This window comes from Acinetobacter tianfuensis (genome assembly GCF_003611465.1).
In the GTDB taxonomy this organism is placed as follows: Bacteria; Pseudomonadota; Gammaproteobacteria; order Pseudomonadales; family Moraxellaceae; genus Acinetobacter; species Acinetobacter tianfuensis.
The window spans coordinates 1-53,984 of the sequence record NZ_RAXV01000028.1; the positions used below are offsets into that span (position 1 = coordinate 1).

Here is a 53,984-nt window from a genome sequence, read left to right on the forward strand (position 1 = left end):
TCATTATTCTTAAAACACCCTCTGTCAAAAGGCAGAGGGTGTTTTTTTTATGCAAAAAAATAGAAGCAGTATTGTGCACTTATATTTTATAAATTCATATTTTTAGACAAAAATTAAGCACAGAAGTGCTCAAAATACAGTTTATTTTGTAGAAAAACTGAACGCATAGGTGCAGTAATTTGCCTGTTTTTTAGACTTTTGTCGCGTGTCTGCTGTTTTTACCCTGTGCTGAAATAGCGTCCTTATATTGGGTCTTGGCTTTAAAACATTAAAAATAAAAATAAATTGCACGGCCAATCTGAGCAAAACAGCAAAGAAATTTAAACTCACAGGAGGTGAGCTGTGACAACAGGTACATTAAATGTCAATCAAGTAATTGATGAAGCTAAATTTACACCATTTCATTTTAAAGTTGTGTTCTGGTGTTTGCTGATTATTTTATTTGACGGCTATGATTTGGCAATCAATGGCGTAGCGCTGCCGCTGCTCATGCAAGAGTGGTCACTGACAGCTGTACAAGCCGGTATGCTGGCAAGTACAGCGCTGGCTGGGATGATGTTTGGCGCAATGATGTTTGGCACATTGGCTGACAAAATTGGCCGTAAAAAAGTGATATTAATTTGTGTAGTACTGTTCAGCGGTTTTACCTTTGCTGGAGGATTTGCATCGAACCCGACAGAATTCGGTTTGCTGCGCTTTTTGGCTGGTTTGGGCATAGGCGGTGTCATGCCAAATTTGGTTGCATTGACCTCTGAATATGCACCTCAGCGCCTGCGTGCTACTTTGGTAACTACAATGTTTAGCGGCTATGCGGTGGGCGGTGTCATGGCGGCGCTGTTTGGCGCATGGTTTACGCCAAGTTTTGGCTGGGAAATCATGTTTTTCATTGCCGGTGTTCCATTATTGCTTTTGCCGCTGCTTTGGAAATTTTTACCTGAGTCATTGACTTTTTTAGTGAAGGTGCAAAAAAATGAACAAGCTTGTGCTATTTTGCAGCGTTTAGAGCCTGAAGCGAATATTCAGCTGAATGCAAAACTGGAACTGACTGAAGTGAAAGTTGCAGAACCTGCATTTGTCAGCAGCTTATTTAAGCAAGGCCGTTCAGGCAGTACACTGTTGTTTTGGCTGGCTTTCTTTATGTGTTTACTGACACTGTATGCTTTGGGCAGCTGGCTGCCAAAATTGATGATGGCTGCAGGCTATTCAATGGGCAGCAGTTTGATGTTCTTGCTGGCAATGAACATTGGTGCCGTGATAGGCACTGTCGGCGGCGGTATTTTGGCTGATAAGTTTCACTTAAAGCCCGTGATTATTACGCTTTGTCTTTCGGGGGCTGTGGCGCTGTCGCTGCTGGGCTTCAAATCTCCGCAGCCGGTTATTTACCTGCTGGTTGCTGTTGCAGGCGCATCAGCGATTGGTTCTCAAATATTGCTCTATAGTTATGTTGCGCAATATTACCCGTTATCTGTGCGTTCTACAGGCATTGGCTGGGCTTCTGCGGTTGGCCGCAGCGGTGCAATTGTTGGCCCGATCTTGATTGGCATGCTCTTGGGAATGGAACTGCCGCATCAAATTAATTTTATGGCAGTCGGTTTTCCTGTAGTAATTGTAGCGATAGCTGTGGCGCTGATTGTACGCACAGAGCGTACAGCCGATGTTGACTCGGTAAAAGTTCCAAAGAAAGCTTATAAATCAATTAAGACTTAAATAGATTTTTAAGCTATTTTAAAAAATATGTAGAAAGACCTCCAATTTTGGAGGTTTTTTAATGCAAATTTTTACTATAAATTACGAATAATTAGACTAATGTTGAATTTTTATGACACCATAAATTATGTGAATATTGCTTAAAATTACTTTAGTAAATGGCTTCAGCTTTGTTCTAACACGCAAAATTTAAAACTGAAGGGCGCTAGTTAAAGTGCAACACAACACAGCTTCACAGGAGGTGAATAATGTCTAAAGCAGTAAATGTGAATGATATTATTGATCACGCAAAATTTTCAGGATTCCATTTTAAAGTTCTTGCTTGGTGCTTGCTCATTATTTTATTTGATGGCTATGACTTGGCAATTAACGGCGTAGTTTTACCCCTATTAATGGAAGAGTGGGGTTTAAGTGCCATGCAAGCGGGAATGCTTGCAAGTACGGCATTGGCAGGGATGATGTTTGGCGCCATGATTTTTGGCTCTTTAGCTGATAAAATTGGCCGTAAAAAAGTCATCATGATTTGTATCGTGTTGTTCAGCGGTTTAACTTTTGCTGGCGGTTTTGCTTCAAATCCAACTGAATTTGCTATTTTACGTTTTCTTGCGGGTCTAGGTATTGGCGGTGTAATGCCAAACCTCGTGGCATTAACTTCTGAATATGCACCGCAAAAAATGCGCAGTACTTTGGTGACAGGCATGTTCAGCGGTTATGCAGTAGGCGGTGTCATGGCTGCTTTATTAGGTGCATGGTTTACGCCAAGTTTTGGCTGGGAAATCATGTTCTTTATCGCAGGTATTCCATTATTGTTATTGCCGATTATTTGGAAATTTTTACCTGAATCTTTAACGTTCATTGTGCAGCAAAACCGTCAGGCGGAAGCGCGTGCAATTGTTCGTCAGCTAGATCCTAAAGTTACTGTACAAGAGACAACAACATTTGAATTAAATACGGTTGATGTGCCTGAATCTGCAAGTGTGATGAGCCTATTCCGCCGCGGCCGCGCCCTGAATACCATCTTGTTCTGGATTGCATTTTTTACTTGTTTGCTGACGATGTATGCGCTTAGCAGCTGGCTTCCTAAGCTGATGATGGCTGCAGGCTATTCTATGGATAACAGCTTAATGTTCATGATGGTGATGAATGTAGGCGCTGTTGTCGGTATTGTCGGCGGCGGTATTTTGGCTGACCGTTTCCACTTGAAGCCAGTATTGATGTTCTTGGGCATAATGGGCGCTATTGTAATGAGCTTAATGGGCTTCCAGTCTAACCAGTTCTTGCTCTACATTTTAGTGTTCTTGGCAGGTGCTGCATCTATTGGTTCGCAAATGCTGCTGTACAGCTATGTAGCGCAGTTCTATCCATTGGCTGTACGTTCAACAGGGATTGGCTGGTCATCTGCTATTGGCCGTATGGGTGCGATTATTGGCCCAATCTTAATTGGCGGCCTGCTAGGCATGAATTTGCCGGCGCACTTTAACTTTATTGCGGTTGGTTTACCTGTATTGATCACGGCAATTGCGGTTGCACTGATTATGCATGACACAGACTCTGACAAAGTTGAAGCGGCGCAGCCTGCTAAAGCTTAAGTTCTGATTCTTTAAAAAGAAAAGCCTCCGAAAGGGGGCTTTTTTATTATGTATTTATTTTGATTTGTAGTATTTTAAAGCATATTAAAAAAAATATGAGGGATAAATGGGAGGTTGGTTAGTTGTGCAAAGTATAGTTTCATTTATGGCTAACCTTTTTACTATTTTTGCATCTGGAATCGCTATATGGCTTTTCTTTTCAAAGGCGAGTGAAATTAAAATAGCTTTTAATTTATTACTAAATTGGTCATTTCAATTAACTTTAACTGATCTAAAAGCAAAAATAGAACGTCTTAATGAGTATTCTGCTAAAAAGCCTGAAGAACTAGAAGAAATTAGAAATATTTTGCATGAAATTGTAGGGCAGATGCGTGGGAATAGAAAAATTGTTCAGAGTTCTGATGAGTTAATTTCTAAGATAGAAAAATTGGCGCTTAGTAGAAATTTAGATGAACCACGAAAGCGCTCAATCATTAGTGAAATTCGTGAAGTGTTAAGAAACATGCAAGTAAATTCAGTTGCATCACCATTGGAGTAATAAATGTCAAAAATTATTCAAGCTGTAAATTCAATGATAAGTAATTCAAAATTAATTACAAATGTTTTAGCTAGTACAAGTAAAGAATATTTTTTTCTTTACAATCAAAAATATAAATGGTCGATGAGAAAAGTAAATCTAGATGAGTATTCATTATGGTTTTACCCAGGCACGCAATCTTTGGATGAGCTAGTAAATACTTTAGATCATGAGTGGGAGTATGTTCAAATGATTCATTATTCGTCTAAAGATTTAGCGACTAAAGAGTCTTTAGATAGTTTTAAAGAGTTATTCACTATTCTTGAAGAAAAGGTTTTTGGGATGGATTCAGTATTAGACGATATTATTAGTGATTTACCATTTTAAGTTGAATTGATATTTCTTTAGAACATAATCAAGTTATTAAAAAGTTAGTGAAAGTATTATGAAACTCAACTCCATCTCCCCAATCCCTGAAGACGATGACGAACTTCACCTGCCTGAACTGGTGTATTGGGCATCTCTAGGTGAAGCAGCCGAAGTCGAAAAAAGCCTAGCAAATGGTGTAGACGTCAACCAAACCGATGACGAAGGCTACAGCGCACTGCAAGCAGCCGCAGAAAACGGCTATTTGGACGTTGTTAAGCTGTTGGTGAACAAAGGTGCAGACCTGCAGCATAAAGCGCCTTATACGGCCTTAGAGCTTGCAGAAATGGCAGAACAGACAGAAGTCGTGAACTTTTTAAAGAGCTTATAAACCGCTTGAAATGAATAGCGCAGATACGAAAAAACCCCATCTTCCTGATAGGGCTTTTCGATATTTCGTAAGCTAGGTAAAACTCCTGTCGTACCTCACATCCTGGTGCATCAACTTATTATTCTTTTTTTCAAGTTTGGAAACGTCCTGTTTCCTGATAAACACAAATTAAGCTAAATTGAACCGCCTGCCTAGCTGCTGATTTCCCCATCTGCTGTAAGCAAATACGTACATAATAAAATTAGCTACTTAGCAAAAGTTAAGCTGCGTAATGGTCATCGGCATTAAACATATTAGCCTGAATTTGTATCAGCTTGCGGTTGCCTTGTTCACCATTCATACGCCAATGCGCAATTTTGACATTATCTACAATGGCAACATCACTCTTATGCCACTGCAGCAGCAAAGCATCTTTGTACAAGGCTTGGAAAAACTGCTGTTTTTCTTCATCCGTCCATTCAATGATTTGACCTTGCTGATCATAAATTTCCCAAGTCAGCTGCATGCCGTCAGCAGTAGAGTCAATGTCTAAGCTGCCGCGGTTTTCAAAACAGTTTTGCGCCGCTTGATGGGCAAAGGGGTTGGTATTATTGGCAAAAGCCCATGGCTGCACTGCCAGCTTTTTCGTATCTGGGTGATGAATGACAAAAGGGGAACGCTGCAGTGTCAGTTTGGCTTTTTTATCTTTACGCATTTCTAAACTGAAAGGGCTTTTTTTCAGCAATAGGCGGTCAATCGGATTAATTTTACGGGCAGAAATATAAGAAAAATGATTCCATGCGCCGAGATATTTTTTTTGTAAAGCAATGGGGAAATTTTGCCAGATACGTTCTAAGTTATTAAAACCTGTTTCTGCTAAATAGACAGACGGTTCTTGGCAAAACAGGGCAATGTAGCGGGAACGTTCAGAGCGGACACCGCCTTCTACATGCGGGCCTTGAACTGAATTTTCTGCTGGTCCCAGCTGGACCGTATGACGGCCTAAATAACGGCGGTAGTCACCTGCACCTAAGATGCCTTCGCTGTATTTACGCATCCAAGATGCGGCCCAGCCGGGCATATCGGGGTTAAATGAATTCCACGGTTCAAGCTGAAAATATTGTTCAATCAGTTTTTGGAACTGTTCAGGGCGCTCAATCTGATAACCGCGGAAAATTAAAATGCCGTATTCGTGCAGCTGCTGTAAAAGCTCTTGGCGGTGTGAGCCAATATATTGTGCAAGTGATGCTTCTGAATTGTGATTTTCATCTGCGGCAGAAAAAATTTTGGCATAGTCGTTTAAAAAATGCTGCTGAGGCTGCATGTATTCTTCTCTCTTTGTTTTTATTGTGGCTGCCGAATCCTTCGGCAGATGCGCTGCATTATGAGTCAGCATGCGCAAAACGTATGAAAATTATAAGTAGAGTTTTGCATAAACGCTGTTCATTTTATGCTGAAACTGTGACTTTACGACAAACTGCAGCTGTAAAGATAAAACTTAGACATTAAAAAGCCCCGACATCCTGTCGAGGCTTTTTAGATTCCTTTGTAGGTAAAACTCCTGTTGTACCTTGCAGCATCCAGCGGCTTATTTATTGTTATTCTTATTCAGACATCCTGTCTTGTATGGGTTAAATATAAGCTGGAAGACTTGCAGTGCCTAGCCTCAAATATCTGCATATGGTGTAAGCCAAAGCGTACATTGGCGGCTGTTTTTTAATTACAGTTTTTTTATGATTTTTAATACATTGAATTTTATAGTAATTACAAAATATTAGATTTATTCTGCTTATAAAAATTTCGGATATAACACCGATACTGAGACTGTTTCATATATTGAAATGAATTGATACTGCATAAAGCATTCAGGCGTCGGTAGATGATTGAAGCGGCGCTATAAAAAAAGCCCCGACATCCTGTCGGGGCTTTTTTGTGTACTTTTACTGATCTGGCTCCTGCCGTATCATTTTGCTGTAATTATCTTTTATTCTCTATTTTTAGTTTTTTCAGCTTCCTGCTGTTTTATTTTTCTTTCAAGACATCCTGTCTTGCTATGGATTAACTATAGCGGTTTGATGATCAGCTGGATAGCTGACAAACTGGACAAGCTATGTACGTTAAAGCTTACAGAATAGGCTGCTAACGCAGCAGAAATTTACAGAAAGACGGTATGACTCTGCAGATGAGTATGGCGAGAAAAATAAAGAAATTTGAGCTAAGCACATATAAGCATTAAACGAAAAAAGCCTCGACATCCTGTCGAGGCTTTTTCGGATTCATTCTAGCGGTATAACTCCTGTCGTACCGTATGCTTCCTGCGTCTATCCTGCTTATCATTATTGTTTTAGGCTTTGGAGACTTCCTGTCTCTCTATGAATCCTATATTAGCGATACAGTGAATAAGTGAAAAGTGGTCAATATCTGCAGCTGCTGTAAGCTATGGCTTACAGCATGGTTTATGCGCTGACGTATTTCACCAGTTTATCAAAAGCTGCTTTTAGGGCTTTGTTGTCAAATTCATTGCCTTCAAATGTTTCTGCACGGTTGCGGGAAAAAATATCACGGATTTCCACTACAGCATTGGTGTCAACCAAGCCTAACTGGGTTGCGACTTGACGGATTTGATCGATTGAACGTGAACCGTTGGTCGAACCATAACTTACATAGGCAGCCGGTTTTCCAGCCCATTCTTTGCCAATATAGTCGAGCGCATTTTTTAAAGCCGGGCTGTAGCCATGGTTATATTCAGGACTGATGAAAATGAAAGCATCGCCTTTGCTGATTTGTGCTGCCCATTCCACTTGTTTGGGCTGATCATAGATACCGGACATAGGTGCGTGAGCGCCTGCAAAAAAAGGCAGATTCCATTCTTTCAGATCGACTATTTCAAACTGAACTGTGCTGAATTCATAGCTTTTGATTTGAGACTGAATCCATTCTGCAACTTTTAATGCAGTGCGGCCTTCACGTACGCTGCCCACAATAATTTGGATATTCATAAGCTTCTCGATGATTTTTGAAAATTAAAATAATTTGTAAATTTTGTATGGTCTTGATCTGTAAATAATAAAAAAGCACCTTCAGGTGCTTTTTTAGCTGTGGCCTTACATGATTTTAATGCCTTGCTGGCCAGCTGGCGTGACTTTGAAGATTTCAACTTCAAAAGTAATATTTTTGCCTGCAAGCGGGTGGTTGAAATCCACTTCAGTGATGTCTTCACCGACGGTTTTTACCACGCCATATAAGCTTTGTTTGGCTTTGTCTTCAAACTCGATCATGTGGCCTTCAATTGGACGCTGTTCAAATTTTACAGTGTCAAACTTCTGTACATTTTCAGGGTTCCAAGGGCCAAAGGCATCTTCTGGCGGCAAGCTGACAGTACGGCGGTCACCTGCGCGTAAACCGAACAGGGCTTTTTCAAAACCAGGCAGTAAGCTGCCGTCGCCCATAACGAGACTGACAGGTTCTGCGCGGCTGCGGGTATTGTCAATTTCTACGCCATTTTCAATCGCAACTGAAAAGTGAAGCTCAACTTTAGAGCCGTCTTCAATGCGTGTTTCTTCGTTTGGATGAATAAAATCAGTCATTTTTTTGCGCTTCCGCACGCTGAATACGCTGCTTCTCAAGGAAGAAGGTATCAATCAACAATAAGATAGTGCCAAGTGTAATGGCGCTGTCTGCAATATTAAATGCAGGAAAGTGGCTGTTGCTGTAGTACACGTGAATAAAATCGACCACATAGCCTAATGCCACGCGGTCAATTAAGTTGCCGATTGCACCGCCTAAGATAAGGGCAATTGCCAGCGGCAAAACTTTCACGGTTTTTGGCATACGCATGAGCCAAAATACGAAAATAACAGACACTAAACCTGCAAGGGAGGTAAAGAAGTAACGCTGCCATCCGCCGGCATCGGACAAGAAACTAAAGGCTGCGCCATAGTTATGCAGTAATGTCCAATTTAAAAAGGGCAGTACAGGCACAGGATCTGCATAGTTCAGATGTGTGCTTGCAATCCATTTGGTCCATTGATCCAAAATAATCGCAGCAATGGATAAACCCACCCACACTAAATTGTGCGGGTAGAATTGAAAGAAGCCCTTTTTATCTTGCGGATTAGGCATATTTTCTCTCTTCGCCTTGGCCTGTAGGAAGGTTGATAATACAACGGCCGCATAAACCTGGATGTGATGAATGTGTATTCACATCTGGCAGTACATGCCAGCAGCGTACACATTTTTCACCGTCTGCGGCTGAAACGTGCACATTCAAGCCTTCAAGATCAGATGCTTCACCTTGCGCAGCATCGAATTCATTGACAATGACTTGAGATGTAATCAGAACGAAACGAAGTTCGTCGCTTAGCTTATCAAGCACTGCTTTTAATTCGCTAGATGCCCAAAGTTCAACTTTTGCAGATAAGTTCGAGCCAACGGTTTTTTCTGCACGCGCAGCTTCAATAAACTTGTTTACTGCAGATTTTACTGAGATAAGCGTTTGCCATTCAGTTTCTGTCAATACGTTTGCTGCAGATGCAGCAGGGATGTCATACCATTCAGCCGTAAATACGTATTTCTCAGTTTGACCTGGGATCAGAGGCCAAGCTTCTTGTGCAGTAAAGCTTAAGATTGGCGACATCCAGCGAACAAAAGCTTGAACCAAATGATACAGCGCAGTCTGTGCAGAACGGCGGGCTTGAGAGTCTGCTTTCGTTGTGTACTGGCGGTCTTTGATGATGTCTAAGTAGAAACCGCCCAAGTCGTTGATACAGAAGTTGGTTAAAGCATTGGTTACGATATGGAAGTTCATATCTTCGTATGCTTGCTGAATGGTTTTTTGAACTTCGTTTGCGCGCTGTAAGATGTATTGATCCAATGCGATCAAGTCATCTGCTGCTAAGCAATCTGTCGATGGCTCGAAACCATTGAGATTTGCTAATAAGAAACGCAGTGTGTTACGGATACGGCGGTAGCCGTCAGACGCGCGGCTAAAGATTTCTTTACCAGCGGTCATTTCATAGCGGTAATCCGCAGATGCGATCCAGAAGCGTAAACCGTCTGCACCCATATCTTTAATGATGTCTTGCGGCGTGATGATGTTGCCTAAAGACTTCGACATCTTACGGCCTTTCTCGTCGACCACGAAGCCGTGTGTGAGCAAGCCTTTGTATGGCGCACGTTCATTGATCGCAATAGAAGTTAAAAGCGAAGACTGGAACCAGCCGCGGTGCTGGTCTGAACCTTCAAGGTACAAATCAGCAGGATCAGTCAATTCTTCACGTTCACGAAGTACTGCATAATGCGTTGTACCTGAGTCGAACCATACGTCTAGCGTGTCACGGATTGCATTGTACTGTTCAGCGTCATCACCAATGAAGTCTTTGGCTTCACGGTTGAACCATGCATCAATACCTTCTTGTTCAATCAGTTTCGCAACGTCTTCGATCAACTCAGGTGTACGCGGGTGCAATTCATTGGTGTCTTTATGAACGAAGAATGGAATTGGCACGCCCCACGTCCGTTGACGTGAGATACACCAATCAGGACGGCCTTCGATCATCGCTTGAATACGGTTTTTACCCCAATCCGGTACAAAGCTGATGTCATTTTCAATGGCGTTTAATGCATTTTGACGTAAGCCTTGCGCATCCATGCTGATGAACCATTGCGGTGTCGCACGGAAAATGATTGGTGTTTTGTGGCGCCAGCAATGCGGGTAGCTATGCTTAATCACGACATGCGCCCAAAGCTTGGTTGCTTCAGTCAATGCTGCAATAATTTTGGGGTTGGCTTTATAAATGTGCTCGCCCGGGAAAATAGGTGAAGTTGGCAAATACACACCATTGCCGCCAACTGGGTTTTCAACTTTCAAGTTGTACTGTAAGCCGACTTTATAGTCGTCCACACCATGGCCCGGTGCGGTATGTACAGCGCCTGTACCGCTGCCGTCTGTGACGTGCTCACCCAAGATCACTGGCACTTGACGCTCAGCAATTAAAGGATGCTGCAGAACAAGATTTTCAAGTTTTGCACCTGTAAATTCAGCAAGGACTTCAAATGCAGTGAAGCCATAACGCGTCGTTGCAGACTCAACCAATGATTTTGCAAGGATGAAGTTTTGCGCCGCTTTGTCTTCGCCTGTTGCTTTAACCAATTGATATTCTAGGTCTGTATGCAGTGCCACAGCTTGGTTGGCAGGCATGGTCCAAGGTGTTGTTGTCCAAATCACGATGTCTGTACGATCCGCGATTTGTACACCTAAACGTGCCGATAAATCTGCTAAATCAACAACAGTGAAACCGACGTCAATTGCGTCAGATTTTTTATCTTCGTATTCAACTTCAGCTTCAGCCAATGATGAACCGCAGTCTAAACACCAGTTTACAGGCTTAAGACCCGGCTCGATGTGACCTGCTTTAGCAATTGCGCCAACTGAACGGACGATATCTGCTTCTTGCTTGAAGTTCATTGTTAGGTAAGGATTGTCCCAATCACCGAACACGCCCATGCGCACGAAGTCTTTCTTTTGCAGTTCAACTTGTGTGTATGCATATTCACGGCATGCTTTACGGAAAGTAGGGGCATCAACTTTAACGCCAACTTTACCGACTTTTTCTTCAACTTTAAGTTCGATTGGCAGACCGTGACAGTCCCAGCCTGGTACGTATGGCGCATCAAAGCCATCCATGACACGGCTTTTGATAATAATATCTTTTAAAACTTTGTTGACCGCATGACCCAAATGGATTTGACCGTTTGCGTATGGAGGGCCGTCATGAAGCACATATTTTTTCTTGCCAATACGCGACTCACGAATCTGCTGATAAATGTTGTCGGCATACCACTCTTCTAACCATTTCGCTTCACGTACTGCTAAGTTTGCTTTCATTGCAAAGTCAGTACCTGGGAGGTTTAGCGTGGCTTTGTAGTCCACTGCATTTTCAGGAGTTTGCTTATCGCTCATGCAAGTTGTCATCCAATTCAATCCGTCTGAGACGGACGCGTTTTACAATAAAAAATAGGGTTAATTAAACGGAAATGCTGGGGTATTTTGCCGAAACTCAAGAAGTTTTTCGACATCATCATCAATTCCCGCTTTTAAGGCTTCAAGCGACGGATAGTCCTTTTCACCATGTAAATAGTTGAGGAACGTCACCCGCATTAACAGGCCATACAGATTAGCAGAAACATTGGGAAAATGTACTTCTAAACGCCATTCTGGATGCACATGCTTAATCGCAGGGCGGGTGCCGACATGACCTGCGCCGAATAGGGCAGTCGGGTCATAGCCGTCAACACCAAGATAAGCAGGGTTGTCCTGCTGTACTTTGGCTTTTAAAGATGCTGTTTCACATATCACTTCCACGCCATAAATGCCATTCAGGCAGGGTTTATGGCGGTTTAAGCGCACATTAATGGTTGGGAAATCAATCGTGCGGCCAATTTGATCGCCATATTGCACACGTCCAGTAATGCTGTACGGACGGCCCAATAATTTCGCTGCATGGGCTAAATCGCCTGCCTGCAGCGTTTGCCGTACTAAGGTTGAACTGACACGTTCACCATCGACCTCAATATTTTGTAAATCAGTTACATGAAAGCCGTGCTGGCGTAGAAATTCGCTGTTGCCTTGACGGTTTTTACCAAAGTGATGGTCTTCGCCCAAAACTAAACTTTGCGTATTGAGTTTGTATTTTAAGATGTTGCAAAAGGCTTCAGCGCTAAGGTTGCGGAATTCATTATCAAACTTCGCGACAACAATATAATCCACGCCAAGCTGCGTTAAATATTCAACCTTTTCACGCAATGATGAAATACGCGGCGGCGCATCATACGCTTTAAAAAATTCCAGCGGCTGCGGCTCAAAAATCATTACTGCCGTTTTTAAGTTTTGCTGCTGGGCAATATCTTTGAGCTGGCTGACCATTGCTTGATGACCCACATGCACCCCATCAAAATTGCCAATAGTTAGGGCCGTTTTGGGGAATTCTAAGTTGGGCGCTAAAGCATTCAGACGGAGCAGCTTCATGGGCGAATTAAATCGTTGAAAATGTTTGAGGGCTATATATTGCCATATTCTTGAGCATTCGTCTTGTTGTTGTGTTTTTAGTCAAAAAAAATCTGAAGTTTAGTTTTAAATATAAGTAAAACTGATTCTAAAAATAAATATTAATCAATTTTTCTTATTTATGGGTTTGGCTATGATAAGCACAGCTTCTTTAAAGAGAATAAAGACATGCAAAAAGTCTGCATTTCACAGACCCCAATTCATACGATGATCCGTCAGTTTACGCCGAATTGGTTTACGGTCTGCATGGGTACTGGCGCGGCTGCGCTGATTATATCAGAATTTCCTGTATTGCTGGGGTTCACATGGTCAGCTGGCGCGGCGCTTTGGCATTTCAATATCCTGCTATTTATCTTATTCAGCGTGTTATATGCGCTGCGCTGGATCTATTATCCTGCGGAAGCGAAACAAATTTTTAAGCACCCGATGATGTGCTTGTTTCTTGGCGCTATTCCAATGGCGCTGGCGACCATTATCAATGGCTTTTTTAAATATGGTCAGTTCATTTACGGCAGCGGTGTGATGGTTTGGGCTGAGATGCTTTGGTATGCCGATGTCATTTTGGCTATTGCGACGGCATGGCTGGTACCCTTTATGATGTTTCAGCGTCAAGAACACCAATTGCAAAACATGACGGCAGTCTGGCTGCTGCCGATTGTCGCATGTGAAGTTGCTGCCAGCAGCGGAGGGATGTTGGTTGCGCATTTGCCTGCCAATGCGCATGCAGCCGGTATTTTACTGGGCAGTTATGTGCTGTGGGGTATTTCTGTTTTACCTGCTTTTGCCATATTGAGCATTTTGATGCTGCGTTTAGCGCTGCATAAGCTGCCTGCCAAAGAGCTGGCTGGCAATTGGCCCTATAGGCACAGGCGCTTTGGCATTATTGCTGCTGGGCGCTCAAGCGCCTGCAGTGCTGGCAAGTATTGGCTATGCGGAAATGGGCCATCTATTTCACTATGCAGGCATTTTCGGCAGTCTGATTTTGCTGGGTTTCGGCCTTTGGTGGTTAGGTATTGCAGTCATGACCACGCTGCATCATGCCAGAAAAGATTTGCCGTTTAATCTTGGCTGGTGGGGGCTGACATTTCCTCTTGGGGTGTTCACGCTCGCGGTTTTGAACTTGGCGCAGCAGCTGCATTTTGATTTTATCTATATGGCTGCTTATGTGCTTGCTGCGGTTTTAATGCTGCTTTGGACACTGGTGGCTGCCAAAACTGCTCAGGGGTTTTATCAGGGGCATTTATTCTTTTCACCCTGTCTTAAAAGCTATTTAGAGCAGCATTGAGATAAGGCCCTGTGCATTTGATGGTTTAACGCATGGGGCTGTTTATATATTGAACATGATGGAGCTGTGCGATTCAGCACGGCCTAAGGGCCGCGCCTTATGTTGAATCACCGGCATCAGCTTTGCTGTAAACTCTATTATGTCTGTTCAGATGAAGCGCAGCTTGCGTTTAACGGCGGAATTCACAAAGCAAATGCCGGATAATTATGGTATATGAGTGCAGGTTTGATCTGCAACATCTGTCAGGAGGGGCGAATGAGCCAGAAAATTGCATTAATTATGGCGCTGCCGAGTGAATCTAAGGGTTTATTTGAACAAGCGGGCATTGATGTGCATTACAGCGGTATTGGCAAAGTTAATGCTGCTTTTAAAGCCATTGAAGTTATTCAGAAAACTGGCTGCAGCGTATTGCTGAATTTAGGAACCGCAGGCAGTTCGCATTTTGACGCACATGCTTTGGTTGAAGTGATGCAGTTTGTGCAGCGGGATATGGATGTATCGCCGCTGGGCTTTGCTGTAGGTGTGACCCCTATGGACCATGACTATCCTGCTGAAATTGTATTAGAGTCCTATTTTCCGCATTTGCCGCAAGGGGTTTGCGGGACAGGAGACAGCTTTGAAACCGGCATGCCGAAAGTGCCATGCAATTTAGTTGATATGGAGGGCTACGCGCTGGCAAAAGTGTGCAAGAAGCTGGGAGTGCGTTTGGTGTCGGTTAAATATATTACGGATGGCGCGAACGATACGGCGCATTTGGACTGGGAAGAAAATTTACTGCTGGGTGCAAAAAAATTATTATCGTTATATCAGACAGTGGAATAAATACTATAAAAAAGGTCGGCGGCCATATGTGACTATGGCCGAATGCCAATCATTATCTACCTTTAGGCAAACCTTATGGATTGCGGGGGATTACGCCGTAAAGCATCATGTGTACAGTGTGCTGAATCACACGCTGGTGCATGCTGCGGTTGCGCAGGGTTTTACCCGTCACCATTTCTATTTGCGTTGAAAAGTCCGCATAGTTTTGCGTCACTGCCCAAATATTAAAAATCAGGATTTCAGGATCAATATCCTTTGAAATTTTACCCTGTTCTTGCCAGTTGCTGATGACCTTAGCCTTGCGTTTTACCAACTTTTTCAATGGGCCTTTTAAAATCTCAAGAATATGCGGCGCGCCTTGAATCACTTCTAATGCGAATAAGCGGGAAGCTTTAGGCTGAGTGCGAGAGACTTCAATTTTTTGAATCAAATAATTGGTAATTGCTTCTTCAGGTTCTAAATCAGCTTCAAGGGTTTGCAGCGGCGCGAGCCATTTTTGCAAAACAGTGGTTAAAACTTCGACATAAAGCGCCTCTTTATTTTCATAATAATAGAAAATATTCGATTTATGCATTTCTGCAATTTGCGCGATTTCATCCAGACTTGCACCGCTAAATCCATAGACGGAAAAAACATCTAGAGCAGCACTTAAGAGCTGGTTGCGTTTTTGGGTACTCTTTTTTTGTTCCATTAGCACTTTAAAACAATCAAAAGGGGGATCGGGAATTGTACGGCAAATCATCAGACTTGTGCACAATCAAACTTTGTAATTTTATGAATATTGACAATTTATTTTTTAGATAAGCTTGTAAATTACCTTGCATGGCTAGGAAAATGCAAATAAAAAAATTATTTATAATTTAAAGAATGATAGTTTTTATTCATAAGACTGTATAGATGCTGCAGACATAGAAGATAAGCCTGACATTTTTTGAGAATAAGTTTTAGGCTTTGCCGCGCCCATAATTGGGTGGTTCATTATGGGCGCTGACGGTTAAATCATGACTCAGGTTGCAAGCACCGCATTTAAAACTTGCTGCTCCAGCTGGCTGAACGCAATGCTTTTTTGACGCGGACGCGGTAAATCTGCAATGAATTGAGAGGTAATGCGGCCTTTGTCTAGCAGAATAATGCGGTCTGCTAGCGTTACAGCTTCACTGACATCATGTGTCACCAAAATGGCTGTAAAGCCCTGTTCGGTCCAAAGTTTTTCAATCAGGTTCTGCATGTCCAGACGAGTCAATGCATCTAAAGCGCCGAGCGGTTCGTCCAAGAGTAAAATACGCGGCTGATGTGAAAGGGCGCGGGCCAAGGCTGTACGCTGACGCTGGCCGCCAGAAAGCTGTGAAGGCCAAAGCGCTGCTTTTTCTTTTAAGCCGACTTTCTCCAGCATGCTGGAGGCATTGGCATGCTGTTCTTTAGCTAGGCCCAGCTGCACATTTTGTTCAATACTGCGCCATGGCAGCAGGCGCGGATCTTGGAACATGACAAGGATGTCGTCTGAAGTAATGCCTTCACGTAAATGGCGTGCAGATTTAAATTTGATTTCGCCGTAACTGGGCTGCTCCAAGTCTGCTATCAGGCGAAGCAGGGTGCTTTTACCGCAGCCGCTGCGTCCAACGATGGCAATAAATTCACCCTGCTGGATATGCAAGTCCAAATCTTCCAGCACTTTGACGCTGCCATAAAATTTGTGCAGCTGTTCGATATGAATCTCCGCCCCTATGACCGCATTGGGGTTAATGTCAGAGGAGGGGCTGCTTTGTGCAGGCGTTTCATCGGCATGACGGCCTATGCTTAAATCAGTCATCATTTGTTCCTTCATTATTTTTGATAGCCTGAGTGCCAGCGCAGCAGGTATTTTTCTAATGTGACGGCTAAAACGTCAGCCAGTTTTCCCAGCAGGGCGTACAGTAAAATGCCAACCAATACGATATCGGTTTGCAAAAATTCACGTGCATTCATCGTCATGTAGCCAATGCCTGCTTGTGCTGAAATGGTTTCTGCAACAATCAGCAATACCCAAACCAAACCCAATGAAAAACGCAGGCCAACTAAAATGGAAGGCATAGCGCCCGGCAGAATAATGTCTTTGTACAGCTGCCAGCGTGTCAGTCCATAGCTTTTTCCCATCTCAATGAGCTGCGGATCAACTGAGCGGATACCGTGATAGGTATTGATGTAAACAGGGAAAAACACACCGGCGGCAACTAAAAAAAGTTTGGCGCTTTCGTCAATGCCGAACCATAAAATGACCAGCGGAATTAAAGCCAGTGCTGGAATGTTCCGAATCATTTGAAGTGTGGTATCAAGCAGTGTCGATGCTGTTTTCGAAGAGCCGTTTAATAGGCCCAGCAATAGGCCTAGACCGCCGCCGACCAGCAAGCCCATCAAAGCGCGTCCAGCGCTGATTTGAACATGTTTCCAAAGTTCGCCGCTGATCAGCAGATTCCAAAAAGCGCTGACAACGGCACTTGGCGCGGGCAGCACGCGGCTTTGCAAAATGCCGCTGACAGAAGCGATTTGCCAGACTGAAATCAGGGCAATAGGAACCAGCCAAGGCAGCAAACGCTGTCCGATCTGTGTTCCACGTGAAACTTTCTTTTTAGGGAAAGTTGCAGCAGAAATTGTTTTGGACATGTTAAGCCGGCTCCTCAGCGTACTTTTTGCTTTCATCTGGCGTGTAGTGGTTTGCCACAATTTCACCGAATGGGCCTGTCAGGTTCGGCTGTACTAATTTTTGACGGGTTTCCAGCGGCAGCAGAGGGAACACCAGCTCTGCAAAACGGATAGATTCTTCAAGATGCGGGTAACCGGAGAAAATAAAGGTGCTGATGCCAAGGTCTGCATATTCTTGAATACGCGCTGCAACAGTTTTTGGATCGCCAACCAAAGCCGTGCCTGCACCGCCGCGGACAAGGCCGACACCTGCCCATAAGTTTGGAGACACTTCCAATTTTGTACGGTCACCGTTGTGCAGCTCAGCCATACGGCGCTGGCCTACAGAATCCATAGTTTTGAATTTTGCTTGCGCCGCTTGAATGGTTGCATCATCGACATATTGAATCAGCTCTTCAGCTGCTTTCCATGCGTCTTCATTGGTTTCACGCACGATTACATGAAGGCGGATCCCATAGTTCAGTTCACGGCCTTTGGCTTTCGCTTTTTCACGTACGGCAGCAATTTTTTCTTTTACTGCAGCGGGCGGTTCGCCCCAAGTTAAATAAGTATCGACCTGATCTGTGGCTAAATCGACTGCTGCATCTGATGAGCCGCCGAACCATAGTGGCGGATACGGTTTTTGCACAGGCGGATAAAGCAGTTTGGCATCATCTACACTTAGACGTTTGCCGTGAAAACTAAAGCTTTCGCCAGTGTGTGAGCGGGTTAAAATTTCACGCCAAATCGTGGTGTATTCGGCTGCTGTTTGATAGCGGGTTGCATGGTCTTCATATACACCGTCACCTTGCAGTTCCTGTTCATCACCGCCAGTGACCAGATTCAGCAAAATGCGGCCGCCAGACAAACGGTCAAATGTTGCCGCCATACGTGCTGTGAGTGCAGGTGTTGTTACACCAGGACGCAGCGCCACTAAAAATTTAAGGTTCTTGGTTGCATCAATCAGGCTGGCAGCGGTCAGCCAAGGGTCTTCGCATGAACGGCCTGTAGGAATCAGTACACCTTCATAGCCGAGGTTGTCTGCAGCGACTGCAATTTGTTTCATATAGGCATGGTCAACTTGGCGAGCGCCTTGAGTTGTACCTAGGTAACGGCTGTCGCCATGTGTTGGAATAAACCAGAAAATTTTCATCTCAGTTCCTTAATTTTGAATTAGCTCGGTCATCAAACAGGCTGATTTTTTGGCTCAAGGCCCAGTTATTCAGCACTGACAAATAAAAAATTAGTTAAAATTACTTAATAATTGCAGCGTCAATATTGAGTTTTTTCGGGATGAGTTTTTGCTCAAAAAAGGCATCTGCCACAGCCTGCTGCTCTTGGGCAACTTGAGCTGAAATTGGCGTGACACCAAAGCCCATGCGGGAAATGGATGACTTTAAAATGCTGAAATCAAGGCCCGTAGGCTTTTGCAATAATTTGGCTGCTTCATCTTGATTGGCATCTACCCACGATGTAGATGAATTCAGCTCATTTACTATGGCTTGAATCACTTTAGGATGCGCTTCTGCAAATTTGCGGTCTGCCAGATAGAACTGATGGTTGCTGACGAGGCTGTCGCCAGTTGCAATCACACGTGCGCCAATTTGCTGCTCTGCAGCTGCAAAGAAAGGGTCCCAAATGACCCATGCATCCACAGCGCCCTTTTCAAAGGCTGCACGGGCATCGGAAGGCGGCAAATACACAACCTTGATGTCATCTAAGGTCAGCTGGTTGGCTTCAAGCAGTTTCAGCAGCAAATAATGTACATTTGAACCTTTATTCAATGCGACACGTTTGCCTTTTAAATCCTGAATACGTTGAATTTTTGAATCTTTTTGCACGATCAGCGCTTCGGCTTTCGGTGCTGCAGGCTGGTTGGCCACATAAACTAAGTTTGAGTTGGCTGCCTGTGCAAAAATGGGAGGCGCTTCACCCGCCTCTCCAAAAGCTACACTCCCAACATTTAGACCTTCAAGCAGCTGCGGTCCTGCAGGAAACTCGACCCATTTTACATTTACACCCTGTTTCTGCAGCGCCTCGTCAAGTACGCCGCGTTCTTTTAAAATAGGCAAGAGGCCATATTTTTGAAAACCGATATTTAGTGTTACTTGTTCTTCTGTTTGCTGTTTTGAACAGCCTGTCAGCATCATAAGGGCGGCAGCGGCTGAAGACAGAAGCAGTGTTTTTGCCCAAAAATGTGTGCTGTGAATACTCATGAAAAAAGCTCCTGACCAAACTGCAATGCTGCAAGTAACTGTGATGGTCATAAGCTAAAGAAATTTATTTTTCGAAAAAAATAAGAAAACTTAAAGTTCTAATGAATAAAAAAGATAAATGAAAAACAGCATAACTAATGCATTTTTTTGCTGAGGCAGCGGCTATTCTTGTTTGGATTTTATTAAATAAACAATTGAAATTTAAAGTTAAATATTTTAAATCTGTATTTTGGGTAAGCTTATGCACATAGGTGGATAGGCATGCTGGAAACATGTGCTGAATTTAACAATAAGCTTATGCAAAATTCAGATAAATATGCATCGTAAAAAGCCGTTTTAAAGCGGCTTTTTACAGACTAAGGAGTTGCGCTGATAGTTATATAACGCTTGGCGCGCATTTGGCAGGTCATCTACACTGGCTTGTTCAAAGCCTTGTTCTAAAAACCAATGTGCCGTGCGGGTGGTCAAAATAAAGAGCTGCTGAATGTTCAGGCCTTTGGCGCGCTCTTCTAAAAAGTGCAGAATTTGGCTGCCGCGGTTCGATTTTCTATAGCTCGGATGTACTGCAACACAGGCAATTTCAGCGGAACGCAGTTCACCATCTGTAACTGGAATCGGATACAGCGCAGCGCAGGCTAAAATGGTGCCGTCACGCTCAATGACAGCAAAATGATCTATTTCATTTTCCAAACGCTCTCGTGAACGGTAGACCAAAATTCCTTCTTCCTCTAAGGGGCGCAGCAAGTTAATCAGACCGCCGACATCTTGAATATTCGCCATGCGCACTTCTTCATAGTGCGCATCGGTAATCATCGTGCCTGAACCGTCACGGGTGAACAGTTCTTCCAGCAAAGCGCCGTCTTCTTCATAGGAAATCAAGTGAACGCGGTTGACACCTTGCAGCGAAGCCGTTTTCGCGCCGCGTAAATGCAGCGCGATATCTGGATTTGCATCTTGATATTGCAAAATGTGTTCATCCAGCTGGTGCGGCGCGACTTCACGCTGCAGGCTGCCGTGTTCATTCATTAGGCCATGGCCTTTGCCTAAGAAAATCAGTTTATCGGCTTTCAGACTAATTGCGGTCTTTGTTGCAACTTCTTCTGACAGCAAATTAAAGACTTCGCCTGTGGTTGAATAGCCCGCTGGGCCGAGCAGTACAATATTTTGACTCTCCAGATGGCGCTGTATGGCATCTGTGTCGATACTGCGGACTTCACCTGAAAGCTGGAAATCCACGCCGTCACGGATACCATAAGGTTTAGCGGTGACGAGATTGCCTGAAATCACGTCTATGCGTGCGCCGTACATCGGTGAGTTTGCCAGCCCCATAGACAGCAGCGCCTCAATTTGCAGGCGGATTGATCCGGCAGCATTCATAATTGCACTGAGTGATTCGCGGGTAGTGACGCGGCGATGATTATGAAATGGTGTGACAATACCGCTGGTTTTTAAGTTCTGATCAATTTGCGGGCGTGCGCCATGGACTAAAATGAGGCGGATATCGAGAGAGTGCAGCAGCGCAATATCGTGAATAATATGCTGGAAATTAGCATGCTGAACGGCCTCACCATCAAACATAATGACGAAGGTTTTACCGCGGTGCGCATTAATATAGGGTGCAGAATGCCGAAACCAATGCACATACTGCAGGGTTGTGCTTTGATCGGTTTCGATAGAATTCATATGCATGCCTATACGGTTATTGTCTTGATTCTGATTCTAATGAAAAAATACTGCAGTGGAAAAAAAAATGCAGCGCTGCGCATAAAAAAACACCTGCTCAAGCATGCTTGAGCAGGTGTTTTTCTAGGGAAAGGGGGAGGCAGCAATCGCTGTTTAGCCAATAATGCGTACAATGCGGTCGTTACGTTTATTGATCAGTACGTAGTCGCCATTGATTTTGTACCATTGCTGATAGCGGCCTGTATCTGGCAAACGGCGCGCTTCGCGCTCGCTGACACGGTACTGTGATGAGTTGAAAGCGCGCGGCAAAGTTTGGCCTTTGCGCCATTCGCGGCTTGGATTAACACGGGACTGTTGCCAGTGATTGTGTTTACGCTCATCCCAGCGTGAGTCATGATGTTTTTGATGTGCATAGGACTGCTGGTGATCATAGCGGTGATCAGGGGCTGCCATAGCTGAAGCAGATATTAAACCAGTCAATGCAATGGCCGCTGCTGTTAGAATTTTTTTCATTTCTTTCACCTTCATTCTGTTGAAGCGTATATGTTTCGATAGCTTCAAATTAGCGGGAAAGTTTAGATAAAGCGTGAGGGGAATTTAGTTGAATTGTGAAATTTGTGAAGGGATTGCGGAGATTTTAAAATAAATCATTTATTTATAGATTTTCTTATTAAAAAATAAACCCCGAAAACAAAAAAAGCCCAAACATTGTTGGGCAGATAGCGCATAGGGGCTTAAAGACCCATGATGCGCATAATACTGTTGGTTTCTGAGTTGACTAAAATATAGTCATTATTGATTTTGTACCATTGCTGCCTACGGTCAGGCTTTGGCAGGTTTTGATCGCGGTAGTCCACTTTATAGCCATTGCCGCGGTAATGCTGCGGCAATACATAGCCGGGCTGCCATTTGTGCTGCTGCAAGCGTTTGACACCGCGTTCTTCACGCATGCGGCGCATATCTTTACGGTCATCGTCGTCATCTTCATCAAAATCACGGCTTTTTTTACCATAAGCATTGCCTTTGCCGCGGGGATGATCATAACCGTCTTGATCAAAGTGAGGGGCCGCAGCAGTCAGGCTGCTTGCCATCAAAGCACTGAAAGACATTGCAAACGCAATCAAAATCTTTTTCATGTTGAGTCCTCATAGAAGATGTTTAGTTATTCACTGCAGTTACTGTACGCAAAAAATGCAGAGAAACTGTGAAGAAAGATAGATTTTTCTTTAAAAAAAGCAGAGATAATAAGGACATTATGCGTCAAATCTGCTGACTTATAAATGCTTGCCAATTTGTTTTAATATTGGCTGCATTTATTTTGGCGGCCTGAAGCAGCTGTGTAAATTTTGCATATGCAGGCAGCCCGTCAGTATATTTATATAATATGCTTTAATTCCACTGATCTGACATCTCTGCCAAATATTGAATTGCATCGGCTATGTTTTGCGCTTCGGCGGCGTTGTCTAATGCGGCAATTAAGTTTTGCGGAAGCTGCATTTGCTCAATTGATCGAATGGTTTCAATTTTACGTTTTTGATCTGCCATGACTGTGCCTCATGCTGCATGTTGTTAACTGAACTCAGCATAGTGCAGAATATTAGATTTGAAAATCCGAATATATTTATTAAAATAATTTAAAAATACGATTATAGGTCAAATGCATAAAGATAAAAAATGGCTGAACAATGTCAGCCACTGGTGTGAAATTTGCTCAGTAAGCAAATTTCAAATCGGTATAGTCTGTTAATGATTTATTTAAATGTGCCTGAATAAACTCACGGACATCATTTTCATCCATTGGCTGGCCTTGCTTGGTGATGACGTGCTCAATGGGCGGCTGACCTGACGCGGTAATTTTATAGACAAAGTTTTTTGCGGCAGCATAATGATCTTCAGCTTTGACAATGCACAGCACGTAGCTATACGCATGTTCGAAATTTAAATCGGTATGGGAAAATACAAATTGATCAAACAGCTTCACGTTTTGACCATTTTCTAATGCTTTCAAGTCATCCAAAATACTTGGATCAAATTTCATGCCGTACTTTTCAGAAATAGGCTGACCGTCAATCAGCAGGCTAATCATGCCGTCTTCTGTTGGGGTAACGGTAATATTGCTTAAGTCAGACATGGTGTTCTCAGTACTTCTAAAGGTTTGCTGCATAAGTATCCGCATATTAGGCCGAATATCAAGCCGATTTTAGGCCTTAAGGATGCAGAATAAAAAAGGAAGCGCGAAGCTCCCTTTTTTTATCAAAATTTCAAGCAGGCGCGGGTTTTAGTCTTGCGCATCAATGCTGGCGCCATTCATATGCAGGCTGTCGTCCCCCATCAGATACAGGTATGCAGGCATAATCTGCTCAGGCGCGGGTAAGGTTTTTGGGTCTTCATCAGGATAGGCTTTAGCTCGCATAGCTGTACGCGTCGCGCCTGGATTTATACAGTTGAAACGGATGTTCGGATGCGCATTTTCTTTGGAAAATAATGTGCTGACCGCTTCAATGGCAATTTTTGAAACTGAATATGCGCCCCAGTTTTCACGCGCTTCACGGCCTACACCAGAACTGGCAAAGACCACAGAAGCATTGTCAGACTTTTGCAGCAGCGGCAGCAGTTCTTGGGTCAGTACAAAAGGCGCACGCAGATTCACCGCCATGACATCATCCCAAACATCGGCAGGGTAATGCGCCAAAGGCGTACGTTCACCAAGAATGCCTGCATTATGCAAGATGCCGTCTAAACGTCCGAACTGGCGCTCAAGCGTATCAAACAGCAGTTCATAGTCACGAGGAGAGGCGCTTGACAGCTGCAAGGGCAGAATTGCCGGCTGAGGTGCGCCTAAGCCTTCAATTTCATCGTAGATGACTTCCAGCTTATTCAGTGTCCGTCCATGCAATACAACCGTTGCGCCATGCAGCGCATAGCTGATTGCGGCCGCACGGCCAATCCCATCGCCCGCACCTGTGATCAGGATAATGCGATCTTTAAGCAGATCGGGGCGAGGTTGATATTCTGAATATTTCATCGTCTGCCTCCTCGTTTTCTTGTGTTTATGTGTATTTATAAAATGATCGGTTTGAGCTTTAAGCGCCCAGTGTAGTCTTTACCAGCTTACGCACAGCTTGGTGCAGTTCAGTGACATCCTCCACTATACAATCTGCCTGCCATGCTGTTAAGTCATCTTTGTACTGTAGCGGCAAATAACCATAGGCCGCTAAGACGGTGTACATGCCTGCGCTGCGTCCTGCATCAATATCACGCGGATGGTCACCGACATAGACACAGTCTTTGGCATCGATCTGAATCTGATTGGCTGCCAAATACATCGGCTCTGGATCTGGCTTGGTGTTACTGACATCTTCTGGGCAAACCAGTACCGCACAGCGCTCGCTTAGATTCAGCGCCTGCAGCAAAGATTCGCTGAGCCAGCGCGGCTTATTGGTCACAATGCCCCAGGGGATATTGTGCTGTTCAAGCTCTGCCAGTAAATCCTGCATGCCGTCAAATAAGTCAGTATCTACAGCAATATCTGCGCCATATAGGTCTAAAAAGCGCTGACGGTGGGCAAGGAAAACCGGATCCTCAACATTCAGCTCCGGGTAGACCAGTTTCACCATGGCGCGGGCGCCTTCAGACACTTGTGTGCGGATCAGATCTGCATCAACTATAGGGCAGCCTTTTTCGCGGCACATATCCTGCAAAATACGGATAAAGTCGGCGGCAGTGTCAATGAGTGTACCGTCTAAATCGAACAGAACTGCTTTCATTGCGCGCCTTCATTGATGGTATGAACCATATAGTTCACGTCGACATTCGGCGCCAGCCAGTAGCGTTTGGTCAGCGGGTTATAATGCAGCCCAGTCATATTTTTTAATTTTAAATTTGCGCTGCGGATGTCGTGCGCAAGTTCTGAAGGCTTAATGAATTTATGGTAATCATGTGTGCCTTTTGCCAGCATCCGCAGTACGTATTCTGCGCCAATAATCGCGAATAAATATGATTTTGGATTGCGGTTAATGGTTGAGAAGAACACATGGCCGCCCGGTTTTACCAATTTTTTGCAGGCTGCAATAATCGATGCAGGATCAGGCACATGCTCCAGCATTTCCATGCAGGTCACCACGTCATATTGGCCTGCTTGCTCTTCTGCCAGCTGTTCAACAGGTACTTGGCGATATTCGATGTTTTGCACATTTTCCTGTTCTGCATGCAGGCGGGCAACATTTAATGGCGCAAGCCCCATGTCGATGCCTAAAACATTTGCGCCGCGGCGCGCCATGCTCTCTGCTAAAATCCCGCCGCCGCAGCCGACATCCAGCACTTTTTTACCGGCAATGCCGCCAGAATGTTCATCAATCCAGTTCAGACGCAGGGGATTGATCATGTGCAATGGGCGGAACTCAGAATGCTGATCCCACCATATGGCAGCGAATGCTTCAAATTTGGCAATTTCTTGCGGATCAACATTCAATTGCGACATTGGATTACCTCGGGCTCGCGTTATATTTTAAAAAAGTCAGCAAGTTAGTAGTGTAGCGGTTATTCTGAAAAAAGCGATAAAAGCATCAAAAAAGTTCACAGAATGAAAACGAAAAATGAATAAATGATTTATAGTGATCGCATAAGCTCACCATAATGATTTAGAGGATTATAAGCTCAATGAAAAAATTCCTTTTCGGCAGCCTAAGCGCTGCTGTTTTTGCCATTTCAGGCAGTGCAATGGCTGCTGAATTTGTTGCAGGGAAAGACTATACCGTCGTGCCGAACCCTGTACAGGTTGAAGTTCCGGGGAAAATTGAGGTTCGCGAATTTTTTTGGTACGGCTGCCCGCATTGTTTTACGCTTGAACCGCATATGCAGGCTTGGCTGAAAAAAATGCCGAAAGATGTACGTTTTGTACGTACGCCAGCAGCAATGAATCCAGTGTGGGAACAAGGTGCGCGCGCTTACTTCGTCTCTGAAGCGCTAGGCGTGCGTCCAAAAACGCATTTGACCCTGTTCCATGCAATTCATCAAGGCGGTCAGCCTATTTTAGAAAAGGATGCATTTGCTAAATTCTTTACGCAATATGGCGTGCCTGCTGCGAAGTTTGACAGCGTCTACAAATCTTTCGCAATTACATCTAAAGTGACTCAAGCGCAAGATTTAGCGAAACGTTATCAGCTGAGCGGCGTGCCGGCTGTTGCTGTAAACGGCAAATACATTATTCAGGGTGAAGATGCCAAAGTCACTCAGGTGCTGGACTACCTGATTGCGAAAGAACGCGCTGCAAAGTAAGCCTATGTTTAAAAAAAACCGCCTGCAGGCGGTTTTTTTATGCATTTAATTTCGTATGCGCTGTATCAGGCTTCTTTAGGTAAAAGGCCGCGCAGCAGTAATTTGACTTGGCCAATGGCTTGCTGCACCAGCTGTTCCTGCATCTGCACCAGCTGCTCTGCAGGGACAGAGCGCTGCAGATTCAGCCATTGCATGACCCAGTTTAAGGCCATATTGATCAGCATTTGTGAGAGCACCAAGACATCTTGCGCATCTTTTAGTTGTGATAGCTTCTCGGTGCGGCCCAGATCTGCTGACAGATCATCGATCATGTATTCAATTTCACGCTGAATAGCGGTGCGCAGGGCAGATGAGCCTCCCCAGCGCTCAGCAATCAGAAATACCCATGGTTCAGGGTTGAGGCTGACTTTCTGAAACAGCAGCCTCAAACTGGTTTCGACCCGCATGTCAGGCTGGTGCTGAAAGATCTGTCCCATTTGATATTCAATCTGTTTAATATGCAGAGAAGCTTGATCGACCAGTTCCAGCCCCAGCTGTTCCATATCTTGAAAGTGCCGATAGAACGCAGTCGGTACTAGGCCCGCGGACTTGGTAATTTCACGCAGGCTGGTGCTGCTAAAGGCTTGTCCAGCCATGCTGAAACTTAAAGCAGCATCCAGCAGCGCTTGGCGGCTTTGCCGTTTGCGTTCCTCTCGTATAGACATGCAGCGTTCTCATTGAATTGATCCATTGCAGTCTAGCAAAAAATGAGTACGGTTTTCGATCTGCAGTTTGAGGTGATAGGCCGCAGTCTGTTTAGCCGTATTTATTTAAAAAAATAGCTGTTTTGTAACAGCTTAGACCGCGGCTTTCGAACTTGCGGACAGCATCTGCTATACTGATGCGCATTCAAATTTCGACAAATGAAGGATGCCGCATGCGTATCGACCAGCGTACATTAGATCAATTGCGTGACGTAAAAATTACCCGTAACTACACTCGTTATGCGGAAGGCTCTGTATTAATTGAATTCGGTCATACAAAAGTGCTGTGTACTGCAAGCATTGATAACTCAGTGCCGCGTTTCTTAAAAGGCAAAGGTCAAGGCTGGGTGACAGCTGAGTACGGCATGCTGCCGCGCTCTACACATACACGTTCTGACCGTGAAGCTGCCCGCGGTAAGCAAAGCGGCCGTACCCAAGAAATTCAGCGTTTAATCGGCCGCAGCTTACGCGCAATGGTTGATTTGAAAAAACTGGGCGAAAATACGATTACGATTGACTGCGATGTGATTCAGGCCGATGGCGGTACACGTACTGCATCGATTACTGGCGCAGCAGTTGCGCTGATTGATGCAATGAATGTATTGCTGGCGCAGAAGAAAATTAAGCAAGATCCGCTGAAAGGCTTAGTGGCTGCTATTTCTGTCGGTATTTATAAAGATGAAGTCTTACTTGATCTTTGCTATGAAGAAGATTCAAGCTGTCAGACAGACTTAAACGTTGTGATGACACAGGCAGGCGAGTTTATTGAAATTCAGGGCACAGCGGAAGATAAGCCGTTTACCCGCGCTCAGTCGAATGACATGTTAGAAATGGCAGAAAAAGGCATACAAGAACTCATCAAAAAACAGCAAGAAGCTTTAGGTTGGTAAATAGCTGTTTTTATTTGATAAAAAACGCATCTTCGGGTGCGTTTTTTGTTTTTCACCAGGCTGCAATAAAACCATCACCGCTTTGTCATTTTACTGCTTTATTTCTATCTGCGCATTCAACACAAAGGATATAGAAAAATGCGCATATTTTGGATGACGCTCATGCTGAGCGTTTCAGCCTTGTTAAGCGCCTGCAATGAGCCGGATGAGCAGGCGAATATTCAAGAACCGCCTCAGCCGAATTGCAGCATGCATTGCGCGCCATAAAAATAAAAACAGGATAACAAAATGAACCGCCGTGATTTTTTAATTAACTCTACCAAAACTTTATTTGGTTCAGCCGCTTTGGCTGGATTTCCTTTAAGCATTCAAAAAGCGCTGGCGATTGATGCAAAAGTGGAAACAGGCACATTGCAGGATGTGAAGCATGTGGTGATTTTGACGCAGGAAAACCGCTCTTTTGACAATTATTTTGGCATGCTGAAAGGTGTGCGCGGTTTCGGAGACCGCTTTCCTATTCCATTGACGGATGGACGAAAAGTCTGGCAGCAGTACGATCAGAAGAACAAAGTCTATTTTCCTTACCATTTGGATAGCCGTTTGGGCAATGCGCAGCGGGTCAGCGGCACACCGCATTCATGGAAAGATGGGCAGGCGGCATGGGACTGCGGCCGTATGGGAGATTGGGTCGCGCATAAAAAGCCGCAGTCGATGGGGTATTTTAAAAAGGCAGAAGTCGATTTTCAGTATGCTTTAGCCGATGCCTTTACCTTGTGTGATGCTTATCATTGCGCGATGCATGCGGGGACGAATCCCAACCGAAAGTTTATTTGGACCGGTACGAATGGCCCGACGGGTTCAGGCGCTGCCAGTGTGGTGAATGAATTTGACGGTATTGGCAGCTCAGCAGTGGGCTATGACTGGATGACTTATCCTGAGCGCTTGCAGCAGGCAGATGTCAGCTGGAAGGTCTATCAGAACATGCCAGACAATTTTACCGATAACCCGCTGGCAGGCTTTAAGCAGTACCGCGCAGCCAATGAACGTTCAGGCCAGCCCGTGAGCCATAGCCTTCCAGTTTGTCCTGCTTATGATGAAGCAGTTGATGCCAAAGAACCGCTCTATAAGGGTATTGCGAATACTATGCCGAATGACGGCGGTTTATTGGGACAATTCAAGCAAGATTTAAGTTCAGGCAAACTGCCTCAGGTCAGCTGGATTGTTGCGCCAGCTGCCTATAGTGAGCATCCCGGGCCATCCAGCCCTGTGCAAGGCGCTTGGTATATTCAGGAACTGCTGAATGCGCTGACGGATCAGCCTGAGATTTGGAGCCAAACAGCGCTGCTGGTGAATTTTGATGAAAATGACGGTTTCTTTGATCATGTGCCGTCACCTTCAGCGCCGTCACGGGAAATCAATGCCAGCGGTGAAGTACTGAAAGTGCATGGCAAAACCACGTTAACGGAACAGCAGCTGTCCTATGAATATTTTAACCATCCGCCAGTGGCCGGTTCGGCCTCGCAGCCGCGACGTGAGTTTGTCAACGGTGAAAATGTGAATTTCTGGCACGGGGTATATGGGCCAGGTGTAAGGGTGCCGATGTATGTAATTTCGCCATGGAGCCGCGGCGGCTGGGTCAATTCACAAGTCTTTGACCATACGTCAATTATCCAGTTTTTAGAGCAGCGTTTTGGAGTAGATGAGCCGAATATCAGTCCTTACCGCCGCGCAGTTTGCGGTAATTTATTATCGGCTTTTGATTTTAAAACGCCAAATACCAGCGCTTTGCCAAGTTTAGAGGGCAGTAAAAGTAAAGAGCAGGCCGATGCGGTCCGCAGCAATCAGGAAAAGCTCAGTCAGGTTCAGGTGCCAGCGCAGCAATTTAAGCCAATGCAGCAAACGGGGCTGCGTCCATCACGTGCGCTGCCGTATATGCTGCATGCCAGTGCAAAAGTGAATGCAGGTTCGGGTACGGTAAAACTGCTGTTTTCCAATACAGGTGAGCAGGCAGGTGTATTTCATGTTTATGATCAACTGGATTTGGCTGCTGTACCGCGCCGTTATATGGTGGAGGCAGGCAAACAGCTGGAAGATGACTGGGCGCTGAAAAATGGCCAATATGATTTGTGGGTTTTGGGTCCTAACGGTTTTCATCGCGCATTCAAGGGGGATTTGAATGAAAAGATGCAACAGGATGTGCTGCCTGAAATTCGAGTATGTATGGAAGAATGCGCTCCGCGTATCTTTTTGAAAATCTGCCATGATGGGCAGCAAAGTGCAGAATTGACTGTAAAAGCCAATGCTTATTTAGATGGAAAAACTTGGCAGCTCAAAAGCGCTGCGCAAGAAACAGATCTGGTTTTGGATATGCAAAGTGTGCACGGCTGGTATGATTTTAGCGTGACATTAAATAACAGCAGCCATTTTGAGCGCCGTTTTGCGGGACGTATCGAAACTGGCGAACATGGTTATTCAGATCCGTTTATGGGCGCTGAATAAGCCGTTTAGGGACCTGAAATAAAAAAGCGCCTGTTAGGGCGCTTTTTTATTTGCATACCGTGTTATGCATTAAAGCGCATAGATAAATCAACAGCGGTCACATCTTTGGTCAGAACACCCATGGAAATGTAATCTACACCTGTTGTTGCGACTTCACGTAAGTTTGCAATGGTAATATTGCCTGATGCCTCTAATTTGCAACGACCAGCCGCATGTTTGACTGCATCAATCATTTGCTGCTGACTGAAGTTGTCCAGCATGACAATATCCGCTTTAGCTTCTAGCGCTTGGTTGAGTTCATCCCAAGTTTCGACTTCCACTTCTACAGGTTTTCCAGGTGCAATACTGTGCGCTTTGGCAATGGCTTGGGTAATGCCGCCAGCTGCCATAATGTGGTTTTCTTTAATTAAGAATGCATCGAATAAGCCCAAACGGTGATTTTGACCGCCGCCGACAGCAACAGCATATTTTTGCGCAATACGCAGGCCTGGCAAGGTTTTACGGGTATCCAGCAATTTAGTATGCAGGCCTTCCAGCTGCTTTACATAGGCCGCGGTTTTGGTCGCAACTGCAGACAAAGTCTGTACAAAATTCAGTGCAGGACGTTCCACCGTCAGCAGGCTGCGTGCAGAGCCAGCCAGTTTTAAAAAGGTTTCATTGGCTGCCACGCGGTCACCGTCATTTTTCAGCCAAATCACTTCGACCGTTGGATCATAGGCGGTGATGAGCGCATTTACCCAAGGCTGACCTGCCAGTATCATATCTTCACGGCTGATGATCGCGGCAGTTGCCTGCTCATCCTCTGGAGTTAATAGCGCCGTAATATCGCCCTCGCCAATATCTTCCTGCAGCGCCTGCTGAATATTGATTTGGATAGACTGTTCCAGCAAGGTTTGAGAAATGCTCATAGAAGTTCCGTCTTATTAACCCGAAGAAAATGTGCGCGCTATCTTAACATTGTTCACGAAAAATGAGCGATTTTTACAGCAGCATGCGGGGCTGAATTGAGATTTTGGGATGAAAGTTTTAGCATGGAGCGTCAGTGCATTTGCTCTGCAGCCGTATTTTTTATAAAAATCAGGATGGATTTATGCCGCAAGCCCCCCGTTTTCAGGTGCGTGATGGACAATTGATTGGCGCGAGTCAATTGCCGTCTCCAAATTTTAACCAGCGCCCTGAGGGGACGGACATCCAGCTGGCGGTGATTCATAACATCAGCTTGCCGCCATCTCAATTTGGCGGCGGATATATTGAGCAATTTTTCCAAAACCGGCTGGACTGGTCGCTGCATCCTTATTTTCAAAGTATTGAAGGTATGCAGGTTTCAGCGCATTTGCTGATTTTACGCAGCGGTGAAGTGTTGCAGTTCGTCAACTTTCATGACCGTGCATGGCATGCAGGCCGCTCCAGCTATATGGGCAAAAAAGAATGCAATGATTATTCTATTGGCATTGAGCTTGAAGGCAGTGATGATTTGCCGTTTGAGCAAGTGCAGTATGAGAGCTTGACCGAAGTGACAGCTTGTCTGCAGCAGGCGTATCCCAAAATTCAGCAGCATTTGGCAGGGCACTCAGATATTGCGCCGGGCAGAAAGACTGATCCGGGCCCATGCTTTGACTGGGTAAAGTTCAGAAATCAATTGCATCATTTTAAAAACAAATAAATAACCCAAAGAGCGCTCAATTAACCAATGAAATTCTGCTGAGAGTTTTATTACAATAGCGCCAATTAAAATATTAGGTGAATACGATGGCGCTGTGGCGATCGACCGTGATAGTCAGTGCAATGACCATGCTGTCACGGGTTTTGGGTTTGGTGCGTGATATCGTGCTGCTGAATGTATTTGGTGCAGGCAAAGATTTCGATACTTTTGTTGTGGCCTTCCGTATTCCGAACTTCTTCCGGCGGCTGTTTGCTGAAGGGGCTTTTTCACAGGCTTTTATTCCTGTACTGACCGAATATAAAACCAGCCGCACACATGCTGAAGTGCAAATTCTCATCAGCCGTGTATTTGGCTGTCTTGCAACATTTATGAGTGCGCTGACCTTTGTTGCGATGATTGCCGCGCCTGCAATCCTGTACATCTATGCGCCGGGTTTCCACGATGATCCTGAAAAGTTCGCGCTTGCGACGGAAATGTTCCGCCTGACCATTCCATATTTACTGTTTATGTCACTGACGGCATTTGCCAGCAGTATCTTAAACAGCTATGGCTCATTTTTATCTCCGGCATTTTCACCCGTGCTGCTGAATTTGGCCATGATTGCAGGCGCTTGGTGGCTTACGCCGTATATGGCTGAGCCAATTATGGCGCTGGGCTGGGCGGTCTTTATTGCCGGTATTTTACAGCTGGTCATTCAGATTCCAGAACTGTGGAAGAAAAAACTGCTGATTCCGCCCAAAGTAGATTTTAAGCACGAAGGTGTTGACCGCATTATGAAACTGATGCTGCCAGCCTTGTTTGGTGTGTCGGTCACGCAAATTAACTTATTGTTAAATACCGTTTGGGCATCATTCATGCAGGATGGTTCAGTGTCATGGCTATACAGCGCAGAGCGTATGACTGAACTGCCATTAGGGCTGATCGGTGTAGCGATTGGCACAGTGATTTTACCGTCGCTGTCTGCACGCCATGCAGAGCAGGATCAGGCGAAATTCCGCGGCATGATTGACTGGGCGGCCAAAGTGATTGTTTTGGTCGGTGTGCCAGCCAGCATTGCATTATTTATGCTGTCTACCCCTATTATTCAGGCATTGTTCCAGCGCGGCGCATTTAGTCTAGAAGATACTCAAATGACGGCTTTAGCGCTGCAATGCATGAGCGCAGGCGTGATTTCATTCATGTTAATTAAAGTTTTTGCCCCCGGCTTTTATGCGCAGCAAGATACCAAAACACCTGTGCGTGTAGGCTTAATGGCCGTGGCCGCCAATGCTATTTTAAACGTCATATTTATCGGTATTTTTAAGCTGATCAACTGGGAAGCTGAACATATGGCATTAGCCATGGCTTCTTCTGGTTCAGCTTTAGTGAATGCAGGCATGCTGTATTTCTATCTGCATAAACGTAATATTTTCCGTTTTGGCAGTCACTGGAAAAAACTGGCGCTGCAGTTTGGCCTTGCAAATTTAGCCATGATTGCCGCGCTTTGGTATGCGATGACATGGTATAACGGCGAGGTGGCGCAGTGGATCCGTGTAATGGAAGTCATCGGATTATGTATTGTCGGTGTTGCGGCTTATGGGATCGCCTTAATTTTGACTGGTTTTAGACCGCGTCACCTCAAGCCTTAAATAAGAAACGATGAAATGCGCAAAAACAGCACCTGTGGTGCTGTTTTTTTTGATGATGGAATTTTATCTGTATAAAAGAGAAAGCTTTTTGGGCAAAATGCTTAAACTTTGCCTCGTGACAGAAAGCCGACAATTGCCAAAATCACAGCAACGACCAATAAAATCACGGCGAAATCTTTGGACAAGCCTGCAACGCCTCCAAAGCCTAATAAACTGGCAATCAGTGCAATCACAGCGAAAATAATAGCCCAGCGGAACATATTCTTTCTCCAAGTTTTTATTTTGAATTTCAGTATAGTGCGATGCTGCTGATACCAATGTTAGTCTTTCGTTGATAATCTGTTGATTGAATTTTAATCATGTTGGATCTCAGATATGGACACTGTCAGCCTGCTGAAGGCTGTTATAATAAAACAGTTTTTTTAGATATCTTTTTGCGATGACCAATACAATCCGCCTTGAATTTTGGAAAAAATATGCACTGCATGAGCTGAGCCATGATGAATGGGAGGCTTTATGTGATGGCTGCGGTTTGTGCTGTTTAATCAAGCTGGAAGATGAAGAAACTGCTGAGGTTGCGTATACCAATGTTGCTTGCAAACTGCTGGACTGCAGCACAGGGCAATGTTCGGATTACGTCAACCGCAAAGAAACAGTACCTGACTGTATACAGCTGACCCCCGCACATTTGGATACAATCAGCTGGCTGCCTTCCAGCTGCGCTTATAGACGTGTTTATGAAGGCAAGAAGCTGCCGGCTTGGCATTATCTGCTTACGGGCAGCCGCGATAATGTTATACATGCCAAACGCACAGCAGCAGGCCGCTGTGTTAGTGAATTAGATGTCGATGAAGATGAGATAGAAGAGCATATTGTGCGCTGGGTACGCTAAAGCGTTAATAAGCGGCTGAAAAATGTTTGCTCAGAAATGACATCAATGCCGTGCAGCCGCAGTAATGCGGCTGTTATGCCCATTCCAATAACTTTTTTTCCGCTAAATGTGCCGTCATAAATCAAACTGCTCCCGCAAGACGGACTATGCTCTTTGAGCACGGCCACTTTCACACGGTGTTTGTGGGCAAGCATCAGGGTCTGCTGCGCGCCCTTTAGAAAGGCTTCAGTGACATCTTCTCCAGTGGAATCTATTATTTTTGCTGTGCCTAGTAAGACATCTTGCGCTGTTCCGCCTTGGATTTCGGCAGGACTGCGCGGGCAAGGCAAGCCTCCAAGCATTTCTGGGCATGCGCAAATGGCGGAGTCAGAAGCAATCAGTTCCTGAATGGCTGGGTAAATATAGCTTTTAGCATCGTAGCGTACAGCTTGGCCTGCAAGACAAGCACTGATGAGATACATTATATTTTTGCCAGTATGCTTAGCTTGGCTGCAGCAGTTTGCTGGTATGCTCAAAGCTCATCGGCCGATAGAAATAGAAGCCTTGACCTGCTCGGCACTCACAGGCTTTCAGTACATCCAGCTGCTCTGTACTCTCTATGCCTTCAACCAAAATATCCATGGAAATACTGGAACCTAACTGCGTAATTGCTTTGACAATTGCCAGTGCAGAAGGATCTTTAATCATACGGACGACAAAATTCCGATCAATTTTAATGCAGTCAATTGGGTAGTCGTTGAGGCGGGTCAGTGAGGAATGGCCCGTGCCGAAGTCATCCAATGAAATACGCAAGCCTTCCTGCTTGAGCAGGTTTAAAGCGCGGATGACATAATGTGAGCCGCGCTCAGACAGGCTTTGTTCGGTAATTTCAACTTCAACTTTGCTATGCGGAATATGATATTTTGCAAGTCTGGCCAGCATTTTTTCTGCATAGTCATCCCGTAAAAACTCGACAGGAGCTGCATTGATTGAAATGGGCAGCAGCTCTAAGCCTTGATCCCGCCAAGTCTGCATATTTTTGAAAATCTTAGTCTGCATCGTTTCGCTGATGCGCGAGGCTAAATCATAGTCTTGAAAGGCCGCGTAAATATGTGACGGCAGCTGCAGCACATCGTGCTGATCTTTCCAGCGCAGCAATGCTTCAAAACCGATAATCATGCCATCTGCGAGCTGCACTTTAGGCTGATAAAAGGGCTCAATTTGGTCATGTTTAATAATAGTGCGCGCTAAGGTCAGCTGTTTGGTAACGGTTTCCAGCGCTTTAAACATTTCCAAATTAAACATGCGTATGCCGCCGCGGCCGCTGATTTTTAAATCATTCAGCGCGATGTCAGCGCATTTCATTAAATTTGAAGAACTTTGTGCATCACGCGGGTAAATGGAACAGCCTATGCTCATACCGACATTAATAAATTGGCCAGTGTAGCTGATAGGAATTTCCAGCTGCTGCCGCGCCTGCTGCGCGACTTCCATCAACCGTTGTTCAGACTGAAGTTCCGGAATCAGAATTGCAAATTCATCGCCGCCAAGGCGCGCTACAGTAATGTCTTGGTCAAAGCAGTTTTGAAAGCGGTTGCCCAGTGTGTGCAGCAAATGGTCGCCTGCAATATGCCCAAGTGTGTCATTGATATGTTTGAAATAATCTAAATCAATCAGCATTAAGCCAATTTTCTTATCCCAGCGCAGCGCATCCTGTAAGTGCTTTTTAAAAATCCGGTTAAATGCGCGGCGGTTATACAGTCCAGTCAGTTCATCATTTTCAATGACGCGCTGCAGGCGAGACTCGGCAACCTTTTGTTTGGTCACGTCTCTGGAAACGCAAAGAATGCTTTCAGTCAGACCCTGCTCATTCAGTACTGGGGTTAAAATATTATCCCAAAATTTAGGGTCTTCGTTATCGGCGCTACTTTTACCTGAAAAATGTGCGGCTGAGCCGTTTAAAGCTGCTTCCAGAGCTTTGCTGCCAGCTGGACGGATGTCTTCAGGCAGCAGCGGCAGCCAAGGCATGCCAAACGTTTTTTCATTCACTGGCACACCCAGCATTAAACAGCCTGAGCGGTTCATGTGGGTCAAGTTGCCGTCTGGCGCTAAAATTTTAATGCAGTCGATACTGGCATTCAGCATTTTATTTTGCGCGGTGACTTGCTGGCTGAGGAGCTGCTGTTTTTCGTAACTGTCATGTATGTCAATAAAACTGACAGAACATTCCAATAAGGCTGTGCTTTGCTGTGGAAATTCAGCATGGATTGTGCACATGCGGTAGCCTAGCTGACTATGCTTCAGGCGGCATTCTTTTTTAAAACTTTGCTTGGTTTGCTGGGCTTTTTGCCACAGCACAATAAAATGTTCAAAATCTTCAGGATGGATAAATTTAAGCCAGCGTTCAGGGACATGCTGATTGAGTTCTTCACCTAAAAAATGGCACAGGCTGCTGTTGCTGTAGATATGGCCATCTGCTGACTGAAGCCAAAGGGCAATAGGCATGCTGTTGGCAAACTGCTGCAGCAAGGCAGTTGCTGCGGCGCTGCTGTGAGCTGCAGAGTGCAATGATACGGATAAATCAGTCTCATATTGCACCGTTTGTAAAGTTGACTTATTTTTAGATGAAGATTTCTTCATAAGTTCACCAAATGGGTGCGGACAGCAAATGTATTCCGTGTTTCTGTAAATGAATATGTTTAGGCATAGCTCATTATATGGTGTATGTCCTTATGATTAAATAATCATATTTAGTTAAATAATTCCACTGAATTCTGATTACAGTTTGTTGAACCGATGAATGTACTCGCAGGCTGAAATTTCACTGCGATAAACCTGCTGATTTTAAAAATCCTAGTGTTAGAATAGAGTCCGACGTAATTTTAAGCAGCCGTGAATTCAGCAGATGTCAGACAGCAATATCCCGCTACCAGAACGACTTAGACCCCGTGATCTTTCTGAAATTATTGGTCAGGATCATTTATTGGGTGATCAGGCGCCGCTGCGTCAGATGATTGATCAAGGGCATTTGCCTTCAATTATTTTTTGGGGGCCGCCCGGAGTAGGAAAAACCACCATTGCGCTGCTGCTGGCGCAGGCGGTTGACCGTCCATTTGTAAGTTTATCTGCATTAAATACTGGTGTGAAAGAGCTGCGTGAGGTCATAGCAGACAGCGGTGACTTACTGACTCCAGTCGTTTTTATTGACGAGATCCACCGTTTTAACAAGTCACAGCAGGATGCGCTGCTGAATGCGGTAGAAAAGGGCAAAATTACGCTCATTGGCGCAACAACAGAAAATCCGTCTTTTGAAGTGAACAGCGCATTGCTGTCACGCTGTCAGGTTTATACGCTCAATGCGCTGAGCGCAGAGTCGATTGAGCAGCTCCTGACCCAAGCGATACAGGCCGATGCATTTTTAAAAGCGCGTTATATTCATATTGAAGAATTTGAAGCATTGGTGCAGTTTGCTGCCGGTGATGCCCGCAAAGCGCTGAATTTACTTGACTTGATTGCCAGCACCTTTGAGCCGGATGTTGAAAATATTATTAGCAATGCTGTTGTGGTGAAAGTTGCGCAGCAAAATATTGCACGCTACGACAAATCGGGTGAACAGCATTATGATCTAGTCTCAGCCATGATTAAATCTATTCGCGGCAGTGACCCTGACGCAGCGCTGTATTGGCTGGCGCGTATGCTGAAAGGGGGAGAGGATCCAGTATTTTTAGCGCGCAGGATGCTCATTGCTGCTTCTGAAGATATAGGCAATTCAAACCCGAATGCGCTGCTGCTGGCGGGTGAATGTTTCCGTTCTGTACAGGCTGTCGGTATGCCAGAAGCTAGAATCATATTGGGACAGTGCGCGGTTTATCTGGCAACCAGCGCAAAGAGCAACAGCACGTATTTAGCCATTAATAAGGCAATGGATTTAGCCGAAAAAACAGCGGATCTGCCGGTGCCGCTGCATTTGCGCAATGCGCCGACAAAGCTGATGAAAGAGCAGGGGTACGGCGCAGACTATTTGTATCCGCATAACTACCCTGAACATTTTGTGGCGCAGGAATATCTTCCGCCAGAGCTGAAAGGCACGAAACTCTATGAATCTGCACGCAACAAGCGTGAAGTAGAAGGAGAGCGCCTGCAACAGCGCCGCTGGATGCAGCAACAGCAGCAATAATGTCTGTATAAATAGATGGATAAAAAAAGCCCAGCTTTTTGGGGGAGAGCTGGGCTGCAAAAGAAAGAGGGAGACATTCGGCTGAAACAGCCAGCGCATATTCAAACGTAATCGGCCGCCGCAGCGTGTTTCACTGTTTGCCTGAACTGTTTTAAGCTTAGTTGTTTTTTACCAGTCTGTAAAAACGATGTTTTTTATCGCACTTATTTGTTTTTTGGATGATGCATTAAAAACAAAGGTTTATATCTTAAAATTTGAAGGGAAATCGCTATTTTTTGCTAAAAAACATGTCTAGCCACAGGCATGAGGCTGAAAGAGATAGCCGCAGGTTCATCAATACTGCATAAAAAACCGGGCGTGCAGCCCGGTTTTTTCTTTGAAGACTCAGACGCGATTAGATGTCTGAAAGGTCGATACCGATACGGGCAGCAACTTCTTCATAAGCTTCAACAACACCGCCTAAACCTTGACGGAAACGGTCTTTGTCGAGTTTCTTCTTCGTGTCTTTGTCCCATAGACGGCAGCCGTCTGGAGAGAATTCATCACCTAGTACGATACGGTCGTGGAATACGCCAAATTCAAGTTTGAAGTCTACAAGAAGCATATTGCCAGCAGCAAAAAGCTCTTTAAGCACATCGTTAACTTTGTAAGTTAAATCTTTCATTTGAGCCAGCTGTTCAGCTGTTGCCCAGCCTAAAGAAATGGCTTGAGATTCGTTGACCATTGGGTCGCCCAATGCGTCATCTTTGAAGAAAAGCTCAAAAGTTGGCGGAACCAATTCTTTGCCTTCTTCGACACCTAGACGGCGGCATAATGAACCTGCAGCATAGTTGCGCACTACGCATTCAACAGGGATCATTTGCAATTTTTTCACTAGAACTTCGTTTGGCGTAAGAAGCTTTTCAAAGTGAGTCTCAATGCCGGCAGCAGCCAATTTTTCCATAATAAAGGCGTTAAAACGGTTGTTCACCTTACCTTTACGATCGAGCTGTTCGATTTTCTCACCGTTGAATGCCGAAGCATCGTCACGGAAGACGAGGATGAGGTGATCTGCACTGTCTGTTTCATAAACAGATTTCGCTTTACCAGTATAGAGCAAGGTTTGTTTTAACATTGAGGGAACCTTTTTCAAAAAAAATGCCTAGAAATGTCTAGGCTGGCCAATTTTGGTAAATCTGGGTTAACAGTTCTGCAGCTTTTTCTTTATCTGCAAAAGAGTTATCGGCATTGAATACAGCTAGATTATTGCTAGAACCCGCAGCGGTCAGTCTTAAGACATAGATTTGCTGGTCAATTTTGACTGTTACTTCGTAACGGTTTTTGCTCTGACCAACGATGGAATGGTTAAGGCTGCTGAGAGTGGCAAGTGTATATTGCCAAATTGTAGCAGAATTTCCGTCAATTTTGAGCAAAGGATTGAGATTTCCATCCGTTACAAGCTGCGGATGACTTAGATCGGCTGTATTTTGAGCTGCATCTGATGTTTCATCACCTGACTGCAGATCAGGACGGGGCATAGCAAAGCGGTTGCCGCGTTTATTTTCCAGATTCGGCGCATGCTCAATTGCAAGCGCGTCCACTGTCGGAGCAGGATACAGCGGCGCTGCGGGCCGTACCATTGCGCCTTCAGGGTATTTTAATGGTTCTAGAGCTGTAGTGTCTTTATAATCTAAAGTGCCATTATTAAAGGCAAGGGTGCTACAGCCCGTTAAACTCATAACTGAAAGGACAAGGGTAAGTCCGAAACGTAATTGCATAATGATTTTACTCTTTATTTGCTTACGCCCGCTTGTTCAAGTGCTTCGTGCAGCGGTGCGCGGTATTGTTCTGCCAGCGTGGTCAGCGGCAAGCGGATGCCTGTGCTGATTAGGCCCATATCGTGAAGCGCCCATTTCACAGGAATTGGGTTGGATTCACAAAATAAAATATTGTGTAAATTTGCAACTTGATCATTCAGTTCAGCTGCTTTTGCATGGTCGCCAGCAAGCGCTGCTGCGCAAATGCCGCTCATTTCTTTAGGCGCAACGTTGGCTGTTACAGAAATGTTGCCTTTCGCGCCATGTTCCATCAGCTGGTATGCCGTAGCATCATCACCTGAGTATACAGTCATGTTTTTGCCTTCAAGGCCTTTCAGTAATTCAATACCGCGAGGCACATCGCCAGTAGCATCTTTAATGCCGACGATTTGAGGAATGTCTGCTAAACGGATGACGGTTTCGTTCAGCATATCTACGCCAGTACGGCCTGGTACGTTATATAGAATTAAAGGCAGATCAGCAGCTGCAGCAATTGCTTTATAGTGCTGGAACAAACCTTCTTGGGTCGGTTTATTGTAATAAGGTGTCACAAGCAATGCGGCATCTGCACCAAGTTCTTTGGCTTCTTTAGTCAGCTCAATTGCTTCGTGTGTAGAGTTTGCGCCAGTGCCGGCAATAATAGGAATACGTTTGTTCGCTACACGGATGATTTCTTTGATCACTTGTGTATGTTCAGCCATGCTCAGGGTAGAGGCTTCACCTGTTGTGCCGACAGCAACAATACTGTTTGTGCCTTGCTTTATATGCCACTCAACCAGCTTCTCTAGGCCCTTCCAATCTACGCTGCCATCTTCAAACATTGGGGTGACGATTGCGACAATTGAACCTTGAATGGTCTGTGCTTGCTGAGTCATTTTGAAAAAAATCCTATTTTTCCATCCTAAAACAGTGAGAATGTCATTTATTTGGATGGGTTCGTATTTTGATATACAGCAAATTCAATACGTTTGCGTTGAATTGAGTAATGCTTATGCAAATTATGACTGATCGTAAGCATAAGAACAATATGCTTTAGTCAAAGCCATAAAAATCTTTATACAAAGCCTGCTGAAAACAATCAAGAGTTGCTGCAGGTGTATTTTATGCAGTTTTGCAATGAAAATACCTGCAGCGTTTTACATAGAAAGAATATGTCAGAGAATGCAAAAAATGTGCTGAATTGCATAAATTTTATGCGGAACACTATATTTTTCTGCAATTCCATGTATTTAGCTCAAGATTAAGATGTAAAAAAGATGAATATAGACGTGGCATCTATATTTTGCAGTAAATTTTATCCTTGGCTGTATTCTTTATAGTGATGCAAATAATCTATTTAAGCTATAACAAAAAAACAGAATTTTTGCTGCTTGATTCAAGCTTATTAATTGATCTATCAGGCAAATTGCTGAATTTTAAAAAATAATAGAACTGGTATTTATTGTTTTTAAGACTTTATTATTTGGTGTAGAAAGTGGTAGTAATCAATTGTTTTTTGTGTAAAAAACGAATTTTCTTAAACTTATGGTCACTATGCTTGTTCTTAGGGCTGATAGATGATGGCGCTGTCATTTAACGCTGATTGAAACAAGGATTCCCCAATGGAAAGATCAGATAATAAACATGCTATTGTCACGGTAGCAATCTGTTTTCTAATTGCCGTAATCGAAGGCTTAGATATTCAGGCTGCAGGTATTGCAGCTGCAGGTATTCGTGAACATTTCGGCCTAGACAGCTCACAATTGGGGGTGTTTTTTAGTGCAGGGATTTTAGGCTTATTGCCTGGCGCGCTAGTAGGCGGGCGTATTGCTGACCGTATCGGCCGTAAAATGGTTCTGATTTGGTCCGTAGCAATTTTCGCGGTATTCACTTTATGTACAGTATGGGTAAACAGCTTTAACTCATTGCTTACTGTGCGTTTTTTAGCAGGTGCGGGCCTTGGCGCTGCAATGCCAATTTTGATTACACTGGCTTCTGAAGCGGTATCTCCAGCAAACCGCGGCCGCGCGGTAGGCTTAATGTACTGCGGCATGCCTGTAGGCGCTGCAATTCTATCTTTAGTTGCAAGTACAGATTTTGGTTCAAACTGGAAAAATATTTTCTATTTAGGCGGTTTGCTTCCAATTATTGTTGTTCCTGTAATGCTATGGCTATTGCCTGAATCTAAAGAATATTTGAAAGCGAAAGATCAAGCGTCAGTATCAGACGCAGAAGCTGTACCGCAAGGTTCTTTCAAGGATTTATTTAACGCTGCAAACTTGATGCGTACGGTATGCATCTGGATCAGCTACTTCTTTACACTGATGGTGGTTTACATCATGTTAAGCTGGCTGCCGTCATTGTTTACAGAACTTGGCTTTACACGCAAAGAAGGCGCAACAGCTCAGTTCTACTTCATGGTAAGTGCAACAGTTGGTACGATTATCCTTGGCATGCTGACTGACCGCTGGAAAAAAGCCTATGTGATTTTACTGATGTATGGCGGTATCTTAGCGGGTCTATTGGCGCTGAACGCTGCGGGCTCATTAACACAAATGTATATGGCTGCAGCATTGGTAGGCGCGTTCGTGATTGGCTGTCAAGGTGTGCTGTATGCATTCGGCGGTATTGTTTATCCGACTGAAGTGCGCGGTACAGGCATTGGTGTCGGTTCAGCGGTTGGCCGTATTGGCGCGATGCTTGGGCCTGCAATTGCCGGTGCATTGCTGACAGCAGGTTATGGCGCTGCAGGTGTAATCTCAGCTGCGATCCCATGTATTATTATCTCTGCGATTTTCATGCTGCTGCTGGTACGCGGTTTGAATAAAACATCGTAAGCGATGAAGAAATAAAAGCCCGCATATGCGGGCTTTTTTCATGGCTGATGCAGGCTAAAGAGCTCAATTGACGGCTGGCTTCTCTTTTGCAAAAGTAAGTGACAAGCTTTTGATTTTATGCAAAACACGCACTGCATATTTGCCATATTGCAGTTTGAATGCTGCATCTGGGCCATTTTATTTTTAACGCCAAGACGGAATACTGCTCAACTAATGTAAATATACTGCAAGATATATAAAATTGAATTTGAAGGGATCGAGGTTTATGCAACAGAATTGCGCGCTGATTGTTGTAGATGTGCAAAATGGTTTTACGCCAGGGGGCAACTTGGCGGTTGCCAATGCTGATCAGATCATTCCAGTGATTAATCAGCTGGCTGAGCATTTTGATAATGCGGTACTGACGCAGGATTGGCATCCAGCCAATCATATTTCTTTTGCTGAAAATCATGCTGGGCGTAAGCCTTACGAGAGCATCGCGCTGAACTATGGTCCGCAAGTGCTATGGCCTGCGCACTGTGTCCAAGGTACGCATGATGCTGAGCTGCACCCAGCTTTGTATGTTCCTCAGGCGCAGCTGATTATCCGTAAAGGATTTCATGCAGACATTGACAGTTATTCTGCGTTTATGGAGGCCGATCAGCAGACTTCAACCGGTTTGGCTGGCTATTTAAAAGAGCGCGGTATTGATACAGTCTTTATTAGCGGGATTGCGACTGATTTCTGTGTGGCCTGGACTGCAATTGATGCGGCTAAATTGGGCTTTCAATCTTATGTGATTGCAGATGCTTGTAAAGGTATTGATCTGCAGGGGTCTTTGCAGCATGCATGGCAAGATATGCTGTCTAGCGGTGTTAAGAAAGTTTACAGCAAGGATATTTTGCCGGCAGCTGTTTGAGTATGCAGATAAATTGTATTGAATAAACCAGCTGGATTGACCAGCTTTTTTATTTTGCTATATAAAAATGGATGCAGTGCGGGTACTGGATTGTGCCTGCAGGCGCTTTGTGGCAGTGTGTGCAGCAGATTCAATAAGGATTTTGAAATGTCTGGCTTTTTGAAACTTTCACAGTGGATACAAAAGACCTTTGCATTTTGGGTCGTGCTGTTTTCAGCGCTGGCGCTGTGGACTCCCGACGCTTTTATTTGGCTGAAAGCGTATATACCTTGGATGCTGGGCATTATTATGTTCGGTATGGGCATGACCATGAGCGCCTCAGACTTTAAAAGCGTGCTGCACAGCCCGAAGGCTGTAGGCATTGGCGTGGCAGCGCAGTTTTTAGTCATGCCCGGTTTAGCATATCTGTTGTGCAAACTTTTTGCTTTGCCGCCTGAGATTGCAGTTGGTGTCATTTTGGTTGGATGCTGTCCGGGAGGGACTGCTTCGAATGTCATTACTTTTATGGCAAAAGGCAATACGGCATTGTCTGTGGCGTGTACTTCTGTTTCGACTTTGCTTGCGCCAGTGCTGACACCTGCCATTTTCTATGTGCTTGCCAGCCAATGGGTCGATATCAATGCATGGTCTATGCTGCTGTCGGTGCTGCAGGTTGTGCTTGTGCCGATCTTAATGGGCTTGATTGTGCGCAGCCTATTTCAAAAACAGGCGGAAGCTTCGGCCCAGCTGATGCCGCTGATTTCTGTGGCGGCTATTGTTGCTATTGTGGCGGCGATTATTGGCGGCAGTAAAGCGCAAATTTTGGAGTCAGGCTTGCTTATTTTAACCGTGGTTGCTCTGCATAATGCTTTGGGCTGCTTATTGGGCTTTTGGGCAGCGAGAATATTCCAGCTGCCCTATGCTGACTGTAAAGCGGTATCGATTGAAGTCGGTATGCAAAATTCGGGTTTAGGTGTTGCTTTAGCCGCGGCGCATTTTGCGGCGTCGCCTATTACCGCTGTACCCAGCGCAATTTTCAGCTTATGGCACAATATTTCAGGTTCAATACTGGCAAGCTATTGGGCTGGGCGCTTCGATGGACAGAAATAGATAAGGCATTCAGCTGAGAATCTAAGAATAAAAAAAAGCCTGACATATGTCAGGCTTTTTATCTGCAGCGCTTTTAAGAGGCTTTAGATTGTTTCGATTTTAAAATTTCGGTACGGAATGATTGAGCCAGTTCAGCCGCTTCGGAGTCCATGCCATTGATCATAAAGGCATGGCGGGCTAGAACATTGGTTGGATTCGGCAGGCTGACCAGCTGGAAATGGTCTGAAATGTCTTTCAGCAGATGGTTTGGCACATGCACTGCATTTTCTTTGGCTGCCAGCTGCAGCACAAGGCGTTCAGCCGCTTGTACTGAACTGAGCTGCATTGCTTCTACTGAGCTGGAAATCGCGCTGCGGGTTTGCAGCACAAAACGTTTTTCTTCGCGGTAGCGTTTATACAGAACGTCAGACAGCAGCTGGAAGACAGCACTGATCATGGTCAGGCATTGCAGGGCATTTGGCTGTTCTGCAGAAATACTGATGACAGCGCCATGATCATCGAACTTCTGCACAGTGGTAATGTCAGAGCTATTCAGCTTGTAGTACTGCAGGCAGAGATCCACTGTCTTATTCAAAAACAGCTGGCATAAGTTGAAATATGGCCCAGAGACCGTTTTATTTACAGTATCTAGCAGCTGTTTGGGATCATAGAACTGAATATTCAGCGCTAGGCTGCTGTTGTCCAGCACAATTGGCTTCTGCTCTTTTTTAGGCTGGTGCTGCGCATTTTTCTGTGCTTGGGCAATTGCCACCGCAGCATTGTGTTTTTCTTGTTCCAAAGCTTGGGTTAAGCTCTGAATTTCATGCTTCAGCCGTGATTCATTATTAATGCGCGCTAGAAACTCACTGCGGCTCGGACGGGCAATCGCTCTGTATGCCAGCCATAAAAGGCCATGGATCAGCAGAGATACGATAATGGCTAGCCATTGTGTGCGCAGAATTTCGCCAATGCTTGGTTTGATGAGCGTAATTTCGACTGTGCCGACTTTTTTCTCATTTTGCAGCGCATCGCGGACAAAGACTTCACCTTCACGGGTTTTGGTTTGACCGCCAGTTGCCAGCACTTGCTTGCTGGCATTTAAAATACGGATAGAGGCCACACTTGGGTTCGTTGCATAGCGGTCAGCCAGCAGCGCCAAAGATACGGTATTGGCCGGTTCCATTTCTGAAATGCTGTCTGTGACCAGCTGGCTGGTCATCAGTTGACCTTGGCTGGCACGGTTTTCGTTCAGCTGATGTGTGGTTGCCAATACCAATAAAAAGGTATGGAAAGCGAAACTTACTATTAGTAGGCTAGCAAATAGCCCTTGTCTAGGCGCATTCAACGTAAACTTCCAAGGCAAAACTGTTCATTTTCGATTATGATTCTAACAATAGTTGTAGCTCAGACCCGAGTCAATTCATGCGAGAAATCATTCTTATTTCATTTTTAGGTCCAGACCAGCCTAATCAATTTACCCGATTAATGCAGGCGCTGTCCGCCCATTCCTTACAGATCTTAGATGTAGGTCAAGCCGTCATTCATAACCAACTGACTTTAGGTATTGTTGTTTCGTCAGATGACCAAACCGCTACAGCTTTAGCAATGAAGGAAATTCTAATTTTAGCACATGAAATTGGCTTAACAGTTCGTTTTAAACCAATCTCTGCAACTGAATATGAACAATGGGTAAGTGAAGGAGGCCGTACACGCTATATCGTGACGGCTTTAGCACCAGAGCTGACCCCTTCACATTTACAGGCTGTAACAAAAATTGTGTCAGGCCAAGGCTTTAACATTGAAACAGTAACCCGTTTATCAGGCCGTCCAAGCTTGGACGGCAGCGCTGAAGGCCCAAAACGCGCCTGTGTGCAATTTGGCCTAAGCGGTCAAATGTTAGATGCCGCAGCTATGCGCGCAGCTTGCTTGAGCCTGTCTGCAGAGTTGAATGTCGATGTAGCGGTACAGGAAGACAATGCTTACCGCCGTAACCGCCGTTTAGTTTGTTTTGATATGGACTCAACGCTGATTGAGCAGGAAGTGATTGATGAGCTGGCCATTGAAGCTGGCGTAGGCGCTCAAGTCGCAGAAATTACTGAACGCGCAATGCAGGGCGAACTGGATTTCCAGAGCAGTTTCCGTGCGCGCGTGGCATTGCTCAAAGGCATGGATGCATCTGTATTGTCGAAAATTGCAGAGCGCTTGACGGTTACTGAAGGCGCAGAGCGTCTAATTTCGACTTTAAAAGCATTAGGCTACCGTACAGCAATTTTATCAGGCGGTTTCCAGTATTTTGCTGAGTATCTGCAAGCGAAGCTGGGCATTGATGAAGTGCATGCCAATATCTTGGATATTCAGGATGGCGTAGTCACAGGTGAAGTGAAAGGCCATATTGTGGATGGCGCACGTAAAGCCTTGCTGCTGACACAAATTGCTGAAGAAATGGGTATTTCTTTAGAGCAGGCCATTGCGGTAGGCGATGGCGCAAATGACTTGCCGATGCTGTCAATTGCAGGTTTAGGCGTCGCATTCCGTGCGAAACCTTTGGTACGTCAAAATGCCAATCAGGCGATTTCTAGCGTCGGTTTGGATGGCGTGCTGTACTTGCTGGGCGTGCATGATAAAGATTTAAACCGCGCTTAAGCGGCATGGCTGAATGAAGAAGCGCAGCTGTAAAGCTGCGCTTTTTGATTTGTCCGCGGTGCAAATCATTTGTTTACTATTAAAAAATAGTCGACAAAAACAACGATTAACATGATCTGAAAAATAATTTTTAGCATGCAGAATTGCACTTATTTTTTTGTAATGACACGCCAAGCGAGATGCTGTCCTTGTTCTGTAAAAACTTAAAATTAAAAAAATGTAATGACAAAATAATGTTGCGACAATATGTGTCGCTTAACCGGATAACAAGACTTTTTTTATCAAAAAAACTGCGCATAATGCAGTCATAGAGATTGATGTTCATACATTCCATTGATTGATTAAACGGTTATTTTTACAGAGCTCAGCTTGTGCAAGGTTCTGTTAAACGTCGGAGGTTTATATGGTAACAGCGAATTTTGCCACCATTCTGGGCTTAAGCTTAGTCGCGGCTGCTGTCATTGCTGTTTTCTTCTCGCCGTATCGTCGCTGGTTGAATTATATGTTCGCAGGTATGCTGGCTTGGGGCATGATTGAAGTGATCCGCTTCGGCGCACAGGCGGTATTTGAATTGCCAATGGCTTATAGCTATCTTGTTGCGCTGATGAGTGCGATGGCCGTATTTATTCTGATGCTGTTTGCAGAAGACCGCCGTGCCGAGCAGCGTGCTGCAAAGCGCCGCTATATTGAACATACGCCAGTGTATGAAGACGATCAGCAGCAATTTTCAAGCCGCTAATTCTCATAATTAGAATGCAAAAGTCAGGCATGCCAAGCGCATGCCTTTTTTGTGCCTGCTGGATAATTTATGCAGCAAAGGCTTAGTTTAAAAAATAGAAGTTATGGTAGGATGAGGCAGTCGTTTTTCCAACAATTACAATAGGCTCAATGTCATGAAATTATCATCAATTCCTGTCGTGAAGTTACCGCTGGTTGATGTCAGCACGGACCCGCTGGATTTACTGGTTGCTGGTTTGGCGCTTCGTATGAAACAGCTGGCGCGTACTAGCCCCAAGTTTATTGAATTGGTTCATGAGCGTCAGTTCCGTATCCAAATCGGTACAGATTTAGGTGTTGCGCGTCAGATTATCGTCAACAACGGTCATATTGACACAGTTTCAGGCGATGCAGAAAAAGCTGATTTCATTTTACAGTTTGCTGACAGTGAACAGGGTGTGAAGACTTTAATGAAAGGCGACCCGACTGCATTTATGACGGGTATGCAGAACGGCAGCATTAAAATGAAAGGTGATTTTGGCTTATTGGTATGGTTTAACCAAGTGGCTAAATTGGTGCCGCCAAAATTGCCAAAACCGGTGAAAGAAAAAATTAAAATTGCCCGCGCTTTCATTAAAGAAAAAACAGGTAAGTAATTTAAAAATTTCATCCAAGCCGTTTATTTTCTCCCTTTTCGGAGAAATACAAAGAGGGAATGAATATGGATGAAATTTTTGAGATAAAAAAGCCCTCGCTTGAGGGCTTTTTTATGATTTGGTATTTATTCAACATCTAAATTAAAAGTCACAGGGCCATCATTGACCAAATGCACTTTCATGTCGGCAGCAAAAATACCGGTTTGCACATTGTCAAATTGGCTTTTGGCATAGTGAACCAATTGTTCATACAGCGCTTTAGCATCGCTTGGCGGCATGGCAGGGCCGAAGTCAGGCCTTAAACCTTTCTGGGTATTTGCCATGAGCGTAAATTGAGATACCAGCAGTAATCCGCCGCCTGCTTGGCTGACATTCCAGCCCATTTTGCCTTGTTCATCATCAAAAAAGCGATATTTCAAAATCTTATCAATCAGCTTTTTGCCTTTTTCAAAATCATCTTCTTTGCCCAGACCTAAAAAAACTAAAATTCCGTGCTGAATTTCGCCTGCGGTTTCACCATCCACCACGACTTTGGCTTCGAGCACTCGCTGTAAAAGGGCGCGCATAATTTTTTAATCACTCAATAGATATGTCTGAATTGTAGCAAATCTGCTGTTTAAGCTCTGAGTTATTATGTGGAAATTGTACTTAAGGTACTGAAAAGATTTTGATTTACTTTTAATAATCATCTAAGGCGACTGAAATCATAAATATTATCTTTTTTTATTTATTAGCTCTTGCTCGTCTTTTTCGGGCAGGAAAGGTTTAAAAGAGAGAGCAAGATGATGTTTAAGCGTTCTTGAGTTGTTGCTCGGTTAGCAGCAACGGGTCAAAAGACAGCGCAGGAATTTGCCAAAATGATGAGTCAAGAGCAAAAACTGGAAGAGCTGGTTAACAGCATGAGGTAAGGCTGCAGCAGTTTAAAACGCGCTGTCCAGCTAAACGCAGGCCATTTTGTTTTTGGGTATTTACTAAAAACAGCGCATTCCTTATTACAAATATGCTTTAATGCCAAGAGTTGAGAAAAACTTAAAATTGTATGACAGCTCTGATTCAATCCCTTCTAGATACCGACTTGTACAAATTCACCATGCTGCAGGTGGTATTGCATCAATTTCCGCAAACGCACAGTGTGTATCATTTCAGGTGCCGTAATTTAGATGCCACGGCATATCCTTTGGCGGAAATTTTAGAAGATTTAAACACGCAGCTGGATTTATTGTGCCAGCTGAAGTTTAGAGAAGATGAATTGCAATATTTGCGCAGTCTGCGTTTTATTAAAAGTGATTTTGTCGACTATCTGGAGCTGTTCCAGCTTAAGCGCCGCTTTATTCACGCGTCTATTGATGATGAAGGCCGTTTAGACATTCGCGTAGAAGGGCCGATGGTTCAAGCGATGATGTTTGAAATTTTCGTTCTGGCTATAGTGAATGAGCTTTATTTCCAACGTATCCGCAGTGATGAGGTTTGGGTTGAAGGTGAGCGCCGTTTACAGGCGAAAATTGAGCTGCTCAAACAGTACAGTGCAACGCAAAATCCAAATGATCCGCCATTTTTAGTGTCGGATTTTGGTACCCGCCGCCGCTATAGCTTTGCATGGCAAAAGCATGTGATTGAAGAGTTTAACAAAGCAGCGCCAAACATTTTCCGCGGCACGAGTAATGTATTTATTGCCAAAGAATTAGGCATTACACCGATTGGCACCATGGCGCATGAGTTTTTGCAAGCTTTCCAAGCCTTGGATGTCCGTTTGCGCAATTTCCAAAAAGCAGCGCTTGAAACATGGGTGCAGGAATACCGCGGCGATTTAGGCATTGCTCTGACCGATGTGGTGGGAATGGATGCTTTCCTGCGTGATTTTGATCTGTACTTTGCCAAACTGTTTGACGGTCTGCGCCATGACAGCGGTGATCCCTTTGTTTGGGGTGACAAAGCATATGCACACTATAAAAAGCTGAAAATTGACAGCAAAACTAAAATGCTGACCTTTAGTGATGGTTTGAATTTGGAAAAAGCTTGGGAATTACACCAATATTTCAAAGACCGTTTCCAAGTCAGTTTCGGGATTGGCACCAATTTGACCAATGATATGGGGCAGACACCTTTGAATATTGTTTTAAAATTGGTGGAATGCAATGGCCAATCGGTAGCGAAAATTTCCGACAGTCCAGGGAAAACCATGACTGATAACGGCACTTTCCTTGCTTATTTACGCCAAGTATTTGAGATTCAGGAAGACTGAAAGGTATTGTGAATAAACAGAAAAGGAGCGCTTGTCCGCTCCTTTTTTATATCTATCGCTTTTAGGCAAATTTCATACGTATTTTTATCGCTGTTTATTAGCGTAACTTATGTATGTTTATATCTGAAAATTTGCTAAGGCATACGGGAAATTACGGCTAATTGTAAAATACAGTTATGTTAAGATCAGGCATAAGTAGATAAATAATGAAACCGACAGCGATGACTGAAACTGCATTGGATTTTGGTTTGCTTATAGAAGCAGAAGACTTAGTGCCGTATTTAGGGCATGAAAAATTAAGAATTTTCGATTTGAGCCGCAGTTCGGTTTATGAACAGCTGCATATTCCGCATGCAGTGCATGTGCAGCCGAAGCTCTTGGTGCGTCAAGAAGAGCAGGCCATGGGCCTGCTGCCGGATCAGGCTGGCTTAGAGCAGCTGATTCAGCATTTAAATATTTCTCCAGAACATCATGTTGTGGTGTATGACGATGAAGGCGGGGCATGGGCTGGGCGCTTAATTTGGAATTTGCACTGTTTAGGTTTTGAAAATACCAGCCTGCTGAATGGCGGTATTCATGCTTGGCTAGGCGCTGGTTTTCCAACGTCAGCAGATGTGCCTGCGTTTGATCCGATTGAAAATTTGGTACAGGTTGATTTATCGCATAAGCAAAACTTTCAGATTGAATATGCACAGCTGCGTGAGCAGGTGGAAAATAGCCAAATTCAAATTTGGGACTGCCGTACAGAAGATGAATATACAGGCCTGCGTCTAGCAGCGCGACGCGGCGGTCACATTCCAAATGCCCGTCATTTTGAATGGAGTACTGCCCTTAACAGGCAAAATCATTTAAAATTGCATCCTTTAGATCGCACGCAGCAGCGCTTAGAACAATTGGGCTTTAATTTAAACGAACCGGTGGCTGTGTATTGCCAGTCGCATCATCGTTCAGGTTTGGCTTATATCTTGGGGCGCTTATTGGGCTGGAATATTCAAGCCTATGATGGTGCGTGGAGTGAGTGGGGCAACCGCCTCGATAGTCCAGTTATAACCGGAGAGCTGCCGTCTTGAGCATCACATCTCAATTAAAAAAACAACTTTTCATTCAAGCGCAGCGTGTTGTACCGCAGCATAAGCTGTCCCGTGTGGTTGGCAAGCTGGCAGCCAGTGAAAACCCAATTGTCAAAAATGCGGTAATTTCAGCATTTAAAGCGCAATACGGCATTGATATGTCGATTGCAGAGCAAAGCAATGCTTTGAAGTTTAAGTCATTCAATGAGTTTTTTACCCGCTCTTTAAAAGACGGCGTACGTGCAATTGATACAGATGCAGGCAGTATTGTGTCACCTGCAGACGGTGCCATTTCACAGTTGGGTAAAATTGAAGCCGGTGATATTTTTCAGGCCAAAGGCCAAAGCTTTTCTGTAGAAAAATTGATTGCAGATCCGCAGCTGGCAGAGCCGTTTAAAAATGGCCAGTTTGCTACAGTTTATTTATCGCCAAAAGATTATCACCGTGTGCATATGCCGTTTGCAGGCACGTTAACTGAAACGCTGTATGTGCCGGGAGAGTTATTCTCTGTCAATCAAACGACTGCGGAAAATATTCCAGGCTTATTTGCGCGCAATGAACGTATGGTTTGCTTATTTGATACGGAATTGGGCCGTATGGCGGTGGTTTTAGTCGGTGCGATGATTGTGGCTGGTATTGAAACGGTAGCGACAGGCAAGGTGAAGCCATCAGGCCGTATTGAGTTGAATCAGCACGATATGAAGCTGGAAAAAGGTGCAGAATTGGGCCGTTTTTATTTAGGTTCGACGGCTGTGGTTTTATTTGAGGAAAATAAAATGGCATGGGATGCTGCATTTAAAGCAAACTCTACTGTAGTGATGGGCGAGGCTTTAGGGCATACGCTTTAATTGAGTGTCTAATATTATAAAATTCCTCCTTCCTCTGGGAGGGGATTAGGCGGAGGGAAAAAACCTCTCCCTAACCTTCTCCTATAAGGATATAAGAGGAGGTGTAGTGGTCAACAAATATTGGACACATTTTTAAGTCTTTTTTCAGCCTCACAAGGGCTGAGTCCATCATTAAATTGATGTGGTTGTATCTGATTGTAATAT

The 53,984-nt window shown here is 44.6% G+C and carries 52 protein-coding genes and 1 pseudogene; 24 read left to right on the forward strand and 29 right to left on the reverse strand.

Going from position 1 to position 53,984, the window contains the following annotated elements; all coding sequences use genetic code 11:
• Nucleotides 1-342 precede the first annotated feature (342 nt).
• From D7V32_RS12260 to D7V32_RS12280, 5 genes are all read left to right on the forward strand, one after another.
• Nucleotides 343-1,707 carry an MFS transporter gene (locus D7V32_RS12260; protein ID WP_120403145.1) on the forward strand — a complete coding sequence of 455 codons (1,365 nt, stop codon included), beginning with the start codon at nt 343-345 and terminating at the stop codon, nt 1,705-1,707.
• A 248-nt stretch (nt 1,708-1,955) separates the two neighbouring features.
• Nucleotides 1,956-3,296: an aromatic acid/H+ symport family MFS transporter gene (locus D7V32_RS12265; protein WP_407641550.1), complete on the forward strand. Its 1,341-nt coding sequence runs from the start codon at nt 1,956-1,958 to the stop codon at nt 3,294-3,296.
• 106 nt (nt 3,297-3,402) lie between these two features.
• On the forward strand, nt 3,403-3,834 hold the full coding sequence (locus tag D7V32_RS12270) for a hypothetical protein (RefSeq protein WP_120403147.1): 432 nt from the start codon (nt 3,403-3,405) through the stop codon (nt 3,832-3,834).
• A gap of 3 nt (nt 3,835-3,837) precedes the next feature.
• A complete protein-coding gene (locus D7V32_RS12275; RefSeq protein WP_120403148.1) occupies nt 3,838-4,200 on the forward strand; it encodes a hypothetical protein in 363 nt (120 codons plus the stop codon).
• A gap of 58 nt (nt 4,201-4,258) precedes the next feature.
• On the forward strand, nt 4,259-4,570 hold the full coding sequence (locus tag D7V32_RS12280) for an ankyrin repeat domain-containing protein (protein ID WP_120403149.1): 312 nt from the start codon (nt 4,259-4,261) through the stop codon (nt 4,568-4,570).
• Between the two features lie 259 nt (nt 4,571-4,829).
• Here D7V32_RS12280 and D7V32_RS12285 read toward each other — a convergent pair whose 3' ends face one another.
• From D7V32_RS12285 to ribF, 6 genes are all read right to left on the reverse strand, one after another.
• The gene (locus D7V32_RS12285; RefSeq protein WP_228200215.1) at nt 4,830-5,945 is read right to left on the reverse strand and encodes a TauD/TfdA family dioxygenase; all 1,116 of its coding nucleotides are present in this window, start codon (nt 5,943-5,945) and stop codon (nt 4,830-4,832) included.
• Nucleotides 5,946-7,005: 1,060 nt separating this feature from the next.
• Nucleotides 7,006-7,548 (reverse strand): NADPH-dependent FMN reductase, encoded by a 543-nt coding sequence (locus tag D7V32_RS12290; RefSeq protein WP_120403150.1) that lies wholly within the window; start codon nt 7,546-7,548, stop codon nt 7,006-7,008.
• Nucleotides 7,549-7,653: 105 nt separating this feature from the next.
• A complete protein-coding gene (locus D7V32_RS12295; RefSeq protein ID WP_120403151.1) occupies nt 7,654-8,136 on the reverse strand; it encodes an FKBP-type peptidyl-prolyl cis-trans isomerase in 483 nt (160 codons plus the stop codon).
• Entirely contained in the window at nt 8,129-8,671 is a 543-nt protein-coding gene (gene lspA / locus D7V32_RS12300) for a signal peptidase II (protein ID WP_120403152.1), read from the reverse strand. The genes D7V32_RS12295 and lspA overlap by 8 nt, the downstream gene beginning before the upstream one ends.
• Entirely contained in the window at nt 8,664-11,510 is a 2,847-nt protein-coding gene (ileS, locus tag D7V32_RS12305) for an isoleucine--tRNA ligase (protein ID WP_120403153.1), read from the reverse strand. The genes lspA and ileS overlap by 8 nt, the downstream gene beginning before the upstream one ends.
• Before the next feature lie 60 nt (nt 11,511-11,570).
• A complete protein-coding gene (gene ribF / locus D7V32_RS12310) occupies nt 11,571-12,575 on the reverse strand; it encodes a riboflavin biosynthesis protein RibF (protein WP_120403154.1) in 1,005 nt (334 codons plus the stop codon).
• 207 nt (nt 12,576-12,782) lie between these two features.
• Here ribF and D7V32_RS12315 point away from each other — a divergent pair.
• Nucleotides 12,783-13,899, forward strand: a pseudogene (locus D7V32_RS12315) (TDT family transporter).
• 255 nt (nt 13,900-14,154) lie between these two features.
• Complete coding sequence (locus D7V32_RS12320) at nt 14,155-14,721, forward strand: phosphorylase family protein (protein ID WP_120403155.1); 567 nt, start codon at nt 14,155-14,157, stop codon at nt 14,719-14,721.
• A gap of 73 nt (nt 14,722-14,794) precedes the next feature.
• On the opposite strand, the gene D7V32_RS12325 is transcribed toward D7V32_RS12320, so the two are convergent.
• The 13 genes from D7V32_RS12325 to ubiG all read right to left on the reverse strand — a co-directional run bounded on the left by D7V32_RS12325 (nt 14,795) and on the right by ubiG (nt 25,758).
• Entirely contained in the window at nt 14,795-15,412 is a 618-nt protein-coding gene (locus tag D7V32_RS12325) for a TetR/AcrR family transcriptional regulator (RefSeq protein ID WP_120403188.1), read from the reverse strand.
• Nucleotides 15,413-15,727: 315 nt separating this feature from the next.
• Entirely contained in the window at nt 15,728-16,531 is an 804-nt protein-coding gene (locus D7V32_RS12330; protein ID WP_120403189.1) for an ABC transporter ATP-binding protein, read from the reverse strand.
• 14 nt (nt 16,532-16,545) lie between these two features.
• Nucleotides 16,546-17,361, reverse strand: coding sequence for an aliphatic sulfonate ABC transporter permease SsuC (gene ssuC / locus D7V32_RS12335; RefSeq protein ID WP_120403156.1), 816 nt, complete (start codon nt 17,359-17,361; stop codon nt 16,546-16,548).
• Between the two features lies 1 nt (nt 17,362).
• The gene (gene ssuD / locus D7V32_RS12340; RefSeq protein ID WP_120403157.1) at nt 17,363-18,532 is read right to left on the reverse strand and encodes an FMNH2-dependent alkanesulfonate monooxygenase; all 1,170 of its coding nucleotides are present in this window, start codon (nt 18,530-18,532) and stop codon (nt 17,363-17,365) included.
• A gap of 100 nt (nt 18,533-18,632) precedes the next feature.
• The gene (locus D7V32_RS12345) at nt 18,633-19,595 is read right to left on the reverse strand and encodes a sulfonate ABC transporter substrate-binding protein (protein ID WP_120403158.1); all 963 of its coding nucleotides are present in this window, start codon (nt 19,593-19,595) and stop codon (nt 18,633-18,635) included.
• Nucleotides 19,596-19,931: 336 nt separating this feature from the next.
• Nucleotides 19,932-21,278, reverse strand: a complete 1,347-nt coding sequence (gene argA / locus D7V32_RS12350; protein ID WP_171407654.1) for an amino-acid N-acetyltransferase — start codon at nt 21,276-21,278, stop codon at nt 19,932-19,934.
• Between the two features lie 153 nt (nt 21,279-21,431).
• A complete protein-coding gene (locus tag D7V32_RS12355) occupies nt 21,432-21,791 on the reverse strand; it encodes an RcnB family protein (protein ID WP_120403190.1) in 360 nt (119 codons plus the stop codon).
• Nucleotides 21,792-22,012: 221 nt separating this feature from the next.
• Nucleotides 22,013-22,414: an RcnB family protein gene (locus D7V32_RS12360; protein ID WP_120403160.1), complete on the reverse strand. Its 402-nt coding sequence runs from the start codon at nt 22,412-22,414 to the stop codon at nt 22,013-22,015.
• A gap of 253 nt (nt 22,415-22,667) precedes the next feature.
• On the reverse strand, nt 22,668-22,823 hold the full coding sequence (locus D7V32_RS17335) for a hypothetical protein (protein ID WP_171407655.1): 156 nt from the start codon (nt 22,821-22,823) through the stop codon (nt 22,668-22,670).
• A 166-nt stretch (nt 22,824-22,989) separates the two neighbouring features.
• Nucleotides 22,990-23,409 carry a hypothetical protein gene (locus D7V32_RS12365; RefSeq protein ID WP_120403161.1) on the reverse strand — a complete coding sequence of 140 codons (420 nt, stop codon included), beginning with the start codon at nt 23,407-23,409 and terminating at the stop codon, nt 22,990-22,992.
• Nucleotides 23,410-23,556: 147 nt separating this feature from the next.
• Nucleotides 23,557-24,303, reverse strand: a complete 747-nt coding sequence (locus tag D7V32_RS12370; protein ID WP_120403162.1) for a YciK family oxidoreductase — start codon at nt 24,301-24,303, stop codon at nt 23,557-23,559.
• Nucleotides 24,304-24,361: 58 nt separating this feature from the next.
• Nucleotides 24,362-25,045: an HAD family hydrolase gene (locus D7V32_RS12375; RefSeq protein WP_120403163.1), complete on the reverse strand. Its 684-nt coding sequence runs from the start codon at nt 25,043-25,045 to the stop codon at nt 24,362-24,364.
• Entirely contained in the window at nt 25,042-25,758 is a 717-nt protein-coding gene (ubiG, locus tag D7V32_RS12380; protein WP_120403164.1) for a bifunctional 2-polyprenyl-6-hydroxyphenol methylase/3-demethylubiquinol 3-O-methyltransferase UbiG, read from the reverse strand. The genes D7V32_RS12375 and ubiG overlap by 4 nt, the downstream gene beginning before the upstream one ends.
• Nucleotides 25,759-25,937: 179 nt before the next feature.
• Here ubiG and D7V32_RS12385 point away from each other — a divergent pair, with 179 nt between their 5' ends.
• On the forward strand, nt 25,938-26,555 hold the full coding sequence (locus D7V32_RS12385; protein WP_120403165.1) for a thiol:disulfide interchange protein DsbA/DsbL: 618 nt from the start codon (nt 25,938-25,940) through the stop codon (nt 26,553-26,555).
• 65 nt (nt 26,556-26,620) lie between these two features.
• On the opposite strand, the gene D7V32_RS12390 is transcribed toward D7V32_RS12385, so the two are convergent.
• Entirely contained in the window at nt 26,621-27,259 is a 639-nt protein-coding gene (locus tag D7V32_RS12390; RefSeq protein ID WP_120403166.1) for a TetR family transcriptional regulator, read from the reverse strand.
• 212 nt (nt 27,260-27,471) lie between these two features.
• On the opposite strand from D7V32_RS12390, the gene rph reads away from it, so the two are divergent.
• From rph to D7V32_RS12400, 3 genes are all read left to right on the forward strand, one after another.
• Nucleotides 27,472-28,188 (forward strand): ribonuclease PH, encoded by a 717-nt coding sequence (gene rph / locus D7V32_RS12395; protein WP_120403191.1) that lies wholly within the window; start codon nt 27,472-27,474, stop codon nt 28,186-28,188.
• Between the two features lie 138 nt (nt 28,189-28,326).
• Nucleotides 28,327-28,455: a hypothetical protein gene (locus D7V32_RS17725; RefSeq protein WP_265936384.1), complete on the forward strand. Its 129-nt coding sequence runs from the start codon at nt 28,327-28,329 to the stop codon at nt 28,453-28,455.
• Between the two features lie 21 nt (nt 28,456-28,476).
• Nucleotides 28,477-30,687: a phosphocholine-specific phospholipase C gene (locus D7V32_RS12400; protein WP_120403167.1), complete on the forward strand. Its 2,211-nt coding sequence runs from the start codon at nt 28,477-28,479 to the stop codon at nt 30,685-30,687.
• A gap of 62 nt (nt 30,688-30,749) precedes the next feature.
• Here D7V32_RS12400 and nadC read toward each other — a convergent pair whose 3' ends face one another.
• Complete coding sequence (gene nadC, locus D7V32_RS12405; RefSeq protein WP_120403168.1) at nt 30,750-31,595, reverse strand: carboxylating nicotinate-nucleotide diphosphorylase; 846 nt, start codon at nt 31,593-31,595, stop codon at nt 30,750-30,752.
• Nucleotides 31,596-31,777: 182 nt separating this feature from the next.
• Between nadC and ampD the strand changes: the two genes are divergently transcribed.
• The gene (gene ampD, locus D7V32_RS12410; RefSeq protein ID WP_120403192.1) at nt 31,778-32,350 is read left to right on the forward strand and encodes a 1,6-anhydro-N-acetylmuramyl-L-alanine amidase AmpD; all 573 of its coding nucleotides are present in this window, start codon (nt 31,778-31,780) and stop codon (nt 32,348-32,350) included.
• A 77-nt stretch (nt 32,351-32,427) separates the two neighbouring features.
• Nucleotides 32,428-33,978, forward strand: a complete 1,551-nt coding sequence (gene murJ / locus D7V32_RS12415; RefSeq protein ID WP_171407656.1) for a murein biosynthesis integral membrane protein MurJ — start codon at nt 32,428-32,430, stop codon at nt 33,976-33,978.
• A gap of 101 nt (nt 33,979-34,079) precedes the next feature.
• On the opposite strand, the gene D7V32_RS12420 is transcribed toward murJ, so the two are convergent.
• A complete protein-coding gene (locus D7V32_RS12420) occupies nt 34,080-34,238 on the reverse strand; it encodes a DUF1328 domain-containing protein (RefSeq protein ID WP_004656956.1) in 159 nt (52 codons plus the stop codon).
• 179 nt (nt 34,239-34,417) lie between these two features.
• Between D7V32_RS12420 and D7V32_RS12425 the strand changes: the two genes are divergently transcribed.
• Nucleotides 34,418-34,870 (forward strand): YcgN family cysteine cluster protein, encoded by a 453-nt coding sequence (locus D7V32_RS12425; protein WP_120403170.1) that lies wholly within the window; start codon nt 34,418-34,420, stop codon nt 34,868-34,870.
• Here D7V32_RS12425 and D7V32_RS12430 read toward each other — a convergent pair.
• Nucleotides 34,867-35,331, reverse strand: a complete 465-nt coding sequence (locus tag D7V32_RS12430) for a DUF523 domain-containing protein (RefSeq protein WP_120403171.1) — start codon at nt 35,329-35,331, stop codon at nt 34,867-34,869. The two genes, D7V32_RS12425 and D7V32_RS12430, sit on opposite strands and share 4 nt — an antisense overlap.
• Before the next feature lie 19 nt (nt 35,332-35,350).
• The gene (locus D7V32_RS12435) at nt 35,351-37,489 is read right to left on the reverse strand and encodes a bifunctional diguanylate cyclase/phosphodiesterase (protein ID WP_120403172.1); all 2,139 of its coding nucleotides are present in this window, start codon (nt 37,487-37,489) and stop codon (nt 35,351-35,353) included.
• A gap of 265 nt (nt 37,490-37,754) precedes the next feature.
• Here D7V32_RS12435 and D7V32_RS12440 point away from each other — a divergent pair, with 265 nt between their 5' ends.
• Nucleotides 37,755-39,026, forward strand: coding sequence for a replication-associated recombination protein A (locus D7V32_RS12440; RefSeq protein WP_120403173.1), 1,272 nt, complete (start codon nt 37,755-37,757; stop codon nt 39,024-39,026).
• A 394-nt stretch (nt 39,027-39,420) separates the two neighbouring features.
• Here D7V32_RS12440 and purC read toward each other — a convergent pair whose 3' ends face one another.
• Genes purC through dapA form a run of 3 tightly spaced genes read right to left on the reverse strand, consistent with a single transcriptional unit; the run spans nt 39,421 to nt 41,697 of the window.
• Nucleotides 39,421-40,140, reverse strand: a complete 720-nt coding sequence (purC, locus tag D7V32_RS12445) for a phosphoribosylaminoimidazolesuccinocarboxamide synthase (RefSeq protein ID WP_120403174.1) — start codon at nt 40,138-40,140, stop codon at nt 39,421-39,423.
• Between the two features lie 37 nt (nt 40,141-40,177).
• On the reverse strand, nt 40,178-40,783 hold the full coding sequence (locus D7V32_RS12450; RefSeq protein WP_120403175.1) for a lipoprotein-34 precursor (NlpB): 606 nt from the start codon (nt 40,781-40,783) through the stop codon (nt 40,178-40,180).
• Between the two features lie 14 nt (nt 40,784-40,797).
• Nucleotides 40,798-41,697: a 4-hydroxy-tetrahydrodipicolinate synthase gene (dapA, locus tag D7V32_RS12455; RefSeq protein ID WP_120403176.1), complete on the reverse strand. Its 900-nt coding sequence runs from the start codon at nt 41,695-41,697 to the stop codon at nt 40,798-40,800.
• A gap of 726 nt (nt 41,698-42,423) precedes the next feature.
• On the opposite strand from dapA, the gene mhpT reads away from it, so the two are divergent.
• The 3 genes from mhpT to D7V32_RS12470 all read left to right on the forward strand — a co-directional run bounded on the left by mhpT (nt 42,424) and on the right by D7V32_RS12470 (nt 45,625).
• Complete coding sequence (mhpT, locus tag D7V32_RS12460; RefSeq protein ID WP_120403177.1) at nt 42,424-43,638, forward strand: 3-(3-hydroxy-phenyl)propionate transporter MhpT; 1,215 nt, start codon at nt 42,424-42,426, stop codon at nt 43,636-43,638.
• Between the two features lie 265 nt (nt 43,639-43,903).
• Complete coding sequence (pncA, locus tag D7V32_RS12465; protein WP_120403178.1) at nt 43,904-44,536, forward strand: bifunctional nicotinamidase/pyrazinamidase; 633 nt, start codon at nt 43,904-43,906, stop codon at nt 44,534-44,536.
• A 147-nt stretch (nt 44,537-44,683) separates the two neighbouring features.
• Nucleotides 44,684-45,625 carry a bile acid:sodium symporter family protein gene (locus tag D7V32_RS12470; RefSeq protein WP_120403179.1) on the forward strand — a complete coding sequence of 314 codons (942 nt, stop codon included), beginning with the start codon at nt 44,684-44,686 and terminating at the stop codon, nt 45,623-45,625.
• Nucleotides 45,626-45,698: 73 nt separating this feature from the next.
• Here D7V32_RS12470 and D7V32_RS12475 read toward each other — a convergent pair whose 3' ends face one another.
• Complete coding sequence (locus D7V32_RS12475) at nt 45,699-46,949, reverse strand: hypothetical protein (protein ID WP_120403180.1); 1,251 nt, start codon at nt 46,947-46,949, stop codon at nt 45,699-45,701.
• Between the two features lie 77 nt (nt 46,950-47,026).
• Here D7V32_RS12475 and serB point away from each other — a divergent pair, with 77 nt between their 5' ends.
• The 3 genes from serB (at nt 47,027) to D7V32_RS12490 (ending at nt 49,620) form a co-directional block, all read left to right on the forward strand.
• Entirely contained in the window at nt 47,027-48,247 is a 1,221-nt protein-coding gene (serB, locus tag D7V32_RS12480) for a phosphoserine phosphatase SerB (RefSeq protein ID WP_120403181.1), read from the forward strand.
• Nucleotides 48,248-48,650: 403 nt separating this feature from the next.
• Nucleotides 48,651-48,986 carry an AciT family ciprofloxacin tolerance protein gene (aciT, locus tag D7V32_RS12485; protein WP_120403182.1) on the forward strand — a complete coding sequence of 112 codons (336 nt, stop codon included), beginning with the start codon at nt 48,651-48,653 and terminating at the stop codon, nt 48,984-48,986.
• Between the two features lie 154 nt (nt 48,987-49,140).
• Nucleotides 49,141-49,620, forward strand: coding sequence for an SCP-2 sterol transfer family protein (locus D7V32_RS12490; RefSeq protein ID WP_120403183.1), 480 nt, complete (start codon nt 49,141-49,143; stop codon nt 49,618-49,620).
• 125 nt (nt 49,621-49,745) lie between these two features.
• Here the strand turns inward: D7V32_RS12490 and dtd are convergent, their stop codons facing one another.
• A complete protein-coding gene (dtd, locus tag D7V32_RS12495; RefSeq protein ID WP_120403184.1) occupies nt 49,746-50,186 on the reverse strand; it encodes a D-aminoacyl-tRNA deacylase in 441 nt (146 codons plus the stop codon).
• A gap of 473 nt (nt 50,187-50,659) precedes the next feature.
• Between dtd and pncB the strand changes: the two genes are divergently transcribed.
• The 3 genes from pncB to asd all read left to right on the forward strand — a co-directional run bounded on the left by pncB (nt 50,660) and on the right by asd (nt 53,780).
• On the forward strand, nt 50,660-51,862 hold the full coding sequence (gene pncB / locus D7V32_RS12500; protein WP_120403185.1) for a nicotinate phosphoribosyltransferase: 1,203 nt from the start codon (nt 50,660-50,662) through the stop codon (nt 51,860-51,862).
• 221 nt (nt 51,863-52,083) lie between these two features.
• Nucleotides 52,084-52,932: a sulfurtransferase gene (locus tag D7V32_RS12505; RefSeq protein WP_120403193.1), complete on the forward strand. Its 849-nt coding sequence runs from the start codon at nt 52,084-52,086 to the stop codon at nt 52,930-52,932.
• The gene (asd, locus tag D7V32_RS12510) at nt 52,929-53,780 is read left to right on the forward strand and encodes an archaetidylserine decarboxylase (protein ID WP_120403186.1); all 852 of its coding nucleotides are present in this window, start codon (nt 52,929-52,931) and stop codon (nt 53,778-53,780) included. The genes D7V32_RS12505 and asd overlap by 4 nt, the downstream gene beginning before the upstream one ends.
• Nucleotides 53,781-53,984 lie beyond the last annotated feature (204 nt).

Excerpts from the sequence above, each read along its gene's own strand:
- D7V32_RS12265 (WP_407641550.1), top strand. The coding sequence starts at position 1,956 with ATGTCTAAAGCAGTAAATGTGAATGATATTATTGATCACGCAAAATTT.
- D7V32_RS12270 (WP_120403147.1), top strand. The coding sequence starts at position 3,403 with ATGGGAGGTTGGTTAGTTGTGCAAAGTATAGTTTCATTTATGGCTAAC.
- D7V32_RS12275 (WP_120403148.1), top strand. The coding sequence starts at position 3,838 with ATGTCAAAAATTATTCAAGCTGTAAATTCAATGATAAGTAATTCAAAA.
- D7V32_RS12280 (WP_120403149.1), top strand. The coding sequence starts at position 4,259 with ATGAAACTCAACTCCATCTCCCCAATCCCTGAAGACGATGACGAACTT.
- D7V32_RS12285 (WP_228200215.1), bottom strand. The coding sequence starts at position 5,945 with ATGCTGACTCATAATGCAGCGCATCTGCCGAAGGATTCGGCAGCCACA.
- D7V32_RS12290 (WP_120403150.1), bottom strand. The coding sequence starts at position 7,548 with ATGAATATCCAAATTATTGTGGGCAGCGTACGTGAAGGCCGCACTGCA.
- D7V32_RS12295 (WP_120403151.1), bottom strand. The coding sequence starts at position 8,136 with ATGACTGATTTTATTCATCCAAACGAAGAAACACGCATTGAAGACGGC.
- lspA (WP_120403152.1), bottom strand. The coding sequence starts at position 8,671 with ATGCCTAATCCGCAAGATAAAAAGGGCTTCTTTCAATTCTACCCGCAC.
- ileS (WP_120403153.1), bottom strand. The coding sequence starts at position 11,510 with ATGAGCGATAAGCAAACTCCTGAAAATGCAGTGGACTACAAAGCCACG.
- ribF (WP_120403154.1), bottom strand. The coding sequence starts at position 12,575 with ATGAAGCTGCTCCGTCTGAATGCTTTAGCGCCCAACTTAGAATTCCCC.
- D7V32_RS12320 (WP_120403155.1), top strand. The coding sequence starts at position 14,155 with ATGAGCCAGAAAATTGCATTAATTATGGCGCTGCCGAGTGAATCTAAG.
- D7V32_RS12325 (WP_120403188.1), bottom strand. The coding sequence starts at position 15,412 with ATGGAACAAAAAAAGAGTACCCAAAAACGCAACCAGCTCTTAAGTGCT.
- D7V32_RS12330 (WP_120403189.1), bottom strand. The coding sequence starts at position 16,531 with ATGACTGATTTAAGCATAGGCCGTCATGCCGATGAAACGCCTGCACAA.
- ssuC (WP_120403156.1), bottom strand. The coding sequence starts at position 17,361 with ATGTCCAAAACAATTTCTGCTGCAACTTTCCCTAAAAAGAAAGTTTCA.
- ssuD (WP_120403157.1), bottom strand. The coding sequence starts at position 18,532 with ATGAAAATTTTCTGGTTTATTCCAACACATGGCGACAGCCGTTACCTA.
- D7V32_RS12345 (WP_120403158.1), bottom strand. The coding sequence starts at position 19,595 with ATGAGTATTCACAGCACACATTTTTGGGCAAAAACACTGCTTCTGTCT.
- argA (WP_171407654.1), bottom strand. The coding sequence starts at position 21,278 with ATGAATTCTATCGAAACCGATCAAAGCACAACCCTGCAGTATGTGCAT.
- D7V32_RS12355 (WP_120403190.1), bottom strand. The coding sequence starts at position 21,791 with ATGAAAAAAATTCTAACAGCAGCGGCCATTGCATTGACTGGTTTAATA.
- D7V32_RS12360 (WP_120403160.1), bottom strand. The coding sequence starts at position 22,414 with ATGAAAAAGATTTTGATTGCGTTTGCAATGTCTTTCAGTGCTTTGATG.
- D7V32_RS17335 (WP_171407655.1), bottom strand. The coding sequence starts at position 22,823 with ATGGCAGATCAAAAACGTAAAATTGAAACCATTCGATCAATTGAGCAA.
- D7V32_RS12365 (WP_120403161.1), bottom strand. The coding sequence starts at position 23,409 with ATGTCTGACTTAAGCAATATTACCGTTACCCCAACAGAAGACGGCATG.
- D7V32_RS12370 (WP_120403162.1), bottom strand. The coding sequence starts at position 24,303 with ATGAAATATTCAGAATATCAACCTCGCCCCGATCTGCTTAAAGATCGC.
- D7V32_RS12375 (WP_120403163.1), bottom strand. The coding sequence starts at position 25,045 with ATGAAAGCAGTTCTGTTCGATTTAGACGGTACACTCATTGACACTGCC.
- ubiG (WP_120403164.1), bottom strand. The coding sequence starts at position 25,758 with ATGTCGCAATTGAATGTTGATCCGCAAGAAATTGCCAAATTTGAAGCA.
- D7V32_RS12385 (WP_120403165.1), top strand. The coding sequence starts at position 25,938 with ATGAAAAAATTCCTTTTCGGCAGCCTAAGCGCTGCTGTTTTTGCCATT.
- D7V32_RS12390 (WP_120403166.1), bottom strand. The coding sequence starts at position 27,259 with ATGTCTATACGAGAGGAACGCAAACGGCAAAGCCGCCAAGCGCTGCTG.
- rph (WP_120403191.1), top strand. The coding sequence starts at position 27,472 with ATGCGTATCGACCAGCGTACATTAGATCAATTGCGTGACGTAAAAATT.
- D7V32_RS17725 (WP_265936384.1), top strand. The coding sequence starts at position 28,327 with ATGCGCATATTTTGGATGACGCTCATGCTGAGCGTTTCAGCCTTGTTA.
- D7V32_RS12400 (WP_120403167.1), top strand. The coding sequence starts at position 28,477 with ATGAACCGCCGTGATTTTTTAATTAACTCTACCAAAACTTTATTTGGT.
- nadC (WP_120403168.1), bottom strand. The coding sequence starts at position 31,595 with ATGAGCATTTCTCAAACCTTGCTGGAACAGTCTATCCAAATCAATATT.
- ampD (WP_120403192.1), top strand. The coding sequence starts at position 31,778 with ATGCCGCAAGCCCCCCGTTTTCAGGTGCGTGATGGACAATTGATTGGC.
- D7V32_RS12420 (WP_004656956.1), bottom strand. The coding sequence starts at position 34,238 with ATGTTCCGCTGGGCTATTATTTTCGCTGTGATTGCACTGATTGCCAGT.
- D7V32_RS12425 (WP_120403170.1), top strand. The coding sequence starts at position 34,418 with ATGACCAATACAATCCGCCTTGAATTTTGGAAAAAATATGCACTGCAT.
- D7V32_RS12430 (WP_120403171.1), bottom strand. The coding sequence starts at position 35,331 with ATGTATCTCATCAGTGCTTGTCTTGCAGGCCAAGCTGTACGCTACGAT.
- D7V32_RS12435 (WP_120403172.1), bottom strand. The coding sequence starts at position 37,489 with ATGAAGAAATCTTCATCTAAAAATAAGTCAACTTTACAAACGGTGCAA.
- D7V32_RS12440 (WP_120403173.1), top strand. The coding sequence starts at position 37,755 with ATGTCAGACAGCAATATCCCGCTACCAGAACGACTTAGACCCCGTGAT.
- purC (WP_120403174.1), bottom strand. The coding sequence starts at position 40,140 with ATGTTAAAACAAACCTTGCTCTATACTGGTAAAGCGAAATCTGTTTAT.
- D7V32_RS12450 (WP_120403175.1), bottom strand. The coding sequence starts at position 40,783 with ATGCAATTACGTTTCGGACTTACCCTTGTCCTTTCAGTTATGAGTTTA.
- dapA (WP_120403176.1), bottom strand. The coding sequence starts at position 41,697 with ATGACTCAGCAAGCACAGACCATTCAAGGTTCAATTGTCGCAATCGTC.
- mhpT (WP_120403177.1), top strand. The coding sequence starts at position 42,424 with ATGGAAAGATCAGATAATAAACATGCTATTGTCACGGTAGCAATCTGT.
- pncA (WP_120403178.1), top strand. The coding sequence starts at position 43,904 with ATGCAACAGAATTGCGCGCTGATTGTTGTAGATGTGCAAAATGGTTTT.
- D7V32_RS12470 (WP_120403179.1), top strand. The coding sequence starts at position 44,684 with ATGTCTGGCTTTTTGAAACTTTCACAGTGGATACAAAAGACCTTTGCA.
- serB (WP_120403181.1), top strand. The coding sequence starts at position 47,027 with ATGCGAGAAATCATTCTTATTTCATTTTTAGGTCCAGACCAGCCTAAT.
- aciT (WP_120403182.1), top strand. The coding sequence starts at position 48,651 with ATGGTAACAGCGAATTTTGCCACCATTCTGGGCTTAAGCTTAGTCGCG.
- D7V32_RS12490 (WP_120403183.1), top strand. The coding sequence starts at position 49,141 with ATGAAATTATCATCAATTCCTGTCGTGAAGTTACCGCTGGTTGATGTC.
- dtd (WP_120403184.1), bottom strand. The coding sequence starts at position 50,186 with ATGCGCGCCCTTTTACAGCGAGTGCTCGAAGCCAAAGTCGTGGTGGAT.
- pncB (WP_120403185.1), top strand. The coding sequence starts at position 50,660 with ATGACAGCTCTGATTCAATCCCTTCTAGATACCGACTTGTACAAATTC.
- D7V32_RS12505 (WP_120403193.1), top strand. The coding sequence starts at position 52,084 with ATGACTGAAACTGCATTGGATTTTGGTTTGCTTATAGAAGCAGAAGAC.